This is a genomic window from Pelagibacterium mangrovi (assembly GCF_036662815.1).
GTDB lineage: Bacteria > Pseudomonadota > Alphaproteobacteria > Rhizobiales > Devosiaceae > Pelagibacterium > Pelagibacterium mangrovi.
Genome location: NZ_JBAFXA010000007.1, coordinates 222427 through 275270, shown reverse-complemented (window position 1 = coordinate 275270; position 52844 = coordinate 222427). Strand labels below are relative to the sequence as shown.

The 52844-nt window shown below is 61.8% G+C and carries 49 protein-coding genes (1 of these 49 running past the window's edge); 19 read left to right on the top strand and 30 right to left on the bottom strand.

Going from position 1 to position 52844, the window contains the following annotated elements; translation table 11 throughout:
• The first annotated feature begins 226 nt into the window (after positions 1 to 226).
• The 7 genes from V4T21_RS14345 to V4T21_RS14315 all read left to right on the top strand — a co-directional run bounded on the left by V4T21_RS14345 (position 227) and on the right by V4T21_RS14315 (position 6868).
• Positions 227 to 1099, top strand: coding sequence for an intradiol ring-cleavage dioxygenase (locus V4T21_RS14345; protein WP_332717982.1), 873 nt, complete (start codon positions 227 to 229; stop codon positions 1097 to 1099).
• A gap of 17 nt (positions 1100 to 1116) precedes the next feature.
• Positions 1117 to 2856, top strand: coding sequence for an FAD-dependent oxidoreductase (locus V4T21_RS14340; RefSeq protein WP_332717980.1), 1740 nt, complete (start codon positions 1117 to 1119; stop codon positions 2854 to 2856).
• Positions 2857 to 3052: 196 nt separating this feature from the next.
• Positions 3053 to 4159, top strand: a complete 1107-nt coding sequence (locus V4T21_RS14335; protein ID WP_332717978.1) for an alpha/beta hydrolase family protein — start codon at positions 3053 to 3055, stop codon at positions 4157 to 4159.
• Positions 4160 to 4212: 53 nt separating this feature from the next.
• Positions 4213 to 4707 carry a hypothetical protein gene (locus tag V4T21_RS14330; RefSeq protein WP_332717976.1) on the top strand — a complete coding sequence of 165 codons (495 nt, stop codon included), beginning with the start codon at positions 4213 to 4215 and terminating at the stop codon, positions 4705 to 4707.
• Positions 4708 to 4723: 16 nt separating this feature from the next.
• Positions 4724 to 5230 (top strand): DUF6644 family protein, encoded by a 507-nt coding sequence (locus tag V4T21_RS14325; RefSeq protein ID WP_332717974.1) that lies wholly within the window; start codon positions 4724 to 4726, stop codon positions 5228 to 5230.
• Positions 5231 to 5355: 125 nt separating this feature from the next.
• Positions 5356 to 6435, top strand: a complete 1080-nt coding sequence (locus tag V4T21_RS14320) for a hypothetical protein (protein WP_332717972.1) — start codon at positions 5356 to 5358, stop codon at positions 6433 to 6435.
• 25 nt (positions 6436 to 6460) lie between these two features.
• A complete protein-coding gene (locus V4T21_RS14315) occupies positions 6461 to 6868 on the top strand; it encodes a DUF6152 family protein (protein ID WP_332717970.1) in 408 nt (135 codons plus the stop codon).
• 65 nt (positions 6869 to 6933) lie between these two features.
• Here the strand turns inward: V4T21_RS14315 and V4T21_RS14310 are convergent, their stop codons facing one another.
• The 12 genes from V4T21_RS14310 to V4T21_RS14255 all read right to left on the bottom strand — a co-directional run bounded on the left by V4T21_RS14310 (position 6934) and on the right by V4T21_RS14255 (position 21175).
• Entirely contained in the window at positions 6934 to 7812 is an 879-nt protein-coding gene (locus tag V4T21_RS14310) for a DUF58 domain-containing protein (protein ID WP_332717968.1), read from the bottom strand.
• Positions 7809 to 8807: an AAA family ATPase gene (locus tag V4T21_RS14305; protein WP_332717965.1), complete on the bottom strand. Its 999-nt coding sequence runs from the start codon at positions 8805 to 8807 to the stop codon at positions 7809 to 7811. The genes V4T21_RS14310 and V4T21_RS14305 overlap by 4 nt, the downstream gene beginning before the upstream one ends.
• 5 nt (positions 8808 to 8812) lie before the next feature.
• The gene (locus tag V4T21_RS14300; RefSeq protein WP_332717963.1) at positions 8813 to 12988 is read right to left on the bottom strand and encodes a VWA domain-containing protein; all 4176 of its coding nucleotides are present in this window, start codon (positions 12986 to 12988) and stop codon (positions 8813 to 8815) included.
• Positions 12985 to 14331 (bottom strand): hypothetical protein, encoded by a 1347-nt coding sequence (locus V4T21_RS14295; protein ID WP_332717961.1) that lies wholly within the window; start codon positions 14329 to 14331, stop codon positions 12985 to 12987. Before V4T21_RS14295 ends, V4T21_RS14300 begins: the two co-directional genes overlap by 4 nt.
• 21 nt (positions 14332 to 14352) lie before the next feature.
• Positions 14353 to 14865: a copper chaperone PCu(A)C gene (locus V4T21_RS14290; protein ID WP_332717960.1), complete on the bottom strand. Its 513-nt coding sequence runs from the start codon at positions 14863 to 14865 to the stop codon at positions 14353 to 14355.
• A gap of 10 nt (positions 14866 to 14875) precedes the next feature.
• Positions 14876 to 15226: a LysR family transcriptional regulator gene (locus tag V4T21_RS14285; RefSeq protein ID WP_332717959.1), complete on the bottom strand. Its 351-nt coding sequence runs from the start codon at positions 15224 to 15226 to the stop codon at positions 14876 to 14878.
• A gap of 38 nt (positions 15227 to 15264) precedes the next feature.
• Positions 15265 to 16470, bottom strand: a complete 1206-nt coding sequence (locus tag V4T21_RS14280) for an FtsX-like permease family protein (RefSeq protein WP_332717957.1) — start codon at positions 16468 to 16470, stop codon at positions 15265 to 15267.
• Positions 16467 to 17177: an ABC transporter ATP-binding protein gene (locus V4T21_RS14275; RefSeq protein WP_332717955.1), complete on the bottom strand. Its 711-nt coding sequence runs from the start codon at positions 17175 to 17177 to the stop codon at positions 16467 to 16469. Before V4T21_RS14275 ends, V4T21_RS14280 begins: the two co-directional genes overlap by 4 nt.
• Positions 17178 to 17249: 72 nt before the next feature.
• Positions 17250 to 17777: a redoxin family protein gene (locus V4T21_RS14270; RefSeq protein WP_332717953.1), complete on the bottom strand. Its 528-nt coding sequence runs from the start codon at positions 17775 to 17777 to the stop codon at positions 17250 to 17252.
• A 30-nt stretch (positions 17778 to 17807) separates the two neighbouring features.
• Complete coding sequence (locus tag V4T21_RS14265; RefSeq protein WP_332717951.1) at positions 17808 to 18248, bottom strand: hypothetical protein; 441 nt, start codon at positions 18246 to 18248, stop codon at positions 17808 to 17810.
• Positions 18249 to 18323: 75 nt separating this feature from the next.
• Complete coding sequence (locus V4T21_RS14260) at positions 18324 to 19586, bottom strand: M20/M25/M40 family metallo-hydrolase (RefSeq protein ID WP_332717949.1); 1263 nt, start codon at positions 19584 to 19586, stop codon at positions 18324 to 18326.
• A 338-nt stretch (positions 19587 to 19924) separates the two neighbouring features.
• On the bottom strand, positions 19925 to 21175 hold the full coding sequence (locus tag V4T21_RS14255) for a M20/M25/M40 family metallo-hydrolase (protein WP_332717947.1): 1251 nt from the start codon (positions 21173 to 21175) through the stop codon (positions 19925 to 19927).
• Positions 21176 to 21574: 399 nt separating this feature from the next.
• On the opposite strand from V4T21_RS14255, the gene V4T21_RS14250 reads away from it, so the two are divergent.
• On the top strand, positions 21575 to 24706 hold the full coding sequence (locus tag V4T21_RS14250) for an AsmA family protein (protein ID WP_332717945.1): 3132 nt from the start codon (positions 21575 to 21577) through the stop codon (positions 24704 to 24706).
• Between the two features lie 4 nt (positions 24707 to 24710).
• Here V4T21_RS14250 and V4T21_RS14245 read toward each other — a convergent pair whose 3' ends face one another.
• Complete coding sequence (locus tag V4T21_RS14245) at positions 24711 to 25481, bottom strand: phosphodiester glycosidase family protein (RefSeq protein WP_440589659.1); 771 nt, start codon at positions 25479 to 25481, stop codon at positions 24711 to 24713.
• Positions 25482 to 25624: 143 nt separating this feature from the next.
• Between V4T21_RS14245 and V4T21_RS14240 the strand changes: the two genes are divergently transcribed.
• On the top strand, positions 25625 to 26272 hold the full coding sequence (locus V4T21_RS14240) for an alpha/beta hydrolase family protein (RefSeq protein ID WP_332717941.1): 648 nt from the start codon (positions 25625 to 25627) through the stop codon (positions 26270 to 26272).
• A 78-nt stretch (positions 26273 to 26350) separates the two neighbouring features.
• On the opposite strand, the gene V4T21_RS14235 is transcribed toward V4T21_RS14240, so the two are convergent.
• The 3 genes from V4T21_RS14235 to V4T21_RS14225 all read right to left on the bottom strand — a co-directional run bounded on the left by V4T21_RS14235 (position 26351) and on the right by V4T21_RS14225 (position 28086).
• Entirely contained in the window at positions 26351 to 26866 is a 516-nt protein-coding gene (locus tag V4T21_RS14235; protein WP_332717939.1) for a GNAT family N-acetyltransferase, read from the bottom strand.
• Positions 26867 to 26928: 62 nt separating this feature from the next.
• Positions 26929 to 27486, bottom strand: a complete 558-nt coding sequence (locus V4T21_RS14230) for a helix-turn-helix domain-containing protein (protein ID WP_332717937.1) — start codon at positions 27484 to 27486, stop codon at positions 26929 to 26931.
• A 42-nt stretch (positions 27487 to 27528) separates the two neighbouring features.
• Positions 27529 to 28086, bottom strand: a complete 558-nt coding sequence (locus V4T21_RS14225) for a LuxR C-terminal-related transcriptional regulator (protein WP_332717935.1) — start codon at positions 28084 to 28086, stop codon at positions 27529 to 27531.
• 69 nt (positions 28087 to 28155) lie between these two features.
• Here V4T21_RS14225 and V4T21_RS14220 point away from each other — a divergent pair, with 69 nt between their 5' ends.
• Together V4T21_RS14220 and V4T21_RS14215 are read left to right on the top strand one after the other, a co-directional pair.
• Entirely contained in the window at positions 28156 to 29328 is a 1173-nt protein-coding gene (locus V4T21_RS14220) for an acetyl-CoA C-acetyltransferase (RefSeq protein ID WP_332717933.1), read from the top strand.
• Position 29329: 1 nt separating this feature from the next.
• The gene (locus V4T21_RS14215) at positions 29330 to 31291 is read left to right on the top strand and encodes an acetoacetate--CoA ligase (RefSeq protein ID WP_332717931.1); all 1962 of its coding nucleotides are present in this window, start codon (positions 29330 to 29332) and stop codon (positions 31289 to 31291) included.
• 73 nt (positions 31292 to 31364) lie between these two features.
• Here the strand turns inward: V4T21_RS14215 and V4T21_RS14210 are convergent, their stop codons facing one another.
• A complete protein-coding gene (locus V4T21_RS14210) occupies positions 31365 to 32801 on the bottom strand; it encodes a glucose/sorbosone family PQQ-dependent dehydrogenase (RefSeq protein WP_332717929.1) in 1437 nt (478 codons plus the stop codon).
• 225 nt (positions 32802 to 33026) lie between these two features.
• On the bottom strand, positions 33027 to 33797 hold the full coding sequence (locus V4T21_RS14205; RefSeq protein WP_332717928.1) for a HugZ family pyridoxamine 5'-phosphate oxidase: 771 nt from the start codon (positions 33795 to 33797) through the stop codon (positions 33027 to 33029).
• A gap of 203 nt (positions 33798 to 34000) precedes the next feature.
• On the opposite strand from V4T21_RS14205, the gene V4T21_RS14200 reads away from it, so the two are divergent.
• The gene (locus tag V4T21_RS14200; RefSeq protein ID WP_332717926.1) at positions 34001 to 34588 is read left to right on the top strand and encodes a hypothetical protein; all 588 of its coding nucleotides are present in this window, start codon (positions 34001 to 34003) and stop codon (positions 34586 to 34588) included.
• A 57-nt stretch (positions 34589 to 34645) separates the two neighbouring features.
• On the opposite strand, the gene V4T21_RS14195 is transcribed toward V4T21_RS14200, so the two are convergent.
• The 6 genes from V4T21_RS14195 to V4T21_RS14170 form a co-directional block, all read right to left on the bottom strand.
• Positions 34646 to 35470 carry a sulfite exporter TauE/SafE family protein gene (locus V4T21_RS14195; RefSeq protein ID WP_332717924.1) on the bottom strand — a complete coding sequence of 275 codons (825 nt, stop codon included), beginning with the start codon at positions 35468 to 35470 and terminating at the stop codon, positions 34646 to 34648.
• A 60-nt stretch (positions 35471 to 35530) separates the two neighbouring features.
• Positions 35531 to 36247 (bottom strand): fumarylacetoacetate hydrolase family protein, encoded by a 717-nt coding sequence (locus V4T21_RS14190; protein ID WP_332717922.1) that lies wholly within the window; start codon positions 36245 to 36247, stop codon positions 35531 to 35533.
• Between the two features lie 2 nt (positions 36248 to 36249).
• A complete protein-coding gene (locus tag V4T21_RS14185) occupies positions 36250 to 37002 on the bottom strand; it encodes an ABC transporter permease (RefSeq protein ID WP_332717920.1) in 753 nt (250 codons plus the stop codon).
• Between the two features lie 3 nt (positions 37003 to 37005).
• Complete coding sequence (locus V4T21_RS14180; protein WP_332717918.1) at positions 37006 to 37815, bottom strand: ABC transporter ATP-binding protein; 810 nt, start codon at positions 37813 to 37815, stop codon at positions 37006 to 37008.
• Complete coding sequence (locus V4T21_RS14175) at positions 37812 to 38639, bottom strand: ABC transporter permease (protein ID WP_332717916.1); 828 nt, start codon at positions 38637 to 38639, stop codon at positions 37812 to 37814. The genes V4T21_RS14180 and V4T21_RS14175 overlap by 4 nt, the downstream gene beginning before the upstream one ends.
• 66 nt (positions 38640 to 38705) lie before the next feature.
• Complete coding sequence (locus V4T21_RS14170) at positions 38706 to 39695, bottom strand: ABC transporter substrate-binding protein (RefSeq protein ID WP_332717914.1); 990 nt, start codon at positions 39693 to 39695, stop codon at positions 38706 to 38708.
• 303 nt (positions 39696 to 39998) lie between these two features.
• Here V4T21_RS14170 and V4T21_RS14165 point away from each other — a divergent pair, with 303 nt between their 5' ends.
• Entirely contained in the window at positions 39999 to 40700 is a 702-nt protein-coding gene (locus V4T21_RS14165; RefSeq protein ID WP_332717912.1) for a FadR/GntR family transcriptional regulator, read from the top strand.
• Here the strand turns inward: V4T21_RS14165 and V4T21_RS14160 are convergent.
• The 3 genes from V4T21_RS14160 to V4T21_RS14150 all read right to left on the bottom strand — a co-directional run bounded on the left by V4T21_RS14160 (position 40672) and on the right by V4T21_RS14150 (position 44383).
• Positions 40672 to 41979, bottom strand: a complete 1308-nt coding sequence (locus V4T21_RS14160; protein WP_332717910.1) for a flavin-dependent oxidoreductase — start codon at positions 41977 to 41979, stop codon at positions 40672 to 40674. The two genes, V4T21_RS14165 and V4T21_RS14160, sit on opposite strands and share 29 nt — an antisense overlap.
• A gap of 46 nt (positions 41980 to 42025) precedes the next feature.
• Positions 42026 to 42493 (bottom strand): DUF3237 domain-containing protein, encoded by a 468-nt coding sequence (locus V4T21_RS14155; protein WP_332717908.1) that lies wholly within the window; start codon positions 42491 to 42493, stop codon positions 42026 to 42028.
• Positions 42494 to 42595: 102 nt separating this feature from the next.
• Positions 42596 to 44383 (bottom strand): bifunctional metallophosphatase/5'-nucleotidase, encoded by a 1788-nt coding sequence (locus tag V4T21_RS14150; protein WP_332717906.1) that lies wholly within the window; start codon positions 44381 to 44383, stop codon positions 42596 to 42598.
• A gap of 171 nt (positions 44384 to 44554) precedes the next feature.
• On the opposite strand from V4T21_RS14150, the gene V4T21_RS14145 reads away from it, so the two are divergent.
• Positions 44555 to 45085 (top strand): PadR family transcriptional regulator, encoded by a 531-nt coding sequence (locus tag V4T21_RS14145; RefSeq protein WP_332717904.1) that lies wholly within the window; start codon positions 44555 to 44557, stop codon positions 45083 to 45085.
• Positions 45086 to 45483: 398 nt separating this feature from the next.
• Entirely contained in the window at positions 45484 to 46299 is an 816-nt protein-coding gene (locus V4T21_RS14140) for a FadR/GntR family transcriptional regulator (protein ID WP_332717902.1), read from the top strand.
• Positions 46300 to 46416: 117 nt separating this feature from the next.
• Here V4T21_RS14140 and V4T21_RS14135 read toward each other — a convergent pair whose 3' ends face one another.
• The 3 genes from V4T21_RS14135 to V4T21_RS14125 form a co-directional block, all read right to left on the bottom strand.
• On the bottom strand, positions 46417 to 47694 hold the full coding sequence (locus V4T21_RS14135; protein WP_332717900.1) for a TRAP transporter large permease: 1278 nt from the start codon (positions 47692 to 47694) through the stop codon (positions 46417 to 46419).
• 12 nt (positions 47695 to 47706) lie between these two features.
• A complete protein-coding gene (locus V4T21_RS14130; protein WP_332717898.1) occupies positions 47707 to 48225 on the bottom strand; it encodes a TRAP transporter small permease in 519 nt (172 codons plus the stop codon).
• A gap of 84 nt (positions 48226 to 48309) precedes the next feature.
• On the bottom strand, positions 48310 to 49299 hold the full coding sequence (locus V4T21_RS14125; protein ID WP_332717896.1) for a TRAP transporter substrate-binding protein: 990 nt from the start codon (positions 49297 to 49299) through the stop codon (positions 48310 to 48312).
• A gap of 207 nt (positions 49300 to 49506) precedes the next feature.
• On the opposite strand from V4T21_RS14125, the gene V4T21_RS14120 reads away from it, so the two are divergent.
• From V4T21_RS14120 to V4T21_RS14105, 4 genes are all read left to right on the top strand, one after another.
• Positions 49507 to 49800 carry a putative quinol monooxygenase gene (locus V4T21_RS14120; protein ID WP_332717894.1) on the top strand — a complete coding sequence of 98 codons (294 nt, stop codon included), beginning with the start codon at positions 49507 to 49509 and terminating at the stop codon, positions 49798 to 49800.
• Between the two features lie 141 nt (positions 49801 to 49941).
• Positions 49942 to 50823: an HpcH/HpaI aldolase family protein gene (locus V4T21_RS14115; RefSeq protein ID WP_332717892.1), complete on the top strand. Its 882-nt coding sequence runs from the start codon at positions 49942 to 49944 to the stop codon at positions 50821 to 50823.
• A gap of 138 nt (positions 50824 to 50961) precedes the next feature.
• The gene (locus V4T21_RS14110; RefSeq protein ID WP_332718002.1) at positions 50962 to 51843 is read left to right on the top strand and encodes a 2-hydroxy-3-oxopropionate reductase; all 882 of its coding nucleotides are present in this window, start codon (positions 50962 to 50964) and stop codon (positions 51841 to 51843) included.
• Between the two features lie 89 nt (positions 51844 to 51932).
• Positions 51933 to 52844: the 5' portion of a glycerate kinase type-2 family protein gene (locus tag V4T21_RS14105; RefSeq protein ID WP_332717890.1), read on the top strand. 354 nt of this gene lie beyond the right edge of the window; only the first 912 of its 1266 coding nucleotides appear in the window; its start codon is at positions 51933 to 51935; its stop codon lies beyond the right edge, outside the window.

Sequence of the window (52844 nt, the reverse complement as noted above, 5' to 3'; positions counted from 1 at the left end):
CGCTCAAGCTCTTCTCAGCACGCCTGTGGATCAGAAGTTATGAGTCTACGCCCTAAGTCTTTTGTTTCGTCGCGTTTCCGAACCGCAAAACCGTTGCCACTTTTGCTGGAAACGCTCCAGATAAATTTGGCGGCATCTGCTCGGATTTTGCAGTTCGGGCGCAATTCATGCAGGCGTGCTCCAAGTGCGCATCCTAATCTTTCCCGCAGATGTGGAAGGAGAATGGATGTCTACGCGCGATTTCAACGAACATTCGATCACCGAGGCGGTCGTGGAGCGGTTCGGGGATACGCCCGATCCCCGGCTCAGGCAGATCCTGCAGGCCCTGGTGCGTCATGCCCATGAGTTCGTTCGAGAGGTGGAACTGACCCAGGATGAATGGCTGGTGGCGATCGAGTATCTGACGAGGGTAGGGCAGATCTGCAGCGATAAGCGGCAGGAGTTCATCCTGCTTTCCGATACGCTGGGTATCTCCATGCTGGTCGACGCCATCAACCACCGGATGCCGGCGGGGGCGACCGAAACCACGGTTCTCGGGCCGTTTTACGTGCAGAACCCGCCGATCAGGCCCGCCGATGCCGATATTTCGGGGGGCGAGAACGGCACGCCGCTTTATGTCACGGCCATTATCGACGGCGCCGATGGCGCGCCCTTGGCCGGCGCTGTCGTCGATGTCTGGCAATCGGACGACGACGGCTATTACGACGTGCAGAAGCCCGGCGACGATCCCAATCTGAGGGCGAGGTTTATCGCCGACGACGAGGGGAAAATCAGTTTCTGGACCATCGTGCCGAAATACTATCCCATCCCCGCCGACGGCCCGGTGGGCGACATGCTGGCCGCGACCAAGCGCCATCCGTATCGGCCCGCCCATATCCATTTCATGATCGATCATGAGGGATACGAAAAGCTGGTCACGCATCTTTTCATCGAGGGCGATCCCTATCTCGACAGCGACGCGGTGTTCGGCGTCAAGCAATCGCTGATCGTCTCGCTTGCGGAAGGGCAGGGCACGCCGCCGGCGGCGGCGTCGGGCAAATCTCACGCGGGCACATGGATGCGGCTCGACCACACATTCGGCCTCAAGCCCACGGCATAACCGAGAGTACAAGAACAATGCTGGAAACAGATATCCTGATCGTAGGGAGCGGTCCCGCCGGGTCCACCGTCGCGGCGCTCCTTTCAAGCTATGGCATCGACAATATTCTCGTCACCAAATACCGCTGGCTGGCCGACACGCCGCGCGCGCACATTACCAATCAGCGCACCATGGAGGTGCTTCGCGACCTGGGTCTCGAGACCGACGCAATGCTCTATGCGACGCCCAACCGGCTGATGGGCAACACGGTGTTTTGCGCCTCGCTGGCCGGCGAGGAGCTTGGGCGCTTGCGCGGCTGGGGCTCGGACCATTTCTCCAGCGCCCGCCACCGGATCGCGAGCCCTACCGAAATGGTCGATCTGCCCCAGACCTATCTCGAGCCGATCCTGTTCGGCGCAGCCTGCGCCCGGGGAACCAAGGCGCGGCTATCGACCGAATATCTGGGGCTGGAGCAGGACGCGGACGGGGTGACCGCGACGGTGCGCGACCGGGTGACCGGGGAAACCTATCAAATCCGGGCCAAATATCTGATCGGGGCCGATGGTGGGCGTTCGAAGGTTGCCGAGGACATCGGATTGCCCATGGAAGGCAAAATGGGCGTGGGCGGCTCGATCAATATCGTCTTCAAGGCCGATCTGTCCCGATTTGTCGCCCACAGGCCCTCGGTCCTCTATTGGGTCCTGCAGCCCGGTTCGGACGTCGGCGGCATCGGCATGGGGCTGGTCCGCATGGTACGGCCCTGGAATGAATGGCTGATCGTGTGGGGATACGATATCAATGACGAGCAGCCTGAGATCACCGAGGATTATGCGCGCAACGTCGCCCATACGCTGATCGGGGACGATACGGTGCCGGTGGAGATCACCTCGGTCTCGGCCTGGACGGTCAACCACATGAGCGCGCGCCAATATTCCAAAGGCCGCGTCTTCTGCATGGGTGACGCTGTGCACCGCCATCCGCCGTCCAACGGCCTGGGCTCGAACACCTCGATCCAGGACGCGTTCAACCTGGCCTGGAAACTGGCGCTCGTGGTTCGGGGCTCGGCGGCACCCTCGCTGCTCGACACCTATACCGCCGAGCGCGCGCCGATCGGCAAGCAGATCGTCGACCGGGCCAACAAATCGATCAGCGAAACCGCTCCGATCTTCAAATCCCTGGGGCTTCTGGACACCAACGATCCCGATGTGATGCTCGCCAACATGCAATCGCGCAAGGAGAACACGGAGGAAGGGCGCGAGCGCCGCAAGGCGTTGCGCAATGCCATTGCGTTCAAGCGCTATGAGTTCGACGCGCACGGGGTCGAGATGAACCAGCGCTATCAATCCTCGGCCATTATCGACGGCGGTGCCGAGCGGCCCGGTTTCTCGGAAGATCCCGAACTGGTTTATCAGCAATCGGCTTTTCCCGGAGCACGGCTGCCCCATGCCTGGATCGAAAAGAATGGTGAGGATGTCTCCACGCTCGACGTTACCGGGCATGGCAAGTTCACAATCCTGACCGGGATCGGGGGCGATGGCTGGAGAGACGCCGCACGAACGGTTGGCGCGGAGCTGGGGTTGGATATCGATGTGGTTTCGGTCGGCCCCGAGCAGGATTGCGAGGACAATTACGGCGATTGGTCCCGGGCCCGCGAGGTCGAGGACCATGGCGCGGTGCTGGTGCGACCCGACCATTTCGTCGCCTGGCGGAGCGTGACGCTGCCCACGGACCCGGTGGATGAATTGAGGCAGGCCATGGCGGCCATTCTCGGCCGCTGATCATCGTAAATGCGAAAACCCCGCCGGTGTTTCGGCGGGGTTTTTCGTTGCGATCGTTTCTCGCCGGCGAGGCGTCGAAAAACCACGCTCGAGGTGCGGGTTTTTTGCAGGACCCTTGCTGGAATACCCCCAAGAATTGCCCGGTGCCTTGCCGCCGATGGGAGCGGGTGAGGCCGTCATCCGGGAGGGGATAGATATGAAAACATTCGGCGCGCTTGCGCTTTTGATGATGGGGACGACAGCCATCGCGTCTCCGGCCTGGGCTTTCGGCGAAGCCGGACCGATGACGCTGAGCCAGTTCGGCGGGTTCTTCGTCGGCGTCGATTACGAGGTGGCGGAAGACGGCAATATCGACGTCATCGGGCAGAGCTGGGTCGGGTTCGGCCTGCCCGTGGAACAAGCCGTCACCATGCCGGTGATCCTGATTCACGGCGGGGGCGGGCAGGCGGCCGACTGGTTGACCACGGTAGACGGCCGCGACGGCTGGGCCAGCTATATGATGGCCAACGGGGTCGCCACGTATTGGATCGACCGCCCCGGATTGGGCCGTTCGCCGGCCGATCCGAGCTATGAGGAAGGTACGGTCGGCCAGCCACCTTATTCGCTGATCGGCGGACTTGCGTCGTCCGAACACTGGCCCGACGCGAACCCGGTGGCGGGCGAGTGGAGCCGCGAGGCCTGGGTCGAAGCCAATCCCGAGAACCAGGGCGTGATCAATTGGCTGGCGGGCTCACCCGGCGGACCTTATGGCGGCAATGGTTATGCCGCAGACAACATCATCGAATTGGCCGAAAGGGTCGGCCCGGCGGTTCTGTTCGGGCACTCGGCTGGCGTCGCCTCGACGTTGGCGGCGGCCATCGGGGCACCTGAAGGCGCCGTGGGCGGGGTGCTGATCTATGAAGGGGGTGTCGATCTGCTGAACGAGGTCAACGTCGCCGCCGCAGAATGGGAGCCGGCGCTGGCCGAGGGCTTTACGCCAGTGGACATCGACGGGTGCATGATGCAGCCGGAAGACGCGGTGAGCACCAATCTGTCGCTTGCCGATATTCCCATCGTCATCATCCGGTCCGAGCACGGCAACCAGTCCGATGAACAATTCGGCTGCGCGGTGCGTCAGCTCGAACAGATGGGTGTCGATGCCAAATTCATCCAGATGGCCGATATCGGCTTTCCGGGCGGCGGGCATTTCATGATGAGTGACACCAACAGCGGTGAGCTTGCGACCGAAGTGCTGCTCCCCATCATCGCGCATCTGTCGGACGGCGCCGAGCTGCCCGCGGATTGGACAATCCTCGAAGAATAGACGTTCCGCCCGGCGGCGCTGTGTCGCTGCCGGGCCTCTTGCTTGGAGGTCCCATGGACGCCTTTGCCCAAGCGATCAGCGGCACCGGGCTGAGCCGCACGATCGCGCAGATCACATGGATCATTCCGTGGCTGCAGACTTTTCACATCGCCGCGCTGGCCCTGGTGTTCGGCTCGGTCTTCATGATGAGCGCCCGCATTCTCGGCCTGACCGGGACCAGCCAGACCATGACGCAGACCGTGCGGCGCTACGTTCCGTGGGTCTGGATCGGAACCGCCTTTCTGGCCGTGACCGGTGGGCTGCTGGTGATCGGGGAGCCCGTGCGGTCGCTGGTCAACGTCTTCTTCTGGACCAAGATGGGGCTGCTGGTCATCGTGTTGGGGCTGACGGCAGTGTTTCAGACTTCGCTGCGGCGAGATCCCGCTTTTTGGGAGGATCTCGACTGGCGCGGACCGGTGCGGTTCGTGACGCTCGTCGGGCTGACCGCCTGGATCGGCATCATCGTCATGGGGCGCTTCATCGCCTATGTCGACAATTTCATCTACTGAGCCTGGGGGACCAACGATGATCGAAGCGGCCGCCGAATGGCTCCAGAATTTGCCCATGTCCCAGGAAATCGCCTGGTCGGGCTGGATGTTTCCCACCATTGAAGCGATCCATGTGATCGGCATTGCCCTCGTATTCGGCATTATCGCCATCGTCGATTTGCGACTGCTGGGGGTGGCGTCCAAGAGCCGGCGCGTCACCGAGGTGGCGCGCGACTGCCTGCATTGGACTTGGCTGGGTTTTGCCACCGCCGTGATCACGGGTGGGTTGATGTTCATGTCCAACGCCACGGGCTACATCACCAACACGTTCTTTCTCTGGAAGATGTTTCTGCTCGTTCTCGCGGGGATCAACATGTTCGTTTTCGAGCTGATCACCGCGCGCACCGTGGCGCGCTGGGATGACGGGTCCGTCGCCGTTCCTCTCGCCGGCAAAGCGGCCGGGCTGCTGTCGCTGGTCTTCTGGTTCGGCGTTATCGCGATGGGCCGCTGGATCGGCTTTACAGCATACGACATTCCGATCTGAGCCGGGCGCCGTCCCGGCCGATGCGCCCTGCAGGAATGTGCAGGGTGCTGACTGGATTTTACAGGATTCGCGCCCGGTCATTCCTCATCATGGGTCATTCGGTTTCAAGAGGAGGAAAGAATCCGATGCGACATCTATCAACGAGACTGGCTCTCGCAATGGCGCTGCTGGCCTCGACCGGGTTCGCGCATGTGGCCAATGCGCAAGAGGACAGTGCCGAGGACTGTTCGCCGCTGAGCGAACAATATCCCGATCTGGGGACCGATCAGAGCATTTCGGCGAGGATGGAATTCCAGTCGGTTTGGGCTTCGTTCGAATTGCCCGGGGGGCCGTGCGGCTACGAGAGTGCGGAGGCGCATTACAACGCGCTGCTCGAAGAGGCCGAGGCCAATGGTGGGCCGACCGAACACACCGCCGAAACCATGCCCGACTGGACGGGGTCATGGGGCACCGAAAACAGTACCGGCGAGGTCGCCATCGTCGGAAGGAACTCGACCCGCGAAGGTATGGCCGCACGGTTGAATCCGGAAGCCGCCGAAATCTTCATGGCCGATAGCCAGGAATGGCTCGACGACACGGCCATCGACCCGATCTCGTTCTGCCTGCAGCCCAATTTTCCGCGCTGGTTCACCGAATACGGTTATCGCGAATTCTTCGTGCAGCCGGATCGCATCGCGATGTACAGCCAGATGGTCAACCAGTTGCGCCACGTCTATCTCGACCGCGAGCAGCCGACCGAGGATTGGCGCAATCCCGATGGGGAGTGGCTGGGCTATTCAACCGGCTTTTGGGATGACGACGTTCTGACTGTCCTTACGACCGGGCTCAAGGACGGCATCCTGCAGCGCAACATGCCGCGCCAGACCGAAATGGAGACGGTGGAACGCTGGAGGCTCGTGGATATGGAGGGCTCGGGCATCGAGCCCAACACGCTCGGCGGTACGGCCGATCCCAATGCCCGGCTCGAAGTCGAACTCACCATGTATTCCCCCGATTTCGTGGAGCCCTGGCACACGGTGGTCGCCTTCTACAAGGAGATCGAAGATACGCCCGACCAGCGCAACCAGCATTGGATCACGTCGTGGGACTGCATCGAGGGGTCCAACTGGTATTTCACAGCGGACGGCGTCGTCAGCCAATACGCTCCCGGCGAAAAGCCGCCGCTTACCGATCCCGAATTCTGGTTCGGCTGGACGCAGCAGTAATTCCGCACAGAAAGGAAACGTTTCGATGACAAATATTGCGACAATGACTTTTGCCGGTGTGCTGGCGCTGGGGGCTCTGGGGGCAGGCTCGGCGTTGGCTCACCATTCGGCGGCCATGTTCGACGATGCGATCGAAATGGAGCTGACGGGGGTGGTTACCGAATTCGACTATCTCAACCCACACTCCTGGCTCTATGTCGAAGTGACCGACGAGGACGGAAGCGTCACCGCCTGGGGGTTCGAACTAGACGATCCCTCGCGGCTGCGGCGCCAGGGCATCACACCCACCTATTGGGAGCCGGGCGATATGGTGACCGTCATCACCAACCCGCTGCGTGACGGGCGCCCCGCCGGCCATCTGGTCGGCGCGATCAAGGCCGATGGCGCGACGTTCGGCAATGTCGAAGGGCTTGTGCCGCCCACGGTGAACTGAGCCGGAAAATAGATCGCAAGTGCTTTTTGCCGGCGGCGAGTTTTTCGCCGCCGGCATTGGTGCCCTTAATCCCGATCGTGCAGGCAGAAGTGCAGTTGTTCGGTCAAGGCGTCCAGGCGGCCGTCGAAGGGAGCCGAGAGGGTCATGTGGCGGCCGCCATGGTGGATCGTTTGTGTCCGGATTTGTTCTTTCCAGGCCGCGAATTCCTGCTGGTAGAGGGAGCGCAAATTGGGGTCGAGGGAGAGGGTGAGAGGGGTTTCTTCTTCCGAGCCGATCAGGGAATAGGCGCCGGGGGAGAGAGGGGCATTGCGCTCGTCCTTGTGGGTCAGATCGATGAGGATGATATCCTTGTCGCCATGGGCGATGGCGCGGAGAAAATCCGGCAGTCTTTCTTCAAGGAAATCGCCGATGAGGATGATGAGCCCCTTGCGTTTCAAGAACGATAGCGCTCCGTCCATGAGGGCCGCGAATGGCGCGTCACAGTCGGGGGTTATCTGGTCGAGATGGTCGAAAAGCGCATGGCTGCGTCGTTCGCCCTGGAACCAGGGGGAAAAATGCGGGCAGGCTCGGTTCGAACTTACGATTTGAACCGCGTCGCCCGAGATGAGGGCGACGAAGCCCATGACGTTGGCCATCAGCTTGCCGAGTTCGAGCTTGGAACCATCGGGCCACATCATCGATGCGCTGGTGTCCAGAACGATCTGCACGCTGGCCCGGCGCTCGAAGAAGAATTCGCGGATATAGCTCTCGCCAGTGCGCACCGAGAGGCGCGGATCGAGATTTTTGAGATCGTCGCCCTCGCGGAACGGCCGGCTTTCGGCAAATTCCAGGCCCACCCCTTTCTGGCGCGACCGCCGTTCGCCAAAGCCGGTGCTCGGTTTGGCCATGTGCAGGCGGAGCCGATCGCGCTTGAGACGATCGAGGAGGTGAGAGGGCGGCCTCACAGCGCGCTCCTTATGTGTCGGTCGAAAAGCGATTTGGCCACATCATCGACCGTAACGCCATCGGCTCCGGCCTGATAGGTGAGATGGATGCGGTGGCGAACGATGGGCAAAAGCACCGCTTCGAGATCCTCGCGCGCGACGTTGAAGCGACCGGCCATCAGGGCGTTGGCCTTGGCGGCCAGTATCATGGCCTGGGAGCCGCGCGGGCTGAGGCCGAACTGGATGTGGCGCCGGGTCTGGGCATCGGCCTGATCCGGCTGGGTCGAGGCGGCGAGGGTGGCGACCGCGCGGCGGACGTGTTCGGCGGCCGGAACGCTGCGCACGAAACGCTGGAGCGCAAGGATGTCTTCGGGGTGCAGCAGGCCACGGGCGCGGGACATGGCCTCGCCGGTGGTCATGCGCAGAATTTCGGTGAGGGTGTCGATCCTGGGGTAGGGCACGTCGATCCGGAACATGAAGCGGTCGATCTGGGCTTCGGGCAGGATGTAGGTGCCCTCCATTTCGATGGGATTTTGCGTGGCCAGCACGAAGAACGGGGAGGGGAGCTTCATGCTCTTGCCCGCCGCGCTGACCGTATGTTCCTGCATCGCTTCGAGAAGCGCCGATTGGGTGCGCGGGGTTGCCCGATTGATCTCGTCGGCCAGGAGCAATTGGGTGAAGATCGGGCCGCGCTGGAATTCGAGCACGTTGCGTCCGCTCTCGTCGGGGGTGAGGACGAGCGAGCCGGTGATGTCGCCGGGCATCAGATCGGGCGTGAACTGTACGCGGGCGAAGCTCAACCCCGTGACGTCGCCCAGCGTTTTGACGAGCAGCGTCTTGCCCGCACCCGGAGGGCCTTCGAGCAGCACATGACCACCGGCCATCAGCCCGATGAGCATCTGGTCGACCACCTGCTCCTGTCCGACCACGATGCTGGAAATTTCCGTCCGAGCTTCGCGCAATCTCTCGAGCAGGGATTCCAGTTCGGCTGGGATTGTGGATGCGATATTGGTCATGGTCGTTACCCTGTGGTCTGTGCGCTGGCTGGGGTGGGTTTGGACCGGCGCGGCCATGCCAGCCCAAAGTATCTGATGATGAGGTCGGAGAGAAAGAAAAGCAGCGCCAGGCCGACCCACAGCGGCCATATGGATTTTTCGATCCAGTAGCTGACGGGAGGCAATGCATAATCGCTTTCCGGCGCGATGACCGAGCCGCCGGTCAGCGTGGCGATCAGGGGGGCATGGTTTTCGCGCTGGCTCCAATTGAGCCTTTCGGGGTAGTTGGCGTAACCGGTTACCGTCCAGGCATCCTCTGGCGAGGAGAGGTGATAGGGCCCGACGCCTTGCGGGCGGAAACTGGCGCTGAAGGCCCGCTCGCCCGTCGATTGGGACGGCAGCGGACGGGTGAGACCATCCGCTTCGGCAAGCACCAAATCCATCCCTGCCGCGTTGCCGACGCCGTTCGCGGCGATCCGGATCGTGCCATCGTCGAGCCCGACCGCTGTTTCGCCCGGGCCCGACGAGGAGGGCAGGAACATGCGCAGGGACTGGCTGAAAAGGCGGGGGTAATCGTCGGCATCCTGCCAGTTCCGCGTCCAGTCTCCCGAGGCATCGGTGGTCATGGCCATCACCTGGCCCAGGCCATATTGCCAATAAGCCATGAACGGCACGGGCTGGCCCGTGCTGTCGTCGACCATGGCCATGGTGTGGGCTTCGGGCTTGGGGGTGGTGAGGACGAAGCCTTCGATTTGGGGCAGGTCCCCGGGCATGTCGAGGAGGAACGCCAGATCGCGCTCGACCCAATAGGGCGTGGCCGGTTCTGTTTCGACGGGATCGCCGGCCAGCCGCATTGCCTCCTGGGAGAGGATGGAGGGCAGGGCCTCGAAATCATTGGTGGCGTGGAAGATGCCACCGCCCTGCTCGGCGAGGCCTTCGACCAGTTCGCGATCGGCCTCTTCCCCGATGGCGACGGTGGAGAGGGTGATGCCATTGTCGTTGAGGGTGTTGATGAGGACCGAATAATCGGATGGCTGGCTCAACCCGTCGGTCATCAGGATGATGTGCCGGGCCGCCGCGTCGGTGCGGCGGATCTGCTCGAGCCCGGCTGACAGCCCGCGCTGCAGGGCCGTGCCGCCGCCCAATGAAATCTGGTTGACAGAGCGTTCGATGAACCCGGCTTCGGAAACACTGGTCAGGGGAAGGGCCAATCGCGCGGCGGAATCGAAAGCGACGACGCTGACGCTGCTGTCCTCGTCCAGAAGCGATATGGCGGCGAGCGTTGCTTGTTTCGCGATATCGAGGCGGGTGAGAGGGCCGACGGGCTGGGCCATGCTCGATGAGCGATCGAGGACGAAGACCAGCGCCACGCCGGGCTTGTCGCGTGGCACGCGGCTGGAGATCGGGGATACGCTGTCGAGCGGGGTTTCGAGATAGCCGCCGGGGCCGAAGCTGTTGGCCCCGCCGAGGATCAGAAGCCCCAATTGGTCGCTGCGCACCGCCGTCTCGATGGCTCTCTGCTGCGCCGTGGTGAGAGAAGAGGCGGGCATGTTCATGAGCACCAGCGCATCATAGGCCTGCCAGCCCGCGCTCTCGGGCGGGGCGGCTTCGGGGGTGATGGTCTCGGCGATCAGGTCCTGGGTGGCAAGCATGTCGGCGAATTGACGCCCTCGGGCGGTTTCTCCCGAGAGCACGGCGATCCGTCCCGCTGGGGCGACGTCGAGGACCGTGCCGGCGCGATCGTTGCGCGGTTCGGGATCGTTGGGGGAATTGACGGCGACCTCGAAGATGCTTTCGCCTGCGTCCAGGCTTTCGACCGGGATGGTGACGCGATTGGTGCCGGGTTGAAGGTCGAAGGTTTCCGCAAAGATCGGATCGCCATTGTGGGTGACCACGAGTTCGGCAACGGTTGCATTGCCCGCGCCGATGCGGGCTTGAAGCGCAAAGGCGTCGCCTGAATAGGCGAGTGGCGGGGCGTCGAGTGCTTCGATCCAGAGATCGTTCGGCTGTGGCGTGTTGGGGGCGAGAACGTCGGCGATTATGCCGCTTGCCGCGAATTCGGTTCCCAGCGCAAAGGCGCTGTCGCGTTCGAGGGCGGCATCGGCCACGAGCAGGCGACCGGGCATGTCGGTCGGCAGCATGGAGGCGGCGAGCCGGGTCGCATCGGTCAGGCCGCCATCGATGCCTATCGCCGCGTCGATGTTGCCTGTATCTGCCGGGGGGTGGTCGGTGAGGATGAGTGTTGTGGTCTGGGCTGGTGTCGGGGTCTGGGGGGTGGCTGCGACCACGATCAGCGCCATATCCTGTGCGGGAAAGGGAAGCCGCAGATCGACTATGGCGAGAAGAGCGAAGACGAGCGCGATGGCGCGCATCGCGAAGGCGCGCAGCAAGCCCTTGGGTGCGTCGCGGCGACGGCGGGCCAGAACGGATTCGATGACGAGCAGGATTGCCGCCCCGGTCACAAGCCACGGCCAGAGAGCGATAGGGGCGGAGGGTAGGTCGGAAGCGCCTTGGTCGGATGAAGGCGCTTCGGGGAAATCTCCGATAGCTGGGGGATGGACCGGCAGGGTCAGCCGCATGTCGCCTTTTGTGATCTCGAAAAGGCCGGCGCGGTGGGGAATGAAGGATGCGGGGACGGTGATCGCCGCAGTGTCGGGGTTATCGACCCGGTTCAACGTGCCGCCGGCGAGGCGCGGATCGATATCGCAGGGTTGGCCGACCATGCAGACCTGGCCGACGAAGGCACCCGAGGCAGGGGAGATCCAGTCGAGAAGTTGGGAGGCAAAGACCACGAAACCGGTCTGGGTCGGCCAGTTGCTGGCTCTTGGATCGAAAGCGAGGCGGATGTCCAGTCCGGTCTCGTTCTCGGCTATGTCGAGCAAGGGCGTGTTGTGACGGCTGACCAGTGTTTCGGCGTCGGCGCGAAGGGGCAATTGGTAAGTGGTTTCGATGCTGAGAGCTTGCCAGGCGATGTTTCCGGCCAGTTTGTGGCCGCTGCGCCAACCGGTCGGCTCGATCGGCGTCTCGGCGATGGGAACGGGCGTTTCGGCCGTTCCAGCAGCACCGATCCAGAGCGCGTGGGTTTGGGGCTCGCGGCTCAGGGTCATGCCGTCGACAATTACGAGATCGTAGCCGTCCATGTCGTCGGTTTCGCCGGCAGCTTCGGTAATCTCGACTCCGTCGACGGCGGCAAGGGCGGTGAGCAGAGGTTGCTCGCCGGCTCCGATATGGAGGATTCGGGCGATGTTGGGCTGATCGGAGACGGTGAAAAACACGCGGTTGTCGAAGGTGGCGGCATCGTCCGGGATATGGGCAACGACGATGCCGGGGCCGGGCGCCTCGAAGGAGAAGGCGAAGGGGGCACTTTTCTCGTCGGGGTCGATGGGCCTGACGACCTCCTCGGCAAGAAGGACCGGCTCGCCGCCATCGGGGGGCAAATAATCGAGCGCTAGGGGGGCTTCGCTCAGATCGCCGGAAAACCGCACATGGCCTTGGGCTGTCCACAGGCCTGTTTCACTGTTTCGCTCAAGAGAGGCGCTGAGGCCGGCATTGCCGTCATTGCTGCCGACGATGACGGTTTCGAGCGTAGAGTCGCCCTCTCTGATCGTACGCAGTTCGTCTGGAACGGGGGCGTCGGAGAGAACCACGATTTGCGTGGTTTCCCCGGTGGTGTGCAGCGCCGAGATGAGGCGTGCAGCGCCTTCCCAATCGGCATTGCCGTCCTCGGGAGGAAGATTTGTTCCCCGGTCCGCCAAATCTTCGGCCGTTGCGGGCTGGCGCGAAAAGATCGGGCGCGCTTGGATGCCGGCCACGAGCAGGGACACGCGCGCATTCGGGGCGGCTTGCGCGAACCGGTCGGCGAGGAGATCGCGCGCATGCTGGCCCGCGGATTCCGAGCCGCCGCGCTGCATGGAGGCGGAATTGTCGAGGACGTAGATCCAGTGGTCCACATTCCGGTTTGCGCCGAACAAGGGCTGGGCAAGAGCCAGCACCAAGGCGACGAGCGCAAGCAGTTGGAGCACCATCAACAAGTTGATGCGCGGACGCCATGAGGCCCTGATCGATTGCGACTGCCGTTCGAGGACCCGTTGCCAGATCATCAGGCTGGAAACGGCCACTTCGCTGCGCTGCCGGGCGTGCAGGAGCCAGATGAGGCCGCCCAGCGCCAGCAGCCCCAGCATCCAGGGGACCAGAAGGCTCATTGTTCCTGATCCTTGTTGCGGGCGAAATAGCGTTCCACGGCGCCGGCAGCGGCGGAGGGAACCGGCACACGATCGACCGGAACGCTTTCGAGGCGGGGCCATGCACGTGCGGTGACGCTGTCTTCGACGGCGGTTGCGCGCTCGTCGGTTTCCATGCCGATACGGGTGGTTGCGCCATCCTCGGGTTGCGCGGAGGATAGTTCGCGCACTTCGCCGAAGCCGGCCGGGGGCCCGGCGTCGGTCATGGGCGCCAGCTCCTCGGGCAATTCGCCAGCGCCGGCGAAATTGCTCAGCCCGGTGCCTGCGCCCTCGGCCTCGCCTCTCATCTGGGTGGGTGGCATTTCGAGGTCGTGGCTGGTGCCGTCGTCCTCGAGCCCGCCGCCTTCGGTCTGACCTTCGGGCGGAGCGAGGCCCAGGCTCACGCTTTCGTCCGACATCGGCGGGAGTGAAGAGGCGCGGATATCGTCGGTCGGGATATCGACACCGGTCGCGGTTTCGGACGCGCCGGCCGATGGGCTGGAGGTTGGGCCACTCATGGCGAGGTTTTCGCGAAACTCTTCGATGCGTGCCGCCAATCCGGAATTTTCGCCCTGAAAGGGGGGCCAGTTATGGGCCGGATTCTGTCCGAATCGCGAGCCGGCGCGGGTAAAGAGGTCTTCCAGATCGCGGGCCAATTCTTGTGGCGGCGTCTCTTCGGCTTGGGTGGCCAGCTCTTCGAGTTCTTCGGCGATGGCCGTCATTTCCTCGTCCTGGCGCAACGCTGCATCCTCGGCGAGGGCCTGGGCGATTTCCGAAATCTCGGTGGCTGTGAGGGTTCCTGCTGCTTGCGAGGATGGGGAAGGTGCCCAGAGAAAAGCGGCGGACGCAGCCGCGACAAGCAGGAAAGCTGTGACCGAGAGCGCGATGCGCCGGGCCGAGAAATAGGCTTCGAAGCGCCGGGGATCGATTTGCGTGATGGCCGCGTCGGTCGTGGCGAGCAGGGCGGTTGCCACCAACCCGCGCGCGGTATCGAAGCGGTAGAGTTCGAGCGCGCTCGACAGCTTTTCCTGAAGCGCCAGCCGGCGATCGGCCAGTTGGGCGATCTTGTGCTGGTCGGGCAGGCGAAGGGCGGTCAGGATGGCCGCGATCGCGAGGCCGGCGAGGGTAGCCAGAATGGCGGTGGCCCAAAGCGCCGAAGGGGTAAGGTCGGTCGCGAGCCGCAGCACAAGAGCTGCCAGGGCGCCGGAACAGACTCCCCAGAGGACGCATTCAAAGGCGCGCACCCGCAGCCAACGGCTGCGCAAGGCGCCCAGAAACCGCGCGATGCCCGTCGCGGTGAGGTCCGGATGCGCAGCCGTGGTCATGACGGCCGCGCGATCAGGGGATTAGTGACTGTGGCCCGCATGACTGTGCTGGGTTGCAGTGGCGGATTGGACTTCGACATGGAGAGGCAATTCACCTGCGGAATGGAAGACAAGCTCCAGTTCGAACTCGTCGCCCTCCTCGAGGGCAGTGGTCAGACCTTCGAGCAGAATGGCGACGCCTGCGGGGTCGAAATCGAAATCACCGGAAGGAATTTCAAATTCTTCGAGCGGTTGCAGGCTCTGGTCGCCGCCGGCAAAGCTCACCCCCACGACGCTGGCCGAGGCGGCGATATCGGTGTGGATGTCCTCGAGGATGTCGGCATCGCCGGCGTTTTCGATCTCCATGAAAACCAACGTGCTTTGCCCGGCGGATGCCGCACGCGCCCAGGGGTGGGTAACGCTGATCGTCCCCACTTCGGCCGTGTGGTGATCGTGATCGTCATGGTCGTCATGACCGTCGTGTTCCTGAGCCGCGGCAAAGCCGGAAATGGCGAGCACGCCGGCAAGGGCGATGGCTGCGGGCAGGGTTCTCATCTGATACCTCCTATCTGGTGGCTGTTTTCCTGTGTCTGGTCGGCCCTTTGCGGTCGGGCCAGGGCGAGTGGGTCGAGAAGATGCATGGTTTCGGCGCCGTGTTGTCGAGCCCTGAGAAACCAAAAGGCGCATTGAGGATCTGCTCGAGCACATCGCGGGCGTGCTCGTGGAAGCGTTCCCCCTCAGGGGTCATCTCGACCGGAAAGATGCTCCGATCGAAAAGAGGAGTTCCAAGCCAGGCCTCCAGCGACTGAATCCGCCGACTGAACGCGCCCTGAGACGAATTTCGGCGCTGGGCGGCCTTGGTGAAATTCTTGGTCTCGGCGACTGTCAAAAAGTCTTGTAGCCAACTGATATCCACGACGATCCCTCCCGACCGTTGTCCCGTCTCTTCTTGGATCAATAGGCCTTCATCGCCGCCGCGAGGGGTTGGCGTTGCAGGTAAAGCGCCGGCAGGAGGGCGATCACCAGGCCCAATCCCCAAAGGATGAGAGCCAGCAAGAGCTCGGGCTGGCCGATCATCGGCGTCAGGGCGATGCCGATCTGGGCTTCAATCACTCTGCTGAGGACGAGGGCGACCAGATAGCCGAACCCGACGCCCAGGATGATGCCGACCGTAAAGAGGATGGCGACGAAGCCCCAGGCGATGAGGAAGATGTAAAGCCGGGGCGCTCCGATGGCGCGCAGCGTCACGAATTGCGGCATCAAAAGCCGGAAGAGGATGAGAACGCTCGCAACGACCGAGAGCATGACCAGCCCTTGGGTCACCAGTGACATGAGGGTCATGACCTGCCGAACGTCGCCCAGCGTCGTATAGAGCTGGATCAGCACTTCGGCGGGGAAGAAGGCCATCGTCTCGTCGGTATTGTATTTCTGGCGCAGCCGGTACGTATCGGCGACGCTTTCGGCGCGGATGACGGCTGCCGGAATGCCTGAAACGGCGTTTTCGGCATAGGGGCGGCCAAGCGTATTGTTCTGGCCGCCTTCGAGGCCGTGAACGCCCCATACGGTTTCGACGGGAATGATCAGCGCCCGATCCCAGGGCGAGCCGGTGCGCGCCATGCGGCCGACGATGGTGATATCGACGTCATGGCCTTCGCTTTCCATTTCATCGGCTGCGGCGTGGACGCCATGACTGGGCGAAAAGGTTTGCCCCAGGGCAATATCGACATCGCTGCCGGCGACTGCTTCGTTTCGGTCGGCGAACACCCGTCCTTCGGGCAAGGTGCCGTCGGACAGATGGGTGACCAGTTCTCCGGTGACCCCGATGATGGGATAGCCGCGATGGCTGTCGCCGAACGCCAGGGGGGAGACGAAACTGGCCTGTTCGTCATTGAGCAGGTTTGCGGTGACTTCGGGCGAAAGCAGGCGGGACGAGCCCGGCTGCAGGTAAACCGAGGTCAGGAGCGCATCGGTGCGGCTGCCCACGGGGGAAACGACCAGATCGAACTTTTCGGCCGCATTGGCGCTGCCGCTTCTGAGCGCGCGCTCCTGCGAGGTGATGGCGACCGAGAGCGCGGTGCCCGCCAGGATCAGAAAGATGAAGGCAAGCGCCGTATAGCGGAAGCGCAGGAGGGACGCGAAAACGATGGGCCAGGGGTTCATGAACGTGCCTCCTCGACGATTGCCGTATCCATTGCGTGGGGATCTTCGAACAGAACCCCATCGCGGATTTCCAGGACACGATCGGCCCGCTGGGCGACCCTGTCGTCATGGCTGACGGCGATCACCGTCTTGCCCTCGTGGGCGAGCCGGGCCAGCTCGTCGATGATGAGCAGTGCGTTGGTCTTGTCGACGCTGGCCGTAGGCTCGTCGGCGAGGATCATCTCGGGCGAGAGAACCAGTGCCCGCGCCATGGCGACGCGCTGCTGCTGTCCGCGCGATAGCATCGAAACCGGGCCGGCGCGCTGGGGCACGTCGAAATGGGAGAGAAGCTGTTCGGCTTTTTCGCGCACATTAACCCCGGGCGGAGTTCGGCCGAACCAGCCCGGCACCATGGTGTTGGCGAGGGGGCTCAATTCATCGATGAGCCGAAAATCCTGAAAGATCAGGCCACAATGGTTCCGCCGCCAGGCGTCGCGCGCGCCTTCGCGCATTTCCGAAAGGTTGTGATCATTCGTACGAACGGTGCCGGACGTGGCCTTGAGAATGCCGGCGACGACGTGCAGCAGTGTGGTCTTGCCCGACCCTGACGGTCCTATGATGGCGTGGAACACGCCCGGCTCGAACTGAAGCGAGACCGACTTCAGGGCATCGATGGTCGTTCCGGCGGAATCGACGAAACGCACCGATACATTCTCAAACGCAATCACCTTCTCGGCTCCCCTCATCGGGCCATGCAATCGGCTTGGCCCGTTCCTCAGAATTCCTCTGCCAGCCAGCGCTCAGTCGAGCAGCGCCGGAAGCGTTTCATTGACAAACCGATCCGTAATCGGACCTGGGTGACTCGCGCGCACCACCCCGGAGGCATCCGTCACGATAGTGTGCGGCATTCCCACCAAGCCCAGTTCCAGGAAAGTCTCCCGGCGCGGGTCGGCTCCTATCAGATCGTACGGATTGCCCAGTTCCTCCAGGAAAGCCTCTGCGTTTTCAGGAAGATCGCTGACATTCATACCCACGATCAGCACATCGTAACGCTCGGCGATTTCCAGCAGTCGCGGGTGTTCCTCCCGACAGGGCAGGCACCAACTCGCGAATGCGTTGATGATGGTGACCCGGCCCGTTGCCCCTTCCAGTTCCACGCCCGAGCCTTCTATCCCTTCGACCGACGGCAGGTTCACGCTCGGCAGGGCTTCGCCAATCCGGGCGATCGATGCAGGCTCGCCGGTCAACAGAAAACCCGCGCCAACCGCTGCAAGCATCCCGATGACGAGACAGCCGATCAGGAGCCCGGACTTGAGGTTCCGAGGCATTGGCGTCGACTTTCCAACAAGGCTCTCGCCTTAGGCGAGATAGAAATCGGCTTCGAGCAGGCGGACACGGCTCACAAAACCGGTCGCCTCATCGACCGCTGGGCCGATATCGAGGGTTCCGCGCGTCCAGATCAGAGTGCCCGGATCGATGGCCGGCTGCTTTTCGCGCATGACCACGAAGATGATCGTATCGATCCAGTCGTCTTCGCTCTCGCAGAAGGGGCAGCTTTCGACCGGCTGGTTCGAGAGAACGAACCATTCGGAATCCACCTTCAGATGCGGGGCCATGAAGCCTTGGATCTCGACCTCGGTGCCAGCGAGATTGTTGGCATGGTCCGAAAAGGCCATGTCGTTGTCGTAATCGTAGAGCTGGCCCATGCGTATCCGCGTGGGCGCTGCAAATGCCGGAGAAGCCGCCGCAACGAGCGGGAGGGCCATGAGACCGGCACCGAATGTACGTCTGTTGATCATCGTGTCTCTCCTCTTTGAAGGTGGGGCGGAGGCCGTCCCACCTGATATCGTGTGCGCTGATCCCGGACGGGACGCTTATTCCTGCACGTACCCGGCGTTGGCGAGAACCACGGCGAGGGTGGCCCGCATCGCCGGAATGGTCAGTTCGATATCGGTATCGAGCCATTCGTCGAGCGAGTGACCACGACCGCCGCGACCGCTGTTCGCACCGATTGTGAGCGCGGGGATACCCAGGCTCATCGGCATGTTGGAGTCGGTCGAACTGGTGCCCGGCTCGGGAACTTCGTACCCGGCGGCAGTGAAGGCGGCATGAGTGATCTGGAACAGATCGCTCTCGGGATCGGTATTACCGGCCGGACGATCGCCGATCAGTTCGAGATTGGCGGTGATTTCGCCATTCTCGGTCGAATTACGCTCGTTTTCATAAGCGGCGGCTTCGTCGACAATCGCGAGGAACTGCTGGTGAACTTTTTCGAGTTCCTCGGGGTCTTCCGAGCGCATGTCCACATCAACGGCCATCGAGAACGGAATGGAATTGACGGAAGTTCCGCCTTCGATAATGCCAACGCTATGGGTCGTCTTGGGCTCTTCGGGCACTTCGATTTCAGAGAACGCGGTCATGAAGTGAGCGAGGGCATAGGACGGATTCACGGTACCGAATGCGCCGTAGCTGTGACCGCCCGGACCTTCGAACGTTACGCGATAACGCAGCGAGCCCGTGCCGCCGGCGGTCATGCGCCCGGCGGTGCCGCCTTCGATCGAGAAGAAGCCGCTGATGTTGTCCTTGTATTCGCCCTCGGTGAACAGATACCGCACGCCGCGCAGATCGCCCGGGCCTTCTTCGCCGACGGTGCCGACGAACAGGATGTCCTTTTCCGTTTCGATGCCGGCTTCCTTCATCGCCCGGATATAGGACAGGATGACGGCTGTGCTCATGGTGTCGTCGCCGACGCCCGGAGCATGGGCTTCCGTGCCGATCCAGTTGACTGTGACGTCGGTGCCCTCGGGGAACACGGTGTCAAGGTGGGCCGAAACGACGAGATAATCACCGTCGCTATTGGTGCCGCGCCACTCTCCGATGGCGTTGCCTTCCTCGTCGACATGGACGTTTTCGAGGCCGGCTTCCTCAAGAAGTTCAGCGTAGCGAGCCGAGATTTCGGCTTCCATGAACGGGCCGGAGGGGATTTCCACCAGTTCGACGAATTCTTCGATCTGCTGATCGTAATTGTCGCGCATGTACTCGACGGCAGTCTCGAACTGGCTGTCGGCAAGAATGGCCTCGACCGTCGCAACGTGTTCGGCGGCTGCTTCCTGCGCGACGACCGAGCTGCTCGCCATTAATGCCGTAGCCACCAGAGCAGAACTCAAGCCGTAGCGTAAAGTTTTCAATTTAGACATCCCTTTGGTTCTCACTATCCCTCTTGCTACTCGTTGTGCGGGCGTCCGTGACTCAGTATACGGAAAATCCCACTCCGTTTTATACCGATCGATGAACCATATATCCAATGCAACTATTGGATAGGGTGTTGCGAAAGACTGTGATGACTTATGTTATTATTGGATTTTCGTAAGAAAAACGGACGTTTACATGCTTTTGTCCGGATAATTGAAAAAATGCTGAATTCCACAGGTGCCGGAGGGGAGGGACATCCACCCCTCCGGGTGAAAAAATCAGATCATTCAGCCACGTAGCCGGCATTGGCCAATATAATGGCAAGCGTATTGCGCATCGTGGGCCCTACGATCTCGATGTCGGTGTCGACCCATTCGTCGAGCGAGTGAGAGCGGCCTCCGCGGGGACGGGCTCCATCGATCGTGAGCGCGGGAATGCCCAGGCTCATCGGTATGTTGGAGTCGGTGGAGCTGGTGCCGATTTCAATTTCGTGGCCGGCAGCTTCGAAAATGCCAGCCGTGATCCTGAACAGATCGCTTTCCTGATCGGTGTTGCCGGCCGGCCGGTCGCCGATCAGTTCGAGAACAGGCACGATCTCGCCATTCTCGGTCGAATTGCGTTCGTTTTCATAGGCAGCGGCCTCGTCGACGAGCGCGAGGAACTGCTGGTGAACCTTCTCCAGTTCATCGGGGTCTTCCGAACGCATATCCACGTCCACGGCCATGGAGAACGGAATCGAGTTGACCGAGGTTCCGCCTTCGATGATGCCCACATTGTGGGTGGTCTTGGGCTCTTCGGGCACTTCGATTTCCGAGAACGCGGTCATGAAGTTGGCGAGGGCATAGGAGGGGTTCACCGTGCCGAATGCTCCATAGCTGTGACCGCCAGGGCCTTCGAAGGTCACGCGATAACGCAGCGAGCCGGTGCCGCCGGCGGTGATGCGGCCCGGGCCGCCTCCTTCCAATGAGAAGAAGCCGCTGATGTTGTCCTTGTATTCGCCTTCGGTGAACAGATAGCGGACACCGCGCAGATCGCCCGGGCCTTCCTCGCCCACGGTGCCGACGAACAGGATGTCGCTCTCGGTTTGGACACCCGCCTCTGTCATGGCCCGTGCGAAGGCCAGAACCGCCGCTGCACTTGCCTTGTCGTCACCTGAGCCGGGAGCGTGAATTTCGGTGCCCATCCAGTTGACGGTGACGTCAGTACCTTCAGGGAAAACGGTATCGAGGTGGGCCGAAACGACGAGATAGTTGCCGTCGCTGTTGGTGCCGCGCCATTCGCCGATAACATTGCCTTCTTCGTCGACATGGACGTTTTCGAGCGCAGTGTCGGCGGCGAGCAGTTCGGCATATCGGGCTGAAATCTCGGCTTCCATGAAGGGACCGGATGGAATCTCGATCAGTTCGACAAGTTCCTCGATCTGGCGATCGTAGTTGTCGTGCAGGTACGCCATGGCAGCTTCGAATTTTGCATCGTTGAAAATGACTTCTGCAGTCTCGCTGACGTCCTGGGCGAAGATGGAGCCGCTGCTCATGAGAGCGGTCGACAAGACCGCGATAGACAAGCTTTTTGTGAAGTACACCGTATTTCCTCCTCTACGGATAATGGCAATGCCCACTCCCCTGGGCGCTTCCACCATAATCCTGAAAAGAAAACGCATCCAATGCAAAATGTGCAACACTCGGTTTTTCGGCGGGAATGATCATGGCCAATTGAATTTGGTTCGAAGTTGCTTGGTTGGTAATGTCCTTTAATAATATTAATATCCTCAGCGACCAGTATTGGCGATTTCGAGTGCTGCGACCACATTCCCTCAGGGGCGCATCGGTCCGTCATGGCATCAGGGCGGGCGGAAGTATGATTAAGACATCCTTACCAAGTGACGTTCCAACATTGCCGGAAACATTGATTCGCGGCGGCGATGGAGGGCTTCATGAAGAGGGTGGTTATTGGAGCGGTCTTCTTTGTCATCGCGCTGGCGGGATTGGTGTTCCTTATTCCCCTGGCGCTGAGTTCCGATGCGTTACGGACCGCGCTCGCGCGCCAGCTTTCCGACAGCTCGGGTGCTCAGGTTTCTCTCAACGGTCCGATCCATTTTTCAGTGCTTCCTGATTTCGGGGCCGTGGTCGAAGATCTGGCCTATGTTTCGGGCGACGGGGCAATTTCGGTTTCGTCCGCCCGGTCGGTCGCCTCGGTCGATCTGATGTCGCTGTTTTCCGATCAGATACGGATCACGGGGATCGAATTGCAGAGCCCGCGTATTGTCTTGGCTGACGCCGCGCAGGGCCAACCCGTTGTCGAGCCGGAGCCGGCCATCGAGGGGCAGGATATTTTCGAAGTCGTGGCCGGTTACCTTGAAAGGCTATCGATCGACCACCTGGACGTTACTGATGGCGAGGTCGCCCAAAATCGCGAGGGCGTCATCGATCCGATAGCCGGCGATATCGAACTTCGTTTGTCGGTTCCCGGCATCAGCGAACCGGTTTCGCTTGCCGTTTCGGGAATTGTGGACGGCAACAGGATGGAGCTCGCGGCCGATATCGGGTCCCTGCGCGATCTTTTGGACCGGCAGCCCGCTGCGTTCTCGCTTTCGGCGAAAACCGAACAGCCCCCGCACCCGGTTCTCGCCGATCTCACCGCATCGGGGAATATCCAGCTCGCCGATGACGGAAGCTACCGCATCACCGGTGGTGAAATCGACTCGATCGGCCAGACGATGCGGCTCGACGCAAGCTATGTGCCGGGCGAGCGTCCGTTCATCATGGCAAGGGTGGGAGCCGGCGTCCTCGATTATTCCGATTGGGAGCCGGTGGAAACAAACGCCGGCGCATCGACTGAAGCCCAGAGCAGTGGGGCGGATCTTTCGGCGCTGAGGGGCTTTGACGCCGATATCGAGTTGCGCGCCGAGGCCATGCAGGCCGGTCAAGCCATCGCGCGGGATGTCGTGATTGGAGCGCAGCTCCTGAATGGGCAGTTGGATGCCAATGTGAGCTCGTCGGAGATTGCCGGGGGCAGCCTCGATGCTGGCATGCTCGTGGACCTTACCGCCGACCGTCTCCAATCGAGCGGCACTCTCGATCTCGCTTCCATCGATATCGAAAGCCTCATGGCGCTGGCGGGGCAAACGGCGCCGGTGAGTGGCCGGCTGTCGTCGCAATTGGGCTATGCGTTTTTTGGAATGGATGCGGAGAGCATTCGCAACTCGATCAACATGCGGGGTGCGGTTTCGATTTCCAATGGGAGGATCGAGATGCCGCAACTGGAAGGCGTGGCTGGGGCGGGCGCGGGTGTCGTTAATGCGCTCGATGCCACGGCGCGCATCGAGGATATCCGGCAACCGTTGGCCGTTTCGGGCACTGCCCAGTGGAATGGCGAGGCGATCGGCTTCGATAGCACGCTCGCGCTGGCCGATCTGCTCATGGGGCAGCCGGGCACGGCGTCGATCGATTTCAGGTCGCAGCCAGTCAATGCGAATTTTTCCGGAACGGTGGCGCTCACTGGCGCAGCCTCCGGCCGCGCGGAAATTTCGGCGGCTTCCCTGAGCCGGGCACTGGGCTGGTTCGGTCAGGATACCGGGACCCCGCTGGGCCGGTTCGCCTTTTCCGGCGCCGTAGCCGTCACCGATACCGAATTCTCGCTGAGCGAGGCCAGTATCGGGCTCGACGATATCAACGCGGGAGGCTCGTTGTCGGTGACGCGGGGAGGCAAGCCGAAGGTTACGGCGGCGCTCAACGTCGATACGCTGGACTTTACCCGGCTGACCGGTGGAAGCACGACCGCGGCCACACCCAGTTCAGGACCTTCGGCCATCGATCTCGCCATATTGCGCCAGTTCGATGCTGATATCCGGCTCACGGCCAACCAGATCGGCTATGGCAGCATCAAGGCGGGGCCGGCCACGGCGACCCTTTCGGTGGCGGACGGCGTTGCAACGCTTGGGGTGCCCCAGGCCGCGTTCTATGGCGGTGCCGTGACGGCCAATGTGACGGCCAATGGCGCTGGCGAAGTTCCGGTCATCGCGCTTGCTGCCGGGATGGACGGTGTCGAGGCGCTGCCGTTCCTGACCGACGCTGCAGGTTTCCAGCACATCGAGGGCAGGCTGACGGCAGAAGTGCAGGTCGATGGCTCTGGCAACAACAGCGAAATATTCGCGCGTTCGCTGAAGGGGCCGGTGAGCGTGATGTTCTCGGATGGCGCGATACGCGGCATCGATGTGGCCGGCCTCGTGCGCAACGTTCAATCGCTGATCAATGGCGGCTACACCGAGAATGAAGATGCCAGGACCGAGTTCGCTGAACTTTCGGTGTCGGTGGGGATCGAAAACGGGGTCGGCCGGTTCGATGATCTGAGACTGCTCGGTCCGCTGGTGCGCATGAGCGGGGAGGGCAATATCGACCTTGCCGCCCAGAGCATCGATATGCGGCTCGACCCGCGTGTGGTCGGATCGCTCGACGGGCAGGGCGGCGAGTTCGACGTGTCCGGGCTCGGCATGCCGATCATCGTCACCGGCGCGCTGGCCGGCCCGAGCATCTATCCCGATGTTTCAGGGATTCTCGCCAACCCCGATCAAGCGTTGCAGGCCCTGTCTCAACTGGGCGGCAGTGTGGGCCAACTGGCGGCGGGTGCATCCGAGATCGATCTCGAGAACGTTCTCGGCGGCGGCACCGATGCGGTTTCCGAGAGCGTTCTGACGGGGTTGATCGGCGGTTTGACCGGCAGCGCTTCGGGCGGGGAGACCGGCGCCATTCCCGCAAATGGGCAGGATTTCCTCAATACGTTGCTTGGTCAGCAAAACGTCGGGCAAACCGCCCAAACGCCGGAAGCACCGACCCAACCTACTCAGATGGCTCCCGAGACGGAGAGCGCTGCCGCCTTGCCGGCCGAGCCGCTTCCTCTTCCCCGGCGCGATCCTCGAACGGCTGCATCGGCAGCGCCTGAAGCCCCGCAAGAAACGCCCGTGCAGCCCGATTTGACGGACAGGCTTATCGATGCGGTTGCGCCGCAGGCCGTTCCGGAAAACGCCGATATGATCAGGAATCTTTTGGAGCAGATCGGGGCGCCCTGATCGGCTATTCCAAAAGGCCGAAGATCGGGCCGTATCCGCCGTGCCAGGAAAAATCGTTGCGGTTCATCTGGGGCAAATAGAGGCCGGCGCCGCGACCGCCGTCGAGGAAAAGGGCGTTGGGGCAGGCCAGCTGGTCGCGGAACAGCCGTGCGAAATCGTGAAAGTTGACGTCGCCATCGCTGATCGCGAACCGGACCTGCCCATTTTCGCAGACGCCGACCCCGCTGCGGCGCGTCCTGTCGGTCGAACCCGGAATGAGCGCGGGATGCAACTGGTCGTCGATGACCAGCATGGGACCCGATTGCGTTGCGAAGCGCGCGTCCGGCTGGGTTTCGAGAAAGGCGTCGGTTGGCAAGATGCCGGCGCCGGTTTCGCCGAGAAAGAAGACGCCGTTCGGCTTTTTGTAGAAATTGGGGATTTGGGCGGGCCGGCCTTCGATGGTTGTCGTATCGGCGGGGCGCAGCTCCTCGCCGTTTTCGACATAAAGGCCTACGGGCGAGAAATCGGACTGGTACATGCCGGCATTGATGGCAAAGACCAATCGCTGCTCCTCTTCGCCGAGCGCGTCGGCAAGGTTGGAGAAGGTGCGATAGGGCTCGTCCTCGGCGTTCTTCCAGAAAAGCCGCAGGTCCGAGGTGGCCGGGTCGATGGTGCAGACCGTATAGCGCGCGCCTTCGAAACGCTCCTGGGCACAGTCTTGCGCTTTTGCTGGCGATAGCGTGAGAAGAATGGCGAACAAGGCCAGTATCGCCCATGGGGCGCTTTTGAAAAATATCCGTGCGGCTATGTCGTATTCCCCGTTTCAAATCAGCGAACCGGTTCCTAGCAGCACAGCGCGGATTTCTTAAGACAGGGGTTTACCGACATGCCGCGTTTCCGCGAAGATGCCGCGCCGAGGCGATGGAGCAGGCGGGAACGATGAGCACTGATTTTCTTTTCGACGGCCCGGATGAGGCACGCATAACGGTTCTGCTGGCGCATGGCGCGGGCGCGCCGATGGATTCGGCCTCGATGAGTGCGGTTGCCAAGGCCCTTGCGGAGGCGGGGCTGAGGGTGGCGCGCTTCGAATTTGCCTATATGGCTGCCCGGCGGGCCAACGAGGGGAGAAAACCGCCGCCCAAGGCCGAGCGTCTCCTGTCCGAATATCTGGCCGCCGTCGACGATCTCGGCCCGGCGAACGGTCCGCTCGTCATCGGGGGGAAGTCGATGGGCGGGCGCGTGGCCAGCATGATCACCGATCAGCTTTTTACGGCAGGCCGGATCGCGGGGCTCCTGTGCCTTGGCTATCCGTTCCACCCGCCCGCAAAACCCGAGCAATTGCGTACGGCTCATCTGGCCGACCTGCGCTGTCCCGCATTGATCTGCCAGGGCACGCGGGACCCGTTCGGCACGCGAGACGAGGTGGCTGGGTATGCTCTCTCCCCGGCCATCGAGCTGCTCTGGCTCAAAGATGGAGACCACGATCTCAAGCCGCGCAAGTCCATCTCCGGCTTCACGGCTGCAGACCATCTCCAGACGGTGGCGAAGGCGGTGGTGGAGTGGACGGGGAAAATCGCCGGTCGATAGAGCGGTTATCCGCTCACACGGGTCTCGATACGACCAGGGCCGCGCCGGCGACGATGAGAATGGCCAGAGAAGCGTATGTCATTTGCCGGAGGGATCGGCGGAATTGAGGGTAAGCTGGAGGAACGCCAGATCGAGCCAGCGACCGAACTTGGTTCCGACCTGCCGCAGATGCCCGGTTTTTTCAAAGCCGAGCTTTTCGTGGAGGCGGATGGAGGCGAGGTTTTCCGCTTCGATCCCTGCGACCATCACGTGCTTGCCGCAGTGCCGGGCCCGCTCGATCAGCGCCAGCATCAAAGCGGCCCCGACGCCTTTTCCGCGCTGGTCGCTGCGCACATAGACCGAGTGCTCGACAGTATGCCGATAGCCGTCCCACGCCCGCCAATCGCCGAACGAGGCATAGCCGACAACCTCGTCATCGTCATCGATCGCAACAAGCACCGGATAGTTCGCCTTGGTGCGGTCCTGAAGCCACGCAACGCGGTTGGCGTCATCGACCACCGTTTCGTTCCAGATGGCGGTCGTGTTCGCGACGGCATCGTTATGGATGGCTGTAATGCCGGCGATATCGCCAAGGGCCGCGTCCCGGATGTTCATCGTTCACTCTCGTCAACTATAATGACGACGCCATCTAACATAGTGGACTAATGGCCGCAATATCACTTTTTGGTCAGGACGGCGACCAGATACGTGCAATCGGCGGGCCCGCTGTTGACGAAAACGCAGTCGGTCGGCGGGCCCAGCTCGAGACAATCGCCAGCCGTCATGTGATGGCGCACGCTGCCTTCGAGGAAGGTGAGCTCTCCTTCCAGAACCCAGATGAGCTGGCGGGCGAAGGCATAGGCCGATGCGGGCATTGGCACCTCCTTGCCGCTCGGGAGGGTGATGCGGACCAGATCGAGGGGAAGGTCCGAATGGGGGGAGACGTGCCGCCGGACGTATCCGGTATCGGGGTCGGTCCAGACGGGTTGGTCGGCGACCTTGAGCAGCCGCCCCTGGGTCACCTCCGCACGCGCGACCAGCATCGATATGCTCAGCCCCAGCGCGCCCGAGAGTTTGCCTAGAAGCTTGGCGGTGGGGCTGCTTTCGCCTCGTTCCACCTTGTGAATCATCGCCCGCGAGATGGAGGCGCGTTCGGCCATCTCGCTCAGGGACCAGCCCCGGCTTTCCCGCTCGATCCGGATGCGGGCCCCAATGCGTTTGTCGAGGTCATCCATCGTGCTATTATAGTGGACGATTTGGCGTGTAGAAAGCCGGCCTCATATCTCGCGTGCGAACCACGCGATCAGTTCAGCCGAGTTTTTCAGGTCCAGTTTCTTGATAAGCCGATAGCGATGGGTCTCGACGCTGCGTGGCGACAGGGACAGTTCGGCGCCGATCTGGGCGTTGGTCTTTCCCTGGGCAATGAACGTTACGATTTGGCGCTGGCGGGCCGTGAGTTGGGCTCTGGCGCCGGCAATGGGGCGGGAAAGGGCGTCGAAACAATAGATCGCCCTTGAAAAGGGATCGGCCTCGTCCATGGATCGGCCGCGCACCTTGCACCAGAATTGCGACCCATCGCGGCGGCGCATGATCCGCTCGTCGGAATAGCTTCGGCCGCCGGCAAAATTGGTGCGCCAAAGGTCGCCCACCATCACGAAATCGGTCAATTCGGGGTAGAGGATCTTGAAGCTCTGATTGCGCAAATCTTCGAGGGCATAGCCGAAGAGCTCGGCAAATGCGCTGTTGGTTTCCCTGATGATGCGATGGGTCGCGTAAACCAGAGGAACGGGCAGTTCTTCCAGCCCGAACCGGGACGGCGCAGAAGGTGCAGGCATGACGTGATAATACGTCTTACTGCGCCGCCACGCAAGGCTTACTCATGAGTAGGACGGGGAGGAGAAACCGTGCAAAACGTATTCATAACCGCAGGCAAGCGGACACCGATCGGTGTTCTTGGCGGAGCCCTTTCATCGCTCGATGGCCATGAATTGGGGGCAATCGCCGCGCGCGCTGCAATGGCCCAAGCCGGTATCGAGGCCGGTCGGGTCGATGAGCTCATCATGGGGCAGGTGCTAACGGCGGCGGCGGGAATGAACCCGGCGCGGCAGGCGGCGCGATCTGCGGGTTTCCCCGACGCCGCGACTGCCTTTGTCGTCAATCAGGTGTGTGGATCGGGATTGCGTGCCGTCGCGCTGGGGGCCCAGCAGATCGCGCTGGGCGATGCCAGTATCATCGTTGCCGGTGGGCAGGAATCGATGAGCCGGGCGCCCCATGCGGCTCACCTGCGGGCGGGCGCCAAGCTTGGCGAAGTCACCTTTGTCGACACCGTGATGAATGACGGATTGACCGATGCGTTCGGCAGGATGGCCATGGGCGTGACGGCCGAGAACGTAGCGCGCCAATGCGGGCTGACCCGCGAGCAGCAGGACGCATTTGCTCTCCGCTCGCAGCAGCGCGCATCGGCGGCGCAAAGGACGGGGCGTTTCGACGGTGAAATCGTGCCGGTAACCGTTACGAGCCGGAAGGGCGAGACGGTGGTTTCCGCCGACGAGTTCATCCGGCACGATGCGAGCCTCGACACCATGGGCAAGCTGCGGCCGGCCTTCCAAAAGGATGGCACGGTGACGGCGGGCAATTCCTCGGGGATCAATGATGGCGCGGCGGCGCTGGTCCTGATGTCGGAAACGGCGCTGGAGAAGAACGGCGTGGCGCCCCTGGCGCGGATCGTGAGCTGGGCGACGGCCGGGCTCGATCCCGATATCATGGGGTTGGGACCGGTTCCCGCGTCACGCCGGGCGCTGGAAAAGGCCGGCTGGAGCATGGGCGATGTAGACCTCTGGGAGGCCAACGAGGCCTTCGCGGCCCAGAGCCTGGCGGTGGTCGAACAACTGGCGATCGATCCGGACAAGGTCAACGTCAATGGCGGAGCCATTGCGTTGGGGCACCCCATCGGTGCTTCGGGCGCGCGGGTGCTGGTGACCCTGCTTCATGAGATGGCGCGGCGGGACGTGCGGCGCGGAGTGGCGACGCTCTGCATCGGCGGTGGCATGGGCGTCGCCATGTGCGTGGAGCGGTAAGGTGGAAATTGGCGATATCTTATGGGAGGCCGGCGATCCCCGGAAAAGGGCTTCGTCCCTTTGGCAATTCGCCGAAGCGACAGCGCCATTGCATGGCGCCGAGCCGGACGATTATGCGGCCTTGCACGCCTGGTCCGTCGATGAACCCGAAGCGTTCTACTCAGCCCTGTGGGATCATCTCGATATCGTGGGAGAAAAGGGTGGCAGGGCCTTCGTGCCGGGTGAAACGATCCGCGATGCTAGGTTCTTCCCCCAGGCCCGGATCAATTACGCCGAGAACATGCTCCGGCGGCGGGACGACGGGCTGGCGATCATCGCGCATCGCGATGACGGCACGCGCCGCACGCTGAGCTGGCGGCGGCTCTACGACCAGGTGTCGCGTTTCGCGCAGGCGCTCGTGGCCGAGGGGGTGGGCGAAGGCGACCGGGTCGCGGCCATCGTCACCAATGATCTCGAAGCGATCATCGCCTATCTGGCGACCTCGGCGGTGGGGGCGATCTGGTCGTCCTGCTCGCCCGATTTCGGCCCGGAGGGGGCGAGCGACCGGCTCTGCCAGATCGAGCCGAAAATTCTCGTAGCGGTGCCGGGCTATTCCTATGCCGGCAAGGCGATCGACGTGTCGCCCGCGATCAGGACGGTGGCCGAGGGGGCCAAGCTCGAAAAGATCGTCATTCTTGCCGATGCCGTGCCTGCGGCGCTTGCCGATCTCGATTGCGTCACGCTCGATGAATGGTTGGCCCCGTTCGCACCCGGAGATATCGCCTTTCGCCGATTGGAGTTCGAAGCGCCGCTTGCCATCCTTTTTTCGTCGGGAACGACGGGAAAGCCCAAATGCATAACCCATTCGGGCGCGGGGCTGCTGCTTCAGCATAAAAAGGAGCTGATGATTCATTGCGATATCGGGCCTGAGGACCGGTTCTTCTATTTCACCACCTGCGGATGGATGATGTGGAACTGGCAGGTCTCGGGGCTGTCGCTGGGCGCGACGCTGGTGACCTTCGACGGCAATCCCTTCCATCCCGATCACGCACGCCTCATCGACCTCATCGATGAAGAAGACATCGCCATTTTCGGGACCAGCGCCAAATATATCGATGCCTGCCTCAAGGACGGGTTGAAACCTCGGCAGAGCCACAGGCTCGAGCATTTGCGGTTGATCCTTTCGACCGGATCGCCGCTGATCCCGACCAGTTTCGATTATATCTATTCCGACTGGAAACCGGACGTGCATCTGGCCTCGATTTCGGGCGGCACCGACATTTGCGCCTGCTTTCTGGGCGGCAATCCGTTGCTCCCGGTGCGACGGGGTGAATTGCAATGCGCGCTGCTGGGGCTCGATATCGACACGTTCGACGAGCAGGGCGAACCTGTGGCGGGAGCGGCGGGAGAACTGGTCTGCCGCAACGCCCATCTCTCCATGCCTGTCAAATTCTGGGGCGATGCCGACGGCTCGCGATACCATGAGGCTTATTTCTCTCGGTTTCCGGGAGTCTGGGCCCATGGGGACTTCGTGGAAAAGCGTCCATCGGGTGGGTTCATCATCCAGGGGCGGTCCGACACGACCCTCAATCCCGGCGGCGTGCGGATCGGCACCGCGGAGATATACCGGCAGGTCGAAACCATCGGCGAGGTCGAAGAGGCGATCGCCGTGGGCCAGGATATAGAGGGCGACCAGCGGGTTATCCTGTTCGTCAAGCTGCGGGAGGGGGCGACGCTGGACGTCGAACTGGAGCGGACCATCCGCGCCCGCATAAGAAGCGGCGCCAGTCCCCGCCACGTCCCGGCCAGGATCATCGCGGTCGCCGCGATCCCGCGAACCCGCTCGGGCAAGATCTCGGAAATCGCGGTGCGGGATACGATCCACGGCCGCGTGGTCAAGAACGTCGGGGCGCTGGCCAATCCCGAAGCGCTGGAGCTCTATATGAATCTGCCGGAGCTCGGGTCGACCGCCGCGTGGAACTGAGGCCGATGCAGCACACAATTGTCGGGCCGGGGGGCATTGCTGTCCTCGGCCCGACCGATTTTGCAATAGCGCCTTACTTGGCGGTGTAGATCAGGATGGCGCCCGGGTTTTCGATTTCGCTTACGCCTTCACCATCGGCATCGAGCACGCCGCCGGCCGAGTCGGTGACGAGGTAAATCGTCTCGCCGTCATCGGAGATCGCCAGGTCGCGCAGGCGGTTCTGGCCGAGGTAGTAGCGGGTGAACGTGGCGTCGTCGCCGGTCGCTGTCGGGTCGATGGTGTAGATCGAACCGTGCTTCATGGCCGTGGAGAGCAGACGGCCGCTCAGCTCGGCAACCGCGTCGCTTTTATAATATTCGATGGCGGACGGGCCGACCGTGGGGCGGGCGAAGTAGGAGAAGTCGTACTCTTCATCGGCGCCGACGGTAAAGAGCGTCGCAAGCGGGGTTTCCATATCGGCGAGGCCGGCCCACTCGGTTTCCAGTTCAACGCTCACTTCCTCGGGGAAGCCTTCTTCCGGCTGGGTGAAGGTCAGAGTCGAGGGATCGACGCTGGCAGCCGACCAGTTGCCATAGGCGTAGTGGCTGTCATCGGCAAAGCCGGCAACATGGGGCCAACCGTAATTGCCGCCAGCGACGATGACGTTGATTTCGTCGTCGCTGCTCGGGCCGTGCTCATTGGCATAGATGGTGCCGTCGGGACCGACCGCGATGCCCTGGGCGTTGCGGTGTCCGAGGGTGAAGACGTGGCTCTGGACGCCGTCGAGAGTGGGGTTGTCTTCAGGGATCGAGCCATCGGTGTTGAAGCGCAGAACCTTGCCCTGATAGGCGATGTAATCCTCATCGGCCAGTTCGGCGTCGGTCGGAAGGCGCTGGGATTCGATGGGGCGGGTGTAGTTGACGAGCTGGTTGTGGCCTTGGTCGCCCACTGTAAGGTAGATCGTGCCGTCCTGGCCGAACACCATGCGGCCCGAATTGTGGTCGTTGTTGGCGGGAATGCCCGTCAAAACGTCTGTGACGCCGGTCACCGTTTCGGTTTCGGCGTCCCAATCGAGACGGACGACCTTCTGGAAGAGGCGATGGTAGGGATCGGCTTCGTCGGGACGGGTCGGGTCCGTGCGATCCTGATCTTCATAGGTATGGACGACGAAGATCTGGTCGGTGCCATTGCCGAAATCGGGATGGAAGGCAAAGCCCATGACGCCGCTCTGGGCGCCTTCTGCGACGTCGGGGATGTCGAACTCATGGACGATTTTGATCTCGCCGGTTTCGGGCGCCACGCGGATCAGGCGCTTGCCGATACGCTCGGTGACCCAAAGCTGGTCGTCGGCACCGATATTGATGTCGTGGGGGGCGCTAAGCCCTTCAACCAGAACGGTCTTTTCAAAGGGAAATTCTGCTTCGACAACGTCCTGAGGGGACTGCTGGGCGAACGCACCGCCCGCGCTCAGCACCGTTCCCGCTACGATAGCGGCAACGCTGGCGGACAGATACAACTTACGAGACAACATCTCACACTCCGATATTTGGGCAGTCTCCGCGAAGAACACGATGCTCGTATCCGGCGCGGCGGGCCCTGTTGCTGCAGCGCTTGCAAAAGCGTCTGGAACCCGACGGGTCAGCAAAATCTAGTGAGAAACGGGACGCGGAGAACCCGGATGAAACTGTACAGAATGTTCATCGGAAACGAACAGACAAAAAGAATTGATGTCGATTTTCGTTCTTTTCGTTGACGATCAGCTTTCGACGGACAAGCCGGCGCGGGCCTCTTTCGACATGGCAACGAGCGTCAGATGCACGTCCCGCGCCGATTCGAGCGGGATGGAAAAGAATATCCTGCGGATGTCGCCGCCATTGCCGATCTCGAATCCTTCGGCGTCGATGCCCAGAAGGGTCCATCTGCCGGCCGGGGCCTTGGCATAAAACCGCGCATAGCGCTCGACGGCGTCGCCATGCTCTTCATTCATATGCTCGATTGCCGATTGCTCGGTCGCCGCTAGTTCGGCGTTGGCGTTTGAAATGGTCAAAAGCTGATGGGCGTCGAGAATATAGGCGCGGCCGAACCCGCCATTGAGGCTTGCGCTGGAAGGCTCAAGCCGGAAGAAGCTGAAATCGGGCAGGTTGGCGTAAAGCCTGGCCTTGGGCTGGTGGCTGAGGTATCGCCCTTCGAGCCGCTTGTGATCGTCGCTGTTCCGCTCGATCTCGCGCGCCACGGCCTTGATCGAAATTCGGGGATGGGCCAGCGCATCGCCCTTACCCTCCTCGCCCAGCAGCAGCGAGCATCGCGGATCGGCGAGCAGCGCGCCGGTGTGGGCGGCCAGCCGCGACAGGAGCAGGATGGGCGCGCCGTCGATATCGGTCGAGACGCCCACGCGGCTGGCAAGCGGAGAGCCATCGGCGGGATCGAGAACCGCCAATGCTCCGTGACGCGAGGTCCGGATCAGCGTCTTGACCTGCCTTATAATTTCCTCGGTCGCCTCCTGAAAAACACTTTCCCGCTCAGCCATCAATATTCCATCCATTATCGGGCGATCGATTATGCCGTTATCGTATCATATCGGATGATAAGGCCATAAGATCGCTCGCGACGATCGATCCTGGGGAGGCAATTCTGCGCTTTATCGATTTCAGCTCCTGGCAGAGCATTCTGGGCACGCTCCTGGGACTTGCGTTCTTCGCGCTTATCGGGATCGGCCTGCGGATCGTGTTCATGATGACGCTGCAACAGCGTCAACAACGCATGAACCGTCAGATCAATGAGAGGCTCAAGACACTGATCTCGGCCTATAAGGTTCTGGGTGGCTCGTTTACCGGAAATCTTACTGTCGATCCCCGACACCTTCGCGATCTGAAGCCCAAGGAGAGCGAGGCGGATGCCGACGAAGCGGTGGTGATCGCCTCGCCGGTTAATACCACGCTCATGGAGCGGCGGCGCATCATTCGGGACGCCGTCGAAGCGGCGCTCTCGGACATCATCCTTTTGGGAACCGAAGAACAGGTTCGGTTGGCCGACAAGGCGGCGCGCGAACTGCTTGCTGGCCATCCCGTCCATACCCACGAATTGGTGGTTTCGCTACGCGATTTCATCCGCAAGGCTTTGGATCTCGATCCGATACCATCGGATATCGAAATTCCGATGCAAGGCCCCTCGCGACCCTCGAGCTCGGGCGGCCGTGGCGGAGGTGGCCGTGGTGGGGGAGGCGGTGGTGCCGGTGGCGGGGGAGGAGGAGGGGGCGGAATGGCCGGCGGAGGCGGAATGGGCGCTCCTGCCGACACCGATCCGCCTCGAACCCGTTAGAGAGCGGTCAGGAAAGGCTGCAGGCTTTTCCGGTTCGATCGGACGCAAAGCCAAGCCCTACCAGATGCTGGTGATCATCCGGATCGAGGTGATGGCCAGGAAAGCCGCGAAACACCAGCGCAGGGCGAGTTGGGGGATAGAGTGGGCGATCCGGACTCCCAGCGGCGCCGTCAGCATCGAAGTGGGAATGATGGCGATGAGGCCGGCGAGGTTGACATAACCGAGCGAGAACGGCGGCAAGCCTTCGGTCCCCAGGCCGAACAGGGCATAGCCGATGGTTCCGGGGATGGCGATGATCAGCCCGATCGCCGCCGCCGTGCCGACGGCGAGCCGGATGGGGTAGGTAAAAAACGAGAGGATCGGGACCGCGAGGGTGCCTCCGCCGATGCCCATCATCACTGAGATCAGTCCGATGACCGTCGAGAGAAGCTGCTTGATCGGTGTCCCCGGCATGGGCCGGGGTGCGATATTGTCGGCGGGCTTGAAGGCCATGTTGATGGCGACGAGCGCGGCGATTGCCGCAAAGACCAGCGTTAGCACTGTGCCCGAGACATTGCCGCCCACTATGGTGCCCAGGACGACGCCAAAGGCGATCCACGGTCCCCAGCTTTTGAGAAGAGCAGTATCGACGCTGCCGCGTCTCCAGTGGGAGCGGGCGGACATGAAACCGGTGAAAATGATGGTGGCAAGCGAGGTGCCGACCGCCACATGCATGCGTACCGCCTCGGAAATGTCGAGGGCCAGGAACACGAAAAACAGCACTGGCACGATGACGATTCCGCCGCCCACGCCGAGCAGGCCGGAAACGATGCCGGCGACGGCACCCGTCGCGATCAATATGCCGAGCAGGAACAGCGCCTGGCCGGGGTCGACGTCGAACATTGATGATCAGCCTTGAGAGAGGAGAGGGGCGGAGCGCCGATGCGCTCCGCCGGGATACGATCAGACGACCTTGACGGTGATTTCGCCCACGCCCTGGACGCTGGCGACCATCGTATCGCCGCGCTCGATGGCGCCGACCCCCGAAGGGGTGCCGCTCATGATCACGTCGCCAGGCTGCAGCTCGAAATAGCGCGAGAGGATCGCAATCATTTCAGGCACTTTCCAGAGCATCTGGTTGAGATCGCCGGCCTGCCGGGTTTCGCCATTGACCTTGAGTTCGACCTTCCCCACGTTAGGGTGCCCGATCCGGCTGGCGGGAACCAGCGGACCACAGGGCGCCGAGGCATCGAAGCTCTTGCCCACTTCCCACGGGCGGCCCAGCTTTTTGGCGTCGCCCTGCAGGTCGCGCCGGGTCATGTCGAGCCCCACGCCATAGCCATAGACGTGATCGAGAGCATTCTCGACGGCGATGTCGGTGCCGCCCTTTTTGAGCGCGACCACCATTTCGATTTCGTGATGCACATCGGAGGATTGCGTGGGGTAGGGGAACGTGCCGTCGGTGATCACCGCAGCGCCGTGCTTGAAAAAGAAGAAGGGCGGCTCCTTATCGGGGTCGTGCCCCATCTCCACGGCGTGGGCGGCGTAGTTGCGGCCTATGCAGAAGATGCGGTTGACCGGGAAAACTTCGCTCGTGCCTTCGACGGGCAGGGTCGGGACCGGATTGGGGGCGATCACGAAGCTGGTGGTCGGATTGGCCCTGAGTGCACTTTCGCTCATTTTTAGCTCCTCACATGTGCGTAGTATTCTATGCGTTTTTCCAGCCGGCCGATCAGGTCCGCCATGGTCAAGGCAAAGGTGAATAAAAGGACGACGAGCGCCCAGAAATGGCTCATCAGGAAGTTCTGCTGATAGAGCGAGAACAGCGCGCCAACGCCGATGATCGAGACCAGCAACTGGCCGATGACCACGCCCTTGACGCCGCGCACCATGCCCAGCCGGATACCGGCGAGGATTTCGGGCAGCGCGGCCAGAAGCACGATCTTGGCGCGCTCCCAACGGTTGGCGCCGAACGAGCGCGACATCTCCATCAACGAGGGGGAGATGTTTTGAACCCCGGCGCGGGTGTCGAGCACGATGATAAAGACCGCAAACATGAACACCGTCACCACCACCGTGGGCGTGCCGAGGCCGAAGAGGATCATGAAGATCGGAACCAGCGCCGAAAGGGGGGCCGAGAGAAAGGCGTTGACCCACATGTTGAGCATGTTGTCGACCGGTCTGAACAGGCCCATCAGGATGCCGATCGTGATGCCGACGACGAGTGCCAGTCCCATACCCAGGGCATAGGACGATGCGGTGATCCACAGCGCTTCATTGAAGCTGCGCGCGGTGACCACCTCGCCCATCGCCATGAGCACCGAGGAAAACGGAGGGAAGAGCATCAAGAGGTCGAGCTGGCCGACGATTTCCCAGATGATCAGCCAGACGATCAGAGAGGCCATCTTGGGGACTTTGTATCCGAATAGCGTCATGGCTCAATCCACGTATTTCTTGATGCCGTGCCAGATGTTCTCCACCGTCTCGAGATAGACCTCGTTGCGGCGCAGGGCATCGGGGCCGATATCGCCGGGAATATCGGGGTCGATGATCTCGGAGACACGGCCGGGACGCGGCGAGAGAAGAATAATCCGGTCGGAGACATAGACTGCCTCCTCGATCGAGTGGGTGACGAAGATGAAGGTCTTTTTCTCCACTTCGCGCAGGCGGATCAGGTCTTCCTGAAATTTGCGGCGGGTCTGTTCGTCGACCGCCGAAAACGGTTCGTCCATCAACAGCACGTCGGCATTGACCGAGAGGGCTCTTGCGAGGCCGACGCGCTGGCGCATGCCGCCTGAAAGTTGGTGCGGATAGCTTTTCTGGAAGCCATCGAGTCCCACTTCCTTGACGTAATGATTGGCGATGTCCTCGCGCTCGGCGCGAGATTTGCCCTGCATTTTGAGGCCGAAAGCAGCGTTTTCGAGAACGGTTGCCCAGGGCAGGAGCGCGAAATCCTGGAAGACGAACGCACGCTCGGGTCCGGGGCTGGTGACCGGCCTGCCGTTGACGAGGATTTCGCCCTGAGTGGCGGGCAACAGCCCCGCGATGATCTTGAGCAATGTGGTTTTGCCGCAGCCGGACGGGCCAAGCAGGCTGGTCAATTGGCCGGCCTCGAAATCGAGGTTGATGTCCTTGAGCGCTACGACCTCGGTGCCATAGACCTTGGAGACGTTGCGAACCTCGATGATCTTGTTCGATCCCACGGGCTGGGCTCCGGTTTCAATCGTTTGAGCACTGGCGATCTTCATTTCACACTCCGTTTTTCCGGGCGGAACAGCAGGGTCTCGATCCATTGCAGCAGGCCGACGGCGAGGACGGCGAACAGAACGATCGAGGCGATGGTGGCGTACATGTGGGCGAAATTGGCCACCGAGCGGTGGAAGGTTATGAGGTCGCCGATGCCGGTCGGGGTGATCAGCAGCTCGGCCAGGACGACGCCCGAAAAGCCCTCAGCCACGCCGAGCCGCAGCCCGGCGAACATCATGGGGCTGGCGGCGGGGATGACCACGTACCAGATCTGCTGGCGTCGGTTGCCCATGAACGAGTGGCACATCGAGACCAGCGAGCCGGGCACGTTGCGCACCGCCTTATAGGAATTGATGGTGATCACCGGCATGGCCAGCATCACGACGGCCACGACCTTGGCCGCGAGACTGATACCGTAGATGAAGGTGACCAGCGGAATGAGCGCGGCCATCGGGGCCGCCTGCATCACGATGAAGATGGGCAGCGCCAGCCATTCGACGTCCTCGCGCAGCCCCATCGCCACGCCCATGCTGACGCCGACGACAAGGGAAAAGACCAGCCCGATCAGCAGCGGCTCCATGGTGCGCAGATAGGCCATGCCCATCGTTCCATCGGCGACCATTGACCAGAAGGCGGCAACTGTTGCCGAAAAGGTCGGGAACGAGAAGTTGAACCCCGATCGCCCAGCCAACTCCCAGGCCAGGGCGAAAAGGGCGATCGAAAGTAATTTCCAGATCAGGGGGATTTCGACGAGGCGCGTCAGGAGGCCGGGGGCGTCCGATCGGTCGCGCAGCAGGGCGGCATCGGCCGCGTGCAGGCTAGACATGGGGTCACCAGAAGCTCGAGTAGAAAAGAGGGGCCGGCCCGGATGGTGTGGGCCAGCCCCTCGCGCTTACTGCCGTGCGGCGTCCAGGGGGCCGAAATCCCAGAACATTGCAACGTCGGTCTCGCCCTCGGGCGCGGTGACCTGTCCGGCCGCGGCGAGGAATTCGAGATCGTCGGTCACGTCCTCTGGCGTTCCCCCGCCCAGCGGAAGTACGCCACCTTCGGCGGCCTCGGCGTAAAACAGGGAAATATCGCCGACCGCCGCGTCGGGAAGGTCGGGGAGCAGATCGTATTGCGCACGCCATTCGGCGACGATCTCGGGATTTTCGTTGATGTCTTCCCAGGTGCCCAGCAATTCCTCGACAAAGATGGCGATGTCGTCGCCGCGGCTTTCAAGGAAATTGGTGTTGGCATAGAGCGCTTCATCGGTGGCGTTGACGCCTTCGACGTCGAGTTGCATGAACTTGCCGGGAGCTTGCTCCTCGAGCAAGCGCATTGAGGCCGCGTCGATGATGGTCGCGTTGATCGTCCCCTGCAGCAGTGCGCCAGCGCGCACTTCGGCACCCGGAACGTAGCTGAGGTTGGAAAATTGGATGCCGTGCTGGCTTTCCATGAGGCGCATCAGCGCTTCGGTGCCCGAGCCGCGCGAGTGGACGGTGACTTCCTGGCCGTTAAGGTCTTCCCAGCTCGTATAGACTTCGGAATTGACCACCGGGAAAAACAGCAGCGTCGTCATCCGGTAGAACATGCGGATGGGCGCATTCGAATTCTGGATGAAGGCATAGGGCGCGCCGACCCCGATATCGGCCTGACCGCCAACGACCGCCTGGGTGGCGACGTCCTCGGAGTTGAAGAATGTAAGCTCCATGGGGACGCCCCGCTCCTTGGTGCGCTCCATGGCCACCAGAAGTCCCAGGCTCTCCACGCTCGCGATATCGCCCATGGCGACGCGCACCGGACCATCCTGAGCCCAGGCGGGAACGACGCTCAGCGAGGCGAAGGCCACAATGGCGGCGGATGCCATGGCGCTGGTCAAAAGGTTGCGATGTGTGATCATAAGTTCCTCCTCCCTTACGAATTTTTGTGCCGGATCTAAGAGCGGCCCTCCTTTTGCGCGCAACCAAATCCGGAATGGTTTGATGATTTCACCAAATTGGTTTCACGTCAACAGCATCCTGTCTAGGAAGGTCAGATCTGGTTGTTTTCCTCTATTTCATTGAAATACAAGGAATTTTGTTCGTGCAAGGCACGGTGGTGGCTGCGGAAGTCACTGCCTTGCTTGCCAAATGGTCGTGGCAAATGCATTGACACGTATTGAAATCCGGATAATTTGCCCGAACCAATCGGGATTGGTTTGGATATGGACGACGATCAAGATGTGAGCCTCGAAGGCAATGGGGCGACACTGGTGCAGTTGCGGGCCTGGCTGACGCGCCGCAATTTTCCACCCAACACGCGCCTGCCCGCCGAGCGAGAGCTTTCAGAGCAATTGGGAGTGTCGCGCGCCGATCTGCGCAAGGCGCTGGCGACGCTGGAAAGCGAAGGACAGCTCTGGCGGCATGTGGGCAAGGGAACCTTTACCGGTAGCCGCGCCATAGAAGTGCTCAGCCTGGCCGAAATCGACAGGGAAACCAATCCCGCCGAAGTCATGCGCACGCGGCTGTTGATCGAGCCGATCATCGCGCGCGAGGCCGCGCTCAACGCAACCTCGCGCCATGTGGAAGCCATGCACCGCTGCGTGCAGCGCACCCACCGAGCCGGCACATGGCGTCAATACGAGGCGGCCGACAACGAACTGCATCGCTGCATCGCCGAGGCGACCGACAACCGCCTGCTATTGGCGCTGTTCGACGCGCTTAACGCCGTGCGGCGCGCGGTGGTATGGGGCATGCTGCGCTCGAACGCGGATCGGCCGCCGTCCGATCACCATTCATTTGCCGAGCACGACCGCATCATCGCGGCCATCGAGCATAGGGATCTCGATGGCGCGGGCAATGCAATGTATCAGCATCTGCGCGCCGTCGAGCGCCATCTCATGGAGCCGTCGCCGGCAGGCCAATAGGGGTCGAATCGCCGGGAGGAATGGTGGGGGCGGAGGCGTTGAGCTTTTCGGCGGCAAGGCCGGCGGCCGATTTGTAGCCGGCCATGAATGCCGCCCGTTCGCTCGCCGGAATCACCTTTTCGATATCGTCGAAAATCCCGCCGCAGCGCTCGTCCACGATGTTGAGCAGGCCGAACGGCCCGGCGCTGCGATTGCGCAGGACGAGTTCGGATATCGGGCCACGCAGTTTTTCGTCATAGGCGGCGAGCGCTTCCGGGGTTAGGCCCTTTTCGAGAATCGCCGCGCCGAGCACGCGGGCATCGACGATCGCCTGGCTGGCCCCGTTCGAGCCGGTCGGATACATGGCGTGGGCGGCGTCGCCCATGAGCGCCACCGGACCATCGCGCCAGGTATCGATCGGATCGCGGTCGATCATGGGATTTTCGTATGCAATTTCGGCGCGGCCCAAAAGATCGGGCACGTCCAGCCACTCATAGCGCCAATCGGCGAAATGCTCGATGAAGCTATCGACCTCAACCGGCCGGAACCAACCGGTGTTCTTCCAGCCATCGGTGCTGTCGACGGTCAGTTCGGCGATCCAGTTGATGGTGGCAAGGCCCGTCGCGGGATCGACCGGAGAGATGGGATAAAAGACCAGCCGGTGCCGATGGGTGCCCAGGCCCACGAACGACGATCCCGTGCGGATGGGTTTGGCCTTGGTAGTGCCGCGCCACATGATCGCGCCACCCCAATTGATGGGGGGCTGTTTGGGGTGCATCTGGGCCCGGATTTCCGAATGGATGCCGTCGGCGCCGATCAGCAGGGTGCCGGGCGCGCTGACGATTTCGCTCCCGGCAAGCCTGATGGAAACCGATACGGTGCCGTCATGGGCGATATCGTAGCCAATGACCTTATGGCCGAGTTTGACGCAGTCGGGCCCGGCACGCTCGATCAGCTTGCGGTAGAGCAGCATTTGCAACTTGCCGCGATGGGCCGAATATTGCGGCCATTGGTAGCCGGCAAAGAGGCCGCGCGGTTCGGAATAGATATCGTTGCCGTTAAGTCCGACCAGGGCCCATTCCCGGGTCGGCACGCCGATCGTGTCGAGATCGTCCGGCCCGATGCCCAGATCGTAAAGTTCGCGCACCGCATTGGGCTGGACGCTGATGCCGACGCCCAGGGGTGCCAGCTCCTGCGTCGATTCGAACACGGTGAACGGAACGCCGATCTGGTGGAGGGTGAGCGCCATGGCCAGCCCGCCAATGCCGCCGCCGGCGATGAGTACACGGGGTCCGGTCACCGTATTTTTCCTTCAAACAACCAATCGATATTCGGCATTTGGGCCGTCACTCGACGATATAAAGATCGAGATGCACCGCGCTGGCCAGCCGCGCGCCGGTGCCTACGAACATGGTCTTGTTGATCCAGGCATAGTCGGGATGGCCTGTCTCGAGGCGCGCGCCCGAGCGCATATAGTACGATTCGGATGGGGTGGGTTCGCCAGCGGCGAGTTTGGCGATGACGTCCGGGGGACCGTGCCGGACACCGAAATTCCTGATTTCGATCACCGCGCCATCGTTGGTTTCAAACGCATACCTTGCGTCGAGCTCGGCCACACCGCCCGCGATAACGGTCTGCCAGTCGGCTCCCACATCGAGGATACGCCCCGAAATCCCCGGCCCATGAACCCGTCCGCCCTTGATGGGGATGATACGCCGGGTGCCGGTTACAGCCGGCCCCACATCCAAGGGCTTGGAAAGTCCGACTTCAAGCGTGCAGAAAAACGTGAGGGTGGGGGCGGGCAGGGACGGCAAGATCAGCTCCTCGGCAAGTGTCGAAGCGCAGATGCTTGCAGCATTTGGCTGTGCAGTCGAGCGTATAGGAGCGGGAGGGGCGGCCTTGGCCGCCCCTTTTCGTCAATCGCGTACAGATTTGAGGCTGTATTCGCCGGGATCGATCGCGGGGAGGGCGTTGTCCTCCAGTGCGTTCTGGAAATATTCGACCAGAGGCACGGCATAGGCGACGTGGCTGTCTTCATGCACGGCGGGATCGGCGGCAATCGCTTCGGCGAAGGTGTCGTAGCCGTCGCGACCCAGCGCGGTGAAGGAATTGGTCGCGACCCGATAGATGGCGGCGCGGTCGATTTCGCTCCATTCACCCGAGGCGCGGTCCTTGACCTCGACGTTGAGAATCCGCTCACCCTTGGGTGCGTTCTTGGCCACGTCGAAGCGCAGATGCGAGGCATAGGGGAAGGCCCCGGTCGATCCCGAGGTCAGCGAATAATCGGCAGCATCTTCGAGCACGGCGACCACCTGCTCGCCGGTCAAATCGACGGTGGCCAGGGTGTTGGAGAACGGCAGCATGGTATAGGCGTCGGCGACCGTGAAAGGGCCGGCGAGGAATTGGCTGCGTACGCCGCCCGAATTCTGGATGGCGATGTCGGCCTGAGGAAGATATTGCAGGAAGCTGTCGGCAACATAATAGGCCGCGTAGCTGCCGGTCGGCGTCTCGCCCGCCTCGAAGGATTCGGGGATACGCTCGAAGCCGAGCGTTTCGGCCACGGAGCCGATCTGCTGGTTGCGGAACTCTTCGAGTTCGGCGCTGTAGGGTTCGAGAATCTCGGTCACCTGGGCGGAAGGCTCGACGATGGCGAGCGTGGCGCTGGCTTCGACGAAATCGGCAATTGCCGCTTGTCCGGCATCGTCCAGTTCGCTGAATTCCTCATCTTCGCCGGCGGTCCGGAACGGGCCTTCGATGGGGAGGATGATATTGCCTTCGGCGCTCAGCACCGCGCCATCTGCGTCGAACGCTATGTCGAGAACGCCCATGCCGTGCGCCATTTCCCAGGCCTGGGCGATATAGACGGGATTGCCATCAGGGGCGTTGACGATGGTGGGGTAGTCGCCATCGACCTCCAGCCCCAGTTCGGCCAGTTCGCCGGTGCTGTCGAGGAGTTCGTGGGTGTCGCCGCCGATGATCACATCGATACCGGCAATCTCGGCCGCCAATTGCTGATCGAGGTCGTAGCCGAGATGGCTGAGGACGATAATCTTGTTGACGCCGTCGGCTTCGAGCGCGGCGATATGTTCGTTGACGCTCTCGAATTCGGGCGCGAACTCGACAGCATCGGTCACCATCGAGGATTTGACGGTCTTTTCGACCTTGAGGACGCCGATGATGCCGATCCTTTCGCCATCGATCTCCTTGACGATGTAGGGCAGGATATCGGCGCCGTGCAGCGGGCTGGCCTCGGTGGGGTGCACATTGCCGCCCAGGATCGGGAAGGTCGCCATGTCGACCAGCTCGCGCAGCAGCTCTTCGCCCTCGTCGAATTCATGGTTGCCGATCTGGTAGGCGTCCAGTCCCAAGGCATTGAAGACTTCAAAATCGGCGCGGCCCTTGAAAAGGCTGAAATAGAGCGTGCCGTTCAATTCGCCGCTGTTGAGAACGAGCGTATTGGGCGTTCGCATCTCTTCGATCAGATTGGCGATGCGCGCAAAGCCGCCAAGTTCCATGCGAACCGGCTGGCCGTCGATGGTCAGATCGTAATCACTGCCCGCGAGATGGGAGTGGTGGTCGTTGGTGTGGAGAATCTGAAGGTCAAAGGCGCCGTCCTGCGCCAGAGCCAGGCTTGCCGGAACGGTCGAAAGGGCGAGCGCGATGGCCAACGCGCTTGCTGATGTGGAGAAAGGGAGGCGACGCATGCTGTGAACCTTCATTTTGCATCATCTGGGGATCCGCGATCCGGCTAAAGAGCAGTTGTGACGTCCGTATTACGGTATCGGATTTTTCGTCCGGAATCCCCAAAACTGGTGTGGGTTGACCCCAAGATGTATTCAAAATATATCTTGATTGTATCATAAAGGAGATATGACATGCGTGAAGACAATCACGGACGGCATTTCCCGGGCGAGCGCGGTGGTCCTTTTCATCGTGGCCGCCGGCGCGGCCGGGTATTCGACTCCGGCGAGTTGCAGCTCGTCGTTTTGGAATTGATCGAAGAACAGAGCCGGCACGGCTATGAGCTGATCCGTGAGATCGAAACGCGGTCAGGCGGACTTTATGCCCCGAGCCCAGGAATGATCTATCCCACGCTCTCGCTGTTGCTCGAGATCGGGTTGATCGAGGAAATCGAAACTGGCAGTGCGCGTAAGAGCTTTGCGATAACCAAGGCAGGACGCGACCATCTGGCCGAGAACGAGACGGCACTTGCCGGGGCGCGGGCGCGTCTCGCGGCGCTAGCCGAAGCCAAGGATCGGACCGATCCGGCTCCTTTGCGGCGGGCCATGGGCAATCTTCGCCAGGTCCTCGTCGCCTCGTCGGGCAAGCCGGGGTTCGACGAAAAAAAAGTGCTCGAAGCTGCGCGTCTCATCGATGAAGTGGCCGGGACCATCGAGCGTATGTGACGCTTCGCCACAGCGAATCGCAGGGCGTGCGGGCGCCTTGAGCGCCGGCCGATTTGCCGATCACTGTGTATTTGCAACGATTTCCCGCCGGGGCGTGAAGTAAGCCAAGTCGTTGATCGGTTTAATACTATTAATTCGCCGGCAGTTGACCCTGCCGCGCTTCGATGGGCACACTGTTCGTCCGGCATATAAACGATGCAAGATTTCGCCAGTTCCGCTGGCAGTCGACGGGCTTTTCGCCCGGCTGCGACACTCAAGGTCGCTTTGCACCATCAGCATGAACAAGAGGAGGCCGGGGCGTGGAGCCGGGACGAAATGTCCGGCGCCACAGGAACATGGTTGCGGAGCGTCAGGCTCCAACGATGCCGCATCATGATTGGAGGAGAATGATGATGGTAATGCATAAGGACATTCATTCCGAGGACGTGGCGGTTCTGCCCAGGCTGCTGCATGGGCCGATCAAATCGGCGCACGCCCTGATCACCCGGGACATCGCCATGCGAATCCTGCGCGGCGAATACCCGCCCGGCTCGCTCCTGCCGCCCGAAGGCGATCTCATCGATCAATATACTGTATCGCGCACCGCGCTCCGCGAGGCGATCAAGACGCTGGCGGCCAAGGGTCTTCTAGTCTCCAAGACCAAGATCGGCACCCGCGTGCTCAACGAGAGCTATTGGAACCTCTATGATCCGCAGGTGCTAAGCTGGCGGATCGAGCTGGGAGTCGACAATGGCTTCCTGCGCAAGATTTTCGAAGTGCGTCAGGCGCTCGAACCGGCTGCTGCCGCGCAGGCGGCTCTGCGGCGCACGCCGCTCAATATCGAGCGCATGCAGTATGCGCTCAATTTGATGGATAAGCCGCACCATACGCGCAAGACCTATGCCGAGCCCGATCTGGTGTTTCACCAGGAGGTGCTGATCGCCTCAGGCAATCCGTTCATGCAGACCTTTTCCTCGATCATCGAGGCCTGCATCCTAAATGCCTTCGCGATCAGCGCGCCGATCGACAATGACGAGCGGTTCAAGCGCTCGATCAACCGTCACGCGCTGGTTCTTGCCGAAATTCGCGACGGCAATCCCAGCGGGGCGTGTCTCGCCATGTCGGAAGTCATCCGCGAGAGCATCGAGAACGCAAGGTTCGAATTGGCGGACGAACCGGTCGTCATCTCCCTGCCGCTCGATCTCGAAGGCGCTGCCCTGCCGCTCGACCGCTGAAGTATGGATACGAATGAGGGGGGAGGCCATGCTGTGGCCTCCCCCTTTTTTATTGCTTGTGAGCGGACGGCAAAAAGGGGCCCCCGGGAGGGAGGCCCCTTCTGCTGCGATCTGTTGTTACCGGCTGTAGAACAGATCGCGCAGGAACAGGGTGATCTCCGGAACGTAGGTGATCACCAGAACGTTGAAGATCATGATGCCAAGGAAGGGCAACAGCCTGGGCACGACCTTCTCGAACGGCACATTGCCCACCGTACAGGCTGCATAGACGTTGACGCCCAGCGGCGGGGTCACCATGCCGATGGCCAGATTGACCACCATGATCAGGCCGAAATGAACCGGGTCGATACCCATCGATATGGCGACGGGCACGAGGATCGGCGAAAGCACAAGGATCGAGGAGTTGGTCTCCACGAACATGCCGATCAGCAGCAGCACGATATTGACGGCCAGCAGGAACAGCAACGGATCGGAGAGGGTGTCGCGCAGATACATGCCGATGGCGTTGGGTACGCCGGCGCGGGTGATGAGGTAGGAGAACAACCCGGCACAGGCGATGATGATCATGATCATCACCGTCGACATCACCGATTTGTAAAAGATCGGATAGAGATCCTTGAGGCCGATTTCGCGGTAGATGAACATGCCGATGAGCAATGCGGCAAAGACGGCGATCACCGAGGCCTCAGTCGGCGTGGTGATGCCCGAATAAATGCCACCCAGAATGACTACGGGCAGGGCGAGCGCCGGCAGGGCCTCAAGCGCGGCCCTCGGCACCGAGAGCCGGTTTTCCTTGGCCACCTTGCCAAAGCCGTTCATGCGGGCATGGATCACCACGGCGATGATCATCATGATGCCGACGAAAATGCCAGGACCGATGCCGCCGATAAACAACTCGCCGATCGAGACTTCGGTCGAAACGCCATAGAGAATCAACGGGATGGAAGGCGGGATGATAATGCCCAGTTCGGCCGAGCTGGCCTGCAGCGCCGCCGCATAGGGGCGGGGATAGCCTTCCCGAACGAGTGCGGGAATCAGGATGGCGCCGATCGCGAAGGTCGTGGCGATCGATGAACCCGAAACCGCGGCGAACATCATGCAGGTCAGAACGCAGGTGACCGCCAGACCGCCCTGCATGCCTCCGACCAGGGATTTGGCGAAGTTGACGAGCCGCTGCGAGATGCCGCCGCGTTCCATGATGGTGCCCGCCAGGATGAAGAAGGGGATGGCGGCGAGCGGGAACTTGTCGATCGCCGTGTAGATCTCCTTGGGCAAGATCAACATGTTGGTGTTGGTGATGACCAATCCGACGGCGCTGGCAAGGCCGATGGAGACCGCCACGGGGATCGAGAGGATGAAGCCCAGGAGCATGACCCCGAGCATGACGACAGCCATTGCGAAATTACCTTATTGGACCAGCTCGAGTTCCTGCTCTTCGTCAGAAACTGGCTCGTGTTCGATGAAACGGGCGATTACGGCGATGGCCGAGCACAGGCATCCGATCGGGATCGAAATGTAGGCCCAGTAAACCGAGATGAAATCGAGCCCCAGCAAGGTCTGGGTGGCACTGCGATTGGCGTAGATGTACCCCCAGTAGCCCAGCAGCCCGAGAAACCCCAGGGTGACGAGGGTGATGAAGGCATCGTGAAGCCGCTTGAAGCGCTGAGGCATCATATGGCGCACCATATCGACGGCGATCATGGCGCCGGCGCGGAAAACCAGCGCGGCACCCACGAACACCATCCAGGCGAGCGCGATGCGAATGGAGACTTCGGTCCATTCAAGGGGAATTTTGAGGGCAAAGCGCGAAACCACTTGGAGCAGCCCTAGGCAAGCGGCGATCGCGAGCGCCAGGACCGCGACGACGGCGATGATCCTGTTGAGCACCCTGTCGACCGCCAGGAATGCAGAAATGACCGATTGCATAAGCAGGGGTCCTTGAAGATGTGAGCCGGAAATGCGGGCGTCCGAAGACGCCCGCCGTAAAATTGCGCTCTCGGAAATGAGCGATCAGGGCTGCCAGTCGCGGATCGCCTGGACTTCCTCGGCGCCGAAATCTTCCTCGAACTGGGCGTTGACCGAGGCAAGGGCCTCGATAAACACGTCGCGATCGACGTCCTCGATGATCTCCATCCCGTCGGCGCGCATCGATTCGATAGCGGTCGCTTCGTCAGCATCCACGCGTTCGCGGTTTGCAGCCGTACCCGCCTGGGCGGCGGCGACGAAATGAGCCTGATCTTCTTCCGACAACCCGTTCCACAGATCGAGGTTCATGAGGAACACACAGGGCGAGAAGACGTGCCCGGTCATCGAAAGGTACTGCTGGACCTCATCGAAATTGTTCGATTCGATCACCGAAAGCGGGTTTTCCTGACCGTCGACGACGCCCTGCTGGAGAGCGGCGAAGACCTCAGGGAAGGGCATGGGCGTGGGCAGGATGCCGAATTCGCGATAGGCCGCGATATGGACCGGGCTTTCCATGGTCCGCATCTTGAGGCCGCTCAGATCACCCGGGCCTTCGATGGGACGGATGTCGTTGGTCATATGGCGGAAGCCGTTATCGGCCCAGGCGAGACCTTTGATCCCATGGGATTCGAAGCGGGTCAGCAATTCGTCGCCGATCTCGCTGTCGAGCACGCCGCGAGCATGTTCGTAGTCGCGGAACAGGAACGGAATGTCGAGGATCGAGAGTTCGGGTACGAAGTTGGGGACCGGACCTGTCGAGGTGAAGGTCAGCTCCAGCGTGCCGAGCTGTACGCCTTCGATGGATTCGCGCTCACCGCCCAGCGAGCCGGCATAGAAGGTATCGATGACATAGCGCCCCTCGGTCAGGCGCTCGACTTCCTCGGCAAAGGTATCGATGGCGATGCCGTGGTGCCCGTCCTGGGGCATGGATACGTTGATGCGCCAGACCGTCTGTGCCTGGGCCGAGCCTGCCACAAGGGCGAGCCCTGCAATACCGGCAAGGGCGGCCCCGCGGATCAATCCGAAATAATTCATCTCTCTGCACTCCTCCAAAAAAGCGATGACGCCGCCTTTCCGACCGATGCGTCGAGGGCGGGCTGCAAACAATTCTTGAGGTAATTACAATAGAGGTCAATAGAAAAACGATTAGTAGTATCATACCACGATAGTATAAAACAAATATACTTTGACAATTATTCTTGAGAGTGGCAATCGAATAATCAGCCAGAAGGGAGTGACCAGATGATTTTGATGACCGCCCGCTACTTCATAAAGGATGGGCACCGGGACCAGGTGTTGGCGGACCTCAAGGAGATGGCGCAGGAAATCAGGCAATCCGAGCCCGGCTGCATCAGCTATCAGGTCTGGGAGTCCAACGAGCATCCCAATCAGTTCCTGCTCTATGAAGTCTATGTCGACGAACCCGCCGCCGATGCTCACAGGCGCACAGCGCATTTCGAACGCATTATTTCCGGCCGCATCATCCCGCAGCTCGAAAAGCGAGAGCGTGAGTTTTTCAGCAATCTGATCGAATGATTGGGATTTCGGTCTATAATAGTATCATATAAATCTAGCATTTATACTACGAATTACTTTGTTTTATATTTGACTCTACTGTTGAAATGGGACGAACTTAATTTGTCATTTAATTTCCCGCAAAGGGAAGGGAGAGAGGAAATGCATATTTTTGCGAAAACAGCCGTATCGGCGTTGATGGCTTGCACAGTGGCCGGCGGCGCATTGGCGCAGGAAACCGAATTCCTTGCATCGGAATGGGAATACGGCCCGCGCGATGTCGTCGAGGGCGAGGTTCCGGTTTGGAACACGGCCAAGCAGAAGATTTCCGCCGGTGAAGACCTCGTGGGCGTCACCATCGATGCGACCGACCCGCGGACCTACTGCGCCGCGGCCAATGCCGGCTATGACTTCACCTGGGTGGAAATGCAGCATCAGGCGACGAGTTGGGAATCGGTGGCGCGCATGTTTGCTTCCTGTCCCGATGCGGAAGCCGCGCACGGTATCCGCCTTGCCTATACCGACGAACGCGAAGCCCAGCACGCGCTGGATTCCGGCGCGATGGTCATCGTCTATCCGACCATCGATTCCGCGGCGGAAGCTCAGGAAGCGGTAGATTGGGTAAAGTTCCCGCCGGTTGGCCGTCACAGCCAGGGCGGTGGGCAGCGTTGGAGCATGTATGAAGATGTCGAGGGCGGCTACCGCGCCACGCTCAACGACAACATCGTCGTCATCGCCATGATCGAAACCATGGAAGGCGTCGAGGAGGTCTATGACATCGCGCAGGTCGAAGGGCTCGATGCCCTGATGATCGCCAGCGGCGACCTCGGTAATTTCTCGGGCTATGCCGAAGGTACGCCGGAATATGAATCGATCGTGGATCGCGTGTTTGACGCTGCCACTTCGAACGGATTGCAGGTGTGCGGCCCGCTGCGCTGGCGCGCCGAACGCGAAGGCTTCTCCTGCTTCCAGGCCGGCAACGAAATGTCATTGATCCGCCGGGGTGCAGAAGCGGAAGCCGAAGCGACCGCGCGTCCGCAATAAACCGAACCTCCCGACGGTGTCCCGGCCTGTGGGCCGGGGTGCCGTACCGTTATCGAGCCGGCCCCTGTTGATGTCGTGGCCGGTTCACCTGTCGACACTTGATACATCTGTGCCCCGAAGGGCCACCAAGAGGAGTGAATCATGAATATCGGATTCATCGGAACCGGAATTATGGGAACGCCGATGGCCGGCCATCTGCTCGATGCCGGTCATACCGTGTTCGTTTATGACCGGGTCAAGGTTCCTCCGGTGCTCTCCGAGAAAGGGGCGCAGGGTTGCGAGTCCTCCCGCGCCGTCGCCGAACAGTCCGACGTGATTATCGTCATGGTCCCGGACACCCCCCATGTCCAGGCGGTTCTGTTCGACGACGGCGGTCTTTACGAAGGCCTTTCAGCCGGCAAGATCGTGGTCGACATGAGCTCGATCTCTCCCATTGCGACCAAGGAATTTGCCGCCAAGGTCGCCGAAAAGGGGTGCGGCTATCTCGATGCCCCGGTTTCGGGCGGCGAGGTCGGCGCCCAGCAGGCTTCGCTCTCGATCATGGTGGGCGGTGCGCAATCGGATTTCGATATCGTCCTGCCGCTGTTCAAACTGATGGGCAAGAACATCACCCGCGTGGGTGAAGTGGGCGATGGGCAAACCGCCAAGATCGCCAACCAGATCGTCGTCGGCCTCACTATCGAGGCGGTGGCCGAAGCGCTGGTCTTTGCCTCCAAGGCGGGAGCCGATCCGGCCAGGGTCCGCGAAGCGCTGATGGGTGGTTTTGCCTCCTCGCGCATTCTCGAGGTCCATGGCGAGCGCATGGTCAAGCGTACCTTCGATCCCGGTTTCCGTATCGAGCTGCACCAGAAGGATCTCAACAACGCGCTGGATTCGGCGCGCAAACTCGATATCTCGCTGCCCGCCACCGCACTCTGCCAGCAATTGTTCAGCGCCTGCGCTGCCCATGGCGGACGCGCCTGGGATCATTCGGCCCTGATCCGGGCGCTTGAGATGCAGGCGGATCACGAAATCGCCTGATCAGTGTAGCGGTGCGTCCCGCTGAAAAGAACCGTCGGCGACAAGCCGGGGCACGGTGGGACGCTTCGAGGAGTAAGGGAGGCCGGGCGATGCTTGCCGCAGACGAGATCGGCAATCTTGATGCCGAGCAGGTTCTCAAAAGACTGTTCGATGCGGCGCTGGAAGCGGCCCTGCCGGATGGCAAGTTCGACGCCCTGCTGCCGGAGCGGCCAAAGGGGCGTACCATCGTTCTGGGGGCGGGCAAGGCTTCTGCCCGCATGGCGCGAGCCTTCGAGGACGCCTGGCAGGTGCCGTGCGAAGGTCTGGTCATCACGCGCTATGGCCATTCGGTGCCTACCCGCCACGTCCGTATCGTCGAGGCGGCCCATCCGGTGCCCGACGACGCTGGGCTTTCGGCCACGCGCGAAATCGTCGAGATGGCGCGCGGCGCGGGTCCCGACGACCTCGTGGTCGTCCTCGTCTCGGGCGGCGCGTCTTCGCTCCTGACCATGCCGGTCGAAGGGATAACCCTGGCCGACAAGCAGGAGATCAACCGCCAATTGCTGCGCTCGGGCGCGCCGATCGGGGCAATGAACGCGGTGCGCAAGGCTTTTTCGGCGGTGAAGGGCGGCAAGCTCGCCCTCGTCGCCGCGCCCGCTCGCGTCGTTACCTACATCATCTCCGACGTTCCGGGGGACGATCCGGCGACCATCGGGTCCGGGCCCTCCATCGTCGCCCACAACGACCTTGAAGAGGTGCGGGCCATTCTGCGCCGCTACCGGATCGACATTCCCTCACATGCCGAAAAAGCGTTGTTCGACAATTCCGGCGGCGTCCAGGCGGAAGAGGAAAACAACGTCCACATGATCGCCACCCCGCGCATGTCGCTCGATGCGGCCAGCCGGGAAGCCGAGCGGATGGGGATATCCCCGATCATTCTGGGTGATGCCATCGAGGGGGAGGCGCGCGAGGTCGCCGTCGCAATGGCCGGCATGGTGCGCTCGATCATCCAGTATAAGACC

Bases quoted from the DNA above. Each gene is read 5' to 3' on its own strand.
- V4T21_RS14345 (WP_332717982.1), top strand. From the start codon at position 227: ATGTCTACGCGCGATTTCAACGAACATTCGATCACCGAGGCGGTCGTG.
- V4T21_RS14340 (WP_332717980.1), top strand. From the start codon at position 1,117: ATGCTGGAAACAGATATCCTGATCGTAGGGAGCGGTCCCGCCGGGTCC.
- V4T21_RS14335 (WP_332717978.1), top strand. From the start codon at position 3,053: ATGAAAACATTCGGCGCGCTTGCGCTTTTGATGATGGGGACGACAGCC.
- V4T21_RS14330 (WP_332717976.1), top strand. From the start codon at position 4,213: ATGGACGCCTTTGCCCAAGCGATCAGCGGCACCGGGCTGAGCCGCACG.
- V4T21_RS14325 (WP_332717974.1), top strand. From the start codon at position 4,724: ATGATCGAAGCGGCCGCCGAATGGCTCCAGAATTTGCCCATGTCCCAG.
- V4T21_RS14320 (WP_332717972.1), top strand. From the start codon at position 5,356: ATGCGACATCTATCAACGAGACTGGCTCTCGCAATGGCGCTGCTGGCC.
- V4T21_RS14315 (WP_332717970.1), top strand. From the start codon at position 6,461: ATGACAAATATTGCGACAATGACTTTTGCCGGTGTGCTGGCGCTGGGG.
- V4T21_RS14305 (WP_332717965.1), bottom strand. From the start codon at position 8,807: ATGACCAATATCGCATCCACAATCCCAGCCGAACTGGAATCCCTGCTC.
- V4T21_RS14300 (WP_332717963.1), bottom strand. From the start codon at position 12,988: ATGAGCCTTCTGGTCCCCTGGATGCTGGGGCTGCTGGCGCTGGGCGGC.
- V4T21_RS14295 (WP_332717961.1), bottom strand. From the start codon at position 14,331: ATGACCACGGCTGCGCATCCGGACCTCACCGCGACGGGCATCGCGCGG.
- V4T21_RS14290 (WP_332717960.1), bottom strand. From the start codon at position 14,865: ATGAGAACCCTGCCCGCAGCCATCGCCCTTGCCGGCGTGCTCGCCATT.
- V4T21_RS14280 (WP_332717957.1), bottom strand. From the start codon at position 16,470: ATGAACCCCTGGCCCATCGTTTTCGCGTCCCTCCTGCGCTTCCGCTAT.
- V4T21_RS14270 (WP_332717953.1), bottom strand. From the start codon at position 17,777: ATGCCTCGGAACCTCAAGTCCGGGCTCCTGATCGGCTGTCTCGTCATC.
- V4T21_RS14265 (WP_332717951.1), bottom strand. From the start codon at position 18,248: ATGATCAACAGACGTACATTCGGTGCCGGTCTCATGGCCCTCCCGCTC.
- V4T21_RS14260 (WP_332717949.1), bottom strand. From the start codon at position 19,586: ATGGCGAGCAGCTCGGTCGTCGCGCAGGAAGCAGCCGCCGAACACGTT.
- V4T21_RS14255 (WP_332717947.1), bottom strand. From the start codon at position 21,175: ATGAGCAGCGGCTCCATCTTCGCCCAGGACGTCAGCGAGACTGCAGAA.
- V4T21_RS14250 (WP_332717945.1), top strand. From the start codon at position 21,575: ATGAAGAGGGTGGTTATTGGAGCGGTCTTCTTTGTCATCGCGCTGGCG.
- V4T21_RS14240 (WP_332717941.1), top strand. From the start codon at position 25,625: ATGAGCACTGATTTTCTTTTCGACGGCCCGGATGAGGCACGCATAACG.
- V4T21_RS14235 (WP_332717939.1), bottom strand. From the start codon at position 26,866: ATGAACATCCGGGACGCGGCCCTTGGCGATATCGCCGGCATTACAGCC.
- V4T21_RS14230 (WP_332717937.1), bottom strand. From the start codon at position 27,486: ATGGATGACCTCGACAAACGCATTGGGGCCCGCATCCGGATCGAGCGG.
- V4T21_RS14225 (WP_332717935.1), bottom strand. From the start codon at position 28,086: ATGCCTGCACCTTCTGCGCCGTCCCGGTTCGGGCTGGAAGAACTGCCC.
- V4T21_RS14210 (WP_332717929.1), bottom strand. From the start codon at position 32,801: ATGTTGTCTCGTAAGTTGTATCTGTCCGCCAGCGTTGCCGCTATCGTA.
- V4T21_RS14205 (WP_332717928.1), bottom strand. From the start codon at position 33,797: ATGGCTGAGCGGGAAAGTGTTTTTCAGGAGGCGACCGAGGAAATTATA.
- V4T21_RS14200 (WP_332717926.1), top strand. From the start codon at position 34,001: ATGATGACGCTGCAACAGCGTCAACAACGCATGAACCGTCAGATCAAT.
- V4T21_RS14195 (WP_332717924.1), bottom strand. From the start codon at position 35,470: ATGTTCGACGTCGACCCCGGCCAGGCGCTGTTCCTGCTCGGCATATTG.
- V4T21_RS14190 (WP_332717922.1), bottom strand. From the start codon at position 36,247: ATGAGCGAAAGTGCACTCAGGGCCAATCCGACCACCAGCTTCGTGATC.
- V4T21_RS14185 (WP_332717920.1), bottom strand. From the start codon at position 37,002: ATGACGCTATTCGGATACAAAGTCCCCAAGATGGCCTCTCTGATCGTC.
- V4T21_RS14180 (WP_332717918.1), bottom strand. From the start codon at position 37,815: ATGAAGATCGCCAGTGCTCAAACGATTGAAACCGGAGCCCAGCCCGTG.
- V4T21_RS14175 (WP_332717916.1), bottom strand. From the start codon at position 38,639: ATGTCTAGCCTGCACGCGGCCGATGCCGCCCTGCTGCGCGACCGATCG.
- V4T21_RS14170 (WP_332717914.1), bottom strand. From the start codon at position 39,695: ATGATCACACATCGCAACCTTTTGACCAGCGCCATGGCATCCGCCGCC.
- V4T21_RS14165 (WP_332717912.1), top strand. From the start codon at position 39,999: ATGGACGACGATCAAGATGTGAGCCTCGAAGGCAATGGGGCGACACTG.
- V4T21_RS14150 (WP_332717906.1), bottom strand. From the start codon at position 44,383: ATGCGTCGCCTCCCTTTCTCCACATCAGCAAGCGCGTTGGCCATCGCG.
- V4T21_RS14145 (WP_332717904.1), top strand. From the start codon at position 44,555: ATGCGTGAAGACAATCACGGACGGCATTTCCCGGGCGAGCGCGGTGGT.
- V4T21_RS14140 (WP_332717902.1), top strand. From the start codon at position 45,484: ATGCATAAGGACATTCATTCCGAGGACGTGGCGGTTCTGCCCAGGCTG.
- V4T21_RS14135 (WP_332717900.1), bottom strand. From the start codon at position 47,694: ATGGCTGTCGTCATGCTCGGGGTCATGCTCCTGGGCTTCATCCTCTCG.
- V4T21_RS14130 (WP_332717898.1), bottom strand. From the start codon at position 48,225: ATGCAATCGGTCATTTCTGCATTCCTGGCGGTCGACAGGGTGCTCAAC.
- V4T21_RS14125 (WP_332717896.1), bottom strand. From the start codon at position 49,299: ATGAATTATTTCGGATTGATCCGCGGGGCCGCCCTTGCCGGTATTGCA.
- V4T21_RS14120 (WP_332717894.1), top strand. From the start codon at position 49,507: ATGATTTTGATGACCGCCCGCTACTTCATAAAGGATGGGCACCGGGAC.
- V4T21_RS14115 (WP_332717892.1), top strand. From the start codon at position 49,942: ATGCATATTTTTGCGAAAACAGCCGTATCGGCGTTGATGGCTTGCACA.